Raw genomic sequence first — 54,277 nt, forward strand, 5'->3', positions numbered from 1 at the left:
CGGTCCTCGCTCCACAGCCGCACGTCGCCCGCCCTGATCAGGCGTTCGGTCAAGGTCGGCCTCCTCGGCGTCGCGGGATCAGCGGAAGTCGTCGGCGTGCTCGGCCGCCCACTGCGCGAAGCTGCGCGCCGGGCGGCCGGTGACCTGCTCGACAGTCGGCAGGACCGGGTCCGGGCGGTCGACCGACTCGGCCCAGTAGCCGAGCAGCATGTCGACCACGTCCTCGGGCATGAACTCGGCCAGCTCCGCGCGTTCCTGCTCGGCGGTCACCGCCTCGAACGGGATGTCCCGGCCGATCGCCTCGCCGATGGCGCGCACCTGGTCGGCGATGGAGATCGCGGCCGGGCCGCTGAGCTCGTACTTCGCGCCGGCGTGGCCGTCTTCGAGCAGCGCGGTCGCGGCCACCGCGGCGATGTCGGCCTCGTGGACCGGCGCCTGCGTGGCCCTGCCGTGCGCCGAGCGGACCGCGGTGCCCGCTTGGATGGCACCGGCCCAGATCAGCGAGTTGCCCGCGAATGCGCCCGGCCGGACAGCGGTGCATTCGATGCCGGAATCCTCCACCGCGCGTTCGACCGCGCGGTGCCAGGTGTGGCTATCGGCGTTGTGCGCGCGCTTGTTCTCCGCCGCCGCGGACGCCGACGACAGCACGACTATCCGCCGAACTCCGGCGCTTTTCGCCGATTCCGCGAAATCCGCCGCGCCGTCGTGCGGGAAGAGGTACGCGCGCTCGACGCCGTCCAGCGCCGCCGCCAGCGTCCCCGGCTCGCCGAGGTCCCCGCCGACCACCTCCACATCCGGGGAAAACCCTGCGGTGCCGGGATTTCTGGTCATGATCCGCACCCGTGCGCCCGCGCCGCGCAGGTGCTCGACGACGTGCCTGCCGACGCTGCCGGTCGCACCGGTCACCAGAAAGGTCATGGCTGCTCCACGTGGTTTGCGTGCCCGTTCGGCACAAATCGAATCCACTTCTCGGTGGCGCACGCAAACTACACCACGAATCGTCAATGGGGAAATTTGACAAATTCTCGAATTGCTGTTCTGCGATTATTCCGATATCGGCCGGATAGCATTATTTGTTTTTGTCAAGCGAAATGAGCGGAAATGTGCGAGCGGCCCGTTCGCGCCTTTCGGCGAGGTGAACGGACCGTTCGCCGCAGTCGGTCAGCGCTGTTCGAGGCCGCGACCGGCACGGCCGCGCGCCTCGGCCGGGCCTGGTGCCGCGATGGCCTGCCGGGCGGCCTCCTGCCAGTCGGGCAGGCTGCGTTCGGCCAGCGCGGCGCCCACGGTCGCCAGCGCTGCCGCGGTCATCGACAGGCTGGTGACGCCGAGGCCCACCAGGACGCCGGCCAGCAGCGGGTCCGCCGCAGCCTCGCCGCACACCCCGACCGGCTTGCCGCGCTCCCGGCCCGCCCGGCCGAGCCCGGCGATCAGGCGCAACAACGCGGGCTGCCACGGGTCGTTCAGGGCGGCCAGCGCGCCGGTCATGCGGTCCGCCGCGCACGTGTACTGCGCCAGGTCGTTGGTGCCGATGCTGACGAAGTCAACGACGTCCAGGATCTCGTCGGCGCAGAGCGCGGCGGCGGGCGTTTCGACCATGACGCCGACGCGTTCAACGCCCGCGTCCCGGGCGCGCTCGGCGAACCACGCCGCCTCGCCAGCGGTCGCGACCATCGGCGCCATCACCGACACCACCGCCCCGGTCTCGGCGGCCGCGGCGACGATGGCGGCGAGCTGCCGGTCCAGCAGCTCGGGCCGGTCGAAGGCGACCCGGAGGCCCCGCACCCCGAGCGCGGGGTTGGGTTCGCCGGCGATGTCGAGGAACGGCAAGGGTTTGTCCGCCCCGGCGTCCAGGGTGCGAACCACGACCGGCTTGCCTGCGAACGGCCGCAGCGCGGCGGCGTACGCCTGCCGCTGGGTTTCGGCGTCGGGTTCGACCGCGGCGTCCAGGAAGCAGAACTCGGTGCGGAACAGGCCCGATCCTTCGGCGCCCGCCTCGACGCCGGCCAGGGCGTCGGCGGCGGAGCCGATGTTGGCCAGGAGCTTGACCGGGTGCCCGTCGGCGGTGCTGCCGGAGCCGTTCCACCGCGTGCCGACGCGGTCGGCCGACTGGGGCGCGATGGCGTGCTCCAGCAGCTCGACGGTGCCCGCCGCGCCGTCCACGCGCGCTCCCGCCGCCGTTGCCGCGAGCACGCCGCGCACGGCGACCACGGCCGGAATTCCCAGTGCCCGCGCGAGAATCGCGGTGTGGCTGGTCGGGCCACCCTCCTCGGTCACCAGCGCCAGCACGAGGCCGGGATCCAGGTCGGCGGTGTCGGCCGGGGCCAGATCGCGGGCCACCAGCACCGCCGGGCCGGTCAGCTCGGGCACGCCCGGCGGGGCGGTGCCGGTGAGCTCGGCGACCAGCCGGTCGCGGACGTCGTGCACGTCCCGCACCCGCTCGGCGAGGTATCCGCCGGAGGCCGCCAGCAGCTCCGCGAACTCCCCGGCCGCCTCGAACACCGCGCGCGGCGCGGGCAGACCCCGCTGCGCGACCGCCTTCTCGGCGTTGCCGAGCAGCGCTGGGTCTGCGGCCATCGCGGCGGTCATCTCCAGCACCGCCCGCGCTTCGCCCGTCGCGGCCTCCGACTGGGCGACCAGCCGCTGCGCCACCGCTTCCGCGGCCGGGCGGATCCGCGCCGCCTCGGCCGCCGGATCGGCAGGCGCCGGACCGGGCGCCGGATCGGGCAACCGGTCATGAACCCACAGGACCGGGCCTGCCGCCTCGCCGGGGCTGACCCCGACCCCCTGCAGCGTGGACATCGGCCACTCCCATCGTGCTGGAGGTTTCCCTCGCGTTCTCGAAGCCTTGACAATATGGCAACAAGAGGCACAATCAGGCAACACCAAACATTAACCGGAGGACAACGGGCATGTACGGGGCGGAGCGCCAGCAGCTCCTGGCGCAGCGGGCACGACGCGACGGGCGCATCGACGTCACGGCCGCGGCGGCCGAGTTCGAGGTGGCACCCGAGACCATCCGTCGCGACCTCGCCGCGCTCGAACGCCAAGGCCTGGTGCGGCGCGTCTACGGCGGCGCAATCCCGGTCGAGCGGCTCGATTTCGAACCCGGCGTCTCGCTGCGCGACCAGACCAATGCGGGGGAGAAGGAACGCATCGCGCGGGCCGCGCTGGACCGCGTGCCCAGCCGCGGCACGGTGCTGTTCGACGCGGGCACCACGACCGCGCGGCTGGCCGGCCTGCTGCCCGCCGACCGCGAGCTCACCGTCGTCACCAACTCGCTGCCGGTGGCCAACCAGCTCGCCACCCGCAACAACTACAACCTGCACCTCCTCGGCGGCCGGATCCGCGGCACCACGCTGGCGACGGTGGAGTCCTGGGCGCTCGACGTGCTGCGCGGCCTCACCATCGACGTGGGTTTCTTCGGCACCAACGGCTTCTCGGCCGCCCGCGGCTGCACCACCCCGGACCCGGCGGAGTCCGCGGTCAAGGCGGCGATGGTGCGCGCCTGCCGCAAGCGGGTGCTGCTGGCCGACCACAGCAAGTACGGCGACGACCAGTTCAGCCGGTTCGCCGAGCTGTCCGAGATCGACGTCGTGGTGACCGACGAGGGCCTCGACGAGGCGGCGCTCGACGAGCTGAAGCAGATCGAAGCGGAAGTGGTGCTGGCGTGATCGTGACCGTGACGCCGAACCCGAGCCTGGACCGCACCGTCCAGGTGGACCGGCTGGTGCCCGGTGCGGTGCACCGCACCCTCCGGACGCGCCTGGACCCGGGCGGCAAGGGCGTGAACGTGGCCCGCGCGCTGGCCGCGGCGGAGGTGCCGACGCTGGCCGTGCTGCCCTCCGGCGGCGCGGCGGGCGCGCAGCTGGCCGAGCTGCTGGCGCCGGAAGCGGTGCCGGTGGTCGAGGTGCCGGTGCAGGCGCCGACCCGCAGCAACATCGCGGTGGTGGAAGCCGACGGCACCACGAGCAAGTTCAACGAGCCTGGCCCGGAACTCACGCCGGCCGAGGTCGCGGCGCTGGAGCGCGCCGCCGCCGAGCAGGCCGGCCGGGCGGACTGGGTGGTGACCTGCGGCAGCCTGCCCGCAGGTTGCCCGGACGACCTGCACGCCCGGATCGCCGCCGCCGCGCGCCGCGCCGGGGCGCGAGTCGCCGTCGACACCTCGGGACATCCCCTCGAACTGGCCTGTCAGGCCGCGCCTGACCTGGTCAAACCCAATCTCGCCGAACTCGCGGAGCTGGCCGGTGGCCCGCTGCGCGACCTCGGCGACGTGCTGGACGTCGCGCACCGGCTGCAGGCCGGCGGCGTGGCGACCGTGCTGGTGAGCCTCGGGCAGTTGGGTGCGGTGCTGGTCGCGGAGACCGGCACCTGGCATGCCACGAGCACCGCGACCGAGGTGCGCAGCACCGTCGGCGCGGGCGACGCGATGCTCGCCGGATTCCTGCGGGCGGGCGGCATCGGGCCGGCCGCCGTGCGCACCGCCGTCGCCTACGGGACGGCGGCGGTCGGGCTGGCGGGCAGCCGGATGCCCGGCCCGGACGACATCCACCCGCTGCGGGTGCGGATGGATGCAGTGGACAAGACAGTGAGCCTCAGCGGAGTGGCGGCATGACTACCGAACTGATCACCTCGGACCTCGTCGAACTGGACCTGGCGGGCACCGACCGGCGGGCCGTCGTGCGCGACCTCGCCGAGCGGCTCGTCGCCGCCGGCCGCGTCACGGACATCGACCGGTTCCTGGCCGACATCGAAGCCCGCGAACAGCAGATGCCGACCGGGCTGGAGGGCGGCATCGGCATCCCGCACTGCCGCTCGTCGGCGGTGACCGCGCCGACGCTGGCCTTCGGCCGCAGCGCCGCCGGCGTCGACTTCGGCGCCGAAGACGGCCCGGCGAAGCTCATCTTCCTCATCGCCGCGCCGGAAGGCGGCGGCGCCGACCACATGACCGTGCTCGCCGCGCTGGCCCGGCGCCTGGTGCGCGCCGAGTTCAAGCAGACGCTGCTGGACGCCACCGACGCGGCCGAGCTCGCGAAGTACGTGCGCGAGGAGGTCGCGCCGTGAAGTACGTAGCCGTCACCGCCTGCCCGACCGGCATCGCGCACACCTACATGGCGGCCGAGGCACTGGAGCAGGCCGCCAAGGCCGCCGGGGACGAGATGCTGGTCGAGACCCAGGGCTCGGCGGGCTCGACGCCGCTGTCGGCGGCGGACATCGCCGCGGCCGACGCGGTGATCTTCGCCGCCGACGTGGGGGTCCGGGACCGGGAGCGCTTCGCGGGCAAGCCGGTCGTCGAGGTCTCCGTGAAGCAGGCCATCAACGACGCGGCGGGCCTGCTGGCCCAGGCCGCCGACGCCGCGCAGCAGGAACCGGCCGCCGAGCCGGAAGCCGCTGCCGCCGAGCCGGAACTGGCCAGCAAGGTCGTCGCGGGCGCCGGTTTCGGCACCCGGCTGCGGCAGTGGCTGATGACCGGCGTGAGCTACATGATCCCGTTCGTGGCCGCTGGCGGTCTGCTGATCGCGCTGAGCTTCGCGCTCGGCGGCTACCAGATCACCGACGCGCCGCCGGTCACCGAGGTCTTCGACCCGGCGAGCCTGCTCAGCTGGGCGGCGCTGGCGAACCAGATCGGCACGACGGCGTTCGAGTTCCTGGTGCCGGTGCTGGCCGGGTTCATCGCCTTCGCCATCGCCGACCGGCCCGCGATCGCCCCCGGCTTCGTCGGCGGCGCGGTGGCCGTGACCGTCGGCGCGGGCTTCCTCGGCGGCCTCGTCGCCGGCCTGCTGGCCGGTGCCGTGATCGCCGGGCTGAAGCAGGTGAAGGTGCCGCGCGGGATCGCCGGGATCATGCCGGTGGTGGTGCTGCCGCTGCTGGGCTCGCTGGTGGTCGGCGGGCTGATGTTCGTGGTGCTCGGCAAGCCGATCGCGCTGGCCATGACGGCGCTCACCGGCTGGCTCACCGGCCTGTCCGGCGCCAACGCGGCGCTGCTGGGCGCCCTGCTCGGCGCGATGATCGCCTTCGACATGGGCGGGCCGATCAACAAGGTCGCCTACACCTTCGCCGTCGGCGGCCTGAGCATCGGCACGACGGCGTCGCTGGAGATCATGGCCGCCGTGATGGCCGCGGGCATGGTCCCGCCGCTGTCGCTGGCCCTGGCCTCGGCGGTGCGCGGCAAGCTGTTCAGCCCGGCCGAGCGGGCCAGCGGCCGCGCCGCCTGGCTGCTCGGCGCGTCGTTCATCACCGAGGGCGCGATCCCGTTCGCGGCGGGCGATCCGCTGCGGGTGATCCCGTCCATCGTGCTCGGCTCGGCGACCACGGGCGCGCTGTCGATGACCTTCGGCGCCACGCTGCGCGCCCCGCACGGCGGGATCTTCGTGACGCCGCTGGTGGGCAATCCGCTGATGTACCTGGCCGCGATCGTCATCGGCGTCGTGGTCGCGGCGGCGGCGGTGCTGTTCACCAAGCAGCTCGGCCGCCAGGACGCCGAAGAACCCGCTCCTGAGGCCGCGTCCGCCGTCCCGGCCTGAATCACGTCGTGAGCGGTTTTGGCCGCCACAGCAGCCATTCCCGCTCACGACCGCAACCACCCCCGGATCCGGAGAGGAACAGCAATGCAACGTCGAGTCCGCATCGCCGCCTCGGTCGGCCTGCACGCCCGCCCCGCCGCGCTGCTCGCCAAGGCCGCGGCGGAGCAGGCCACGCCCGTCACGATCGCCAAGGTCGTCGACGGCGTGGCCGGTGACCCGGTCGACGCGAGCAGCATGCTCGGCCTGATGTCGCTGGGCGCCCAGCACGGCGAGGAGGTCGAGCTCTCCGGCGACGAGGCCGCCCTGGACGAGCTCGTCGTCCTGCTCGAACAGGACCTGGACAAGGCTCCGGCCTGAGCCGTCGGCGTCCGATTTCCGCCACTCGCGGGGTCGTGAGTGCTTTGGAGCGCTACAGCAGCCCAAAACGCTCACGACCCCGGTGGCGTGAACCGGACCGGCCGGGCGTCGGGTCGCCGCCCCAGGATTAGGCTTGGGAGCTATGGCCACCGTCTCGATCAAGCAGGATCCATCCGTGCTCGCGGCCCGCCTCACCAAGGCCGCCGAAACCGCAGCCGCGTCGAAACTCGACGCGCTGCTGATCTCGCCCGGTTCCGATCTGCGCTACCTCCTCGGCGCGGGCGGTGAGTCGCACGAGCGGCTGACCTGCCTGGTGCTCCCGGCCGACGGCCGTCCCGCGCTGGTCGTGCCGAAGCTGGAGGAGCCCGGCTTCGCCGGCATCCCGCTGGCTGAGCTCGGCATCGAGGTCGTGACCTGGGTCGACGGTCAGGACCCGCACGCGATGGTGGCCGACCTGGCCCGTCGCGGCGGCGCGCCGTCCCGGCTGGCCGTCGCCGACGTGATGCCCGCGCTGCACACCATCCCGCTGCGCGCCGCCCTGCCCGACGCCGAGCAGGTGCTGGCCGGGACCGTGCTGCGCGAACTGCGGATGCGCAAGGACGCCGCCGAGATCGAGGCGCTGCGCAAGGCCGGGGCCGCCATCGACCGGGTGCACGCCCGGATGGCGGAGTTCCTCAAGGCGGGCCGGACCGAGGCCGAGGTCGGCGCGGACATCTCCGCCGCGATCATCGACGAGGGCCACACCGAGGTGGCATTCGTCATCGTCGGCTCGGGGCCGAACGGCGCCAGCCCGCACCACGACGTGTCGGACCGGGTGATCGAGCGCGGCGACGTGGTCGTCGTCGACATCGGCGGCCCGATCGCGGAGGGCTACAACTCCGACTGCACCCGCACCTACAGCGTGGGCGAGCCCGCCCAGGCGGACGTCCGCGAGACCTACGCCGTGCTGGAGGCCGCGCAGCGCGCCGCCGTCGAGTCGGTGCGGCCGGGCGCGACCGCCGAGTCGATCGACGCCGCGGCCCGCGAGCCGATCGCCGCCGCCGGGTTCGGCGAGTACTTCGTGCACCGCACCGGGCACGGCATCGGCCTGGACGTGCACGAGGAGCCCTACATCGTCGGCGGCAACGCCGCGCCGCTGGAGCCGGGCACCGCCTTCAGCGTCGAGCCGGGCATCTACCTGCCGGGGCGCTGGGGCGCGCGCATCGAGGACATCGTCATCGTCACCGAGGACGGCGTGGAGAGCGTGAACAACCAGCCGCACGAGTTGGTGGTGCTGCCGGCGTGAGCGAAAGATCCGCAACCCCGGGCGGGCTGGAGGCCACCGACCGCGCCATCCTGCGCGAGCTGGCGCGGGACGGCCGGTGCAGCTTCACCGACCTGGCCGAGCGCGTCGGGCTGAGCGTTTCCGCGGTGCACCAACGGGTTCGCCGGCTGGAGCAGCGCGGCGCCCTGCAGGGCTACACGGCCAAAGTGGACGGTGACCAGATCGGGTTGCCGCTGACCGCGTTCATCTCGCTGACGCCGATCGACCCGGCTGCGCCGGACGACTACCCGCAGCGCCTGGAGCACCTGCCGGAGATCGAGTCGTGCTACTCGGTGGCGGGCGACGAGTCCTACATCCTGCAGGTGCGGGTGACCTCGCCGCTGGGCCTGGAGGAACTGCTGCGGCAGATCCGGGAGGCCGCGAAGGTGTCGACCAGGACGACGGTGGTCCTGTCCACCCCGTTCGAGAACCGCCCCCCGGCGATCTGACGCGTCCCGCCGTTCCCCGCAATTTCCATTGAAATCGAAGGTCTGATTTACATTGAAATTGCGGGGAACGGGTCGGGGGTGTGCCTGTCAGGGGTGGGCCTGGGCGGCCGCGGCGTGCGCCGGGACCGCGCGGAGGTTGCCGAGCTCGTCAGGTAAGCACAGCGCCGTCGGGTCTTCCGCGGCCATGAATTCGCCGAGGCAGCGGCCGAGCTGGGCGTGCCCGGCGGCGTTGGCATGGAAGGATTCCTGCATCGCGTGCGCCGCGCGCTGCTCGTCCTGCAGGCTCGCCCAGTCGACCGTCAGCCTCGTGAACCACTCGCCATCCGCGGTCCTCGGGTTGCCCGTGCACGCCTCGTGCCCGATGCCCGCCCGCGACAGGTCCAGGAACCGGGCGTTCGCCTGCCGCGCGACGTCCTGCAGGCCGGCGGACAGCTGCGGCACCCCGGTGCCCCGGATCCACTCCAGGTCGCCGGTCAGGAACGGGCAGCCGGACAGGTCCTGCAGCTCGGGCTTGACGCCGGGGCCCACCGGCGAGGCGTAGGACTGCACGATCAGCGAGTAGCTGCTCGGCGTGTAGCCCGCGCTGTCCATCGCCGCGCGGATGTCGTTCAGCGCGCCCAGCACCTTCGGCTTCATCCGCTCCACCCGCTGCGGCCACGCGGTGCGCATCGACGCCGCGCACCCCTCCGGCGCCTGCCGCACCCAGGCCTCCACGCACTTGTTGACGACGTCGGTGAAGCCCGGGTCGTCGTTGGCGCCGATCTGCACTACGACGTCGGTGATCCGGTACTGCTGCGCCAAATCCGCCAGCCTCCGGGACTGGGAGCCTTCGGCGTGGCCGGGTTCCGGGTCCGCGCCGACCAGGTCGGTCCGCGCGCCGGAGCAGGCCAGGTTGATGCGGGTCACCTCCGGCGGGAGCCGGAGCTGGTTGATCGGCGCGGCCGCCGACCGGTGGCACCAGTTGTCCCGCTCGCCGTTGGTCCCGGCCTCGTACCGGCCGCCGCCCTCGCCGGACAGAGTGCTGTCGCCGAGGGTCACGACCGCGGCCGGGAGCTGCTTGGGTTGCAGCGGCAGTCCGGGCAGGTACTGGTCGCTGATCAACACCGCGAGGGCCAGCACCGTGCTGACCAGCAGGAGGATTGCTGTTTTCGACTTGTGCGCCCGCATCAGGTGGAAGTCTATGGGGCCGAGGGCCGGGGGCGTTCATCACCTCTGCGGGTTTTGGGAGCATTTGCGGGGCCTCGTTCGTTGAACCTGGTGACTGCCACCGACAGGAGGTCTCCGCGCCGTGCCGATCCTCGTTCTTCTCCTCGTCGCCGGTGTGGTCGAAATCGCCGTGCTGGTCGCCATCGGCCAGGCCATCGGGGTGCTGCCCACCGTCGGCCTGCTGATCGCCGCCGCCGTGCTGGGGACCTGGCTGGTGCGCTGGCAGGGCCGCCGCACCCTGCAGGAGTTCCGCGAAGCCGCGCGCCGGCGCAGGCCCCCGGAGAAGGAGCTCTCCGACGGGGTGCTCATCGCCGCCGCCGGGCTCCTGATCATCATGCCCGGTTTCATCAGCGACATCGCGGGGCTGCTGTGCCTGTTCCCGCCGACCCGCGCCCTGCTGCGCAACCGGATGCTGCGCGCGGCGGAGCGGCGATCGAAGGCGATGCAGGACCAGATGTGGCTGCACACCCAGCAGGCCTACCGCAGGCAGGGCGCGACCGCGCCCGGCGAGGACGTCATCGACGGCGAGGTGGTTTCGGTCACCGAGGACGACGAGCCGACCGCGACGGGGCCGGAGTTGCTGCCGCCGCAACGATCTGCGCAGGCAGAACGGCCAGACGGCAGCCCGCGCAGGTGATCGGGTCGGCGTGCCGTCGGCGGGTCCCGGGCGGCGGGTAAGCTCGCCAGAACGATCGCGGCCGGGTTCGCCGGGGGCGTGCGACGACCCGCTTCGCCGATCTCGACCTGCGCAGTTGGAAACCCGGAACGGGGAAGCACGAAGGACATGTCCGAGACCACGTTGTTGCTCGGCGGGCGGATCCACTCGCCCGCCGACGCCGGTGCCACCGCGATGGCCGTGACCGATGGCACCATCGCGTGGGTCGGCGCCGACGAGGTCGGCCGTGCGCTGCATCCCGACGCCGAGGTCATCGACCTCGAAGGCGCTTTCGTGGCGCCTGCCTTCGTCGACGCGCACGTGCACGCGACCTCCACCGGCCTGCTGCTCAACGGCCTCGACCTGACCGGTTGCGCGTCGCTGACGGAATTCCTGCACGCACTGCGGGATCACGTCGCCGAGTACCCGGGCACGCTGGTGTGGGGCCACGGCTGGGACGAGACGTGGTGGCCGGAGCGACGGCCCCCGACCCGCGACGAGATCGACCGCGCCGCGGCGGGCGCGCCGGTGTACCTGTCCCGGATCGACGTGCACTCCGCCCTGGTGTCCACGACGCTGGTGGACCGGGCGCCGCTGACCCGCGACGCCGAAGGCTGGAGCGAGCACGGCCCGTTGACGCGCGTTGCGCACCACCACGTGCGCCGCGCCGCGCGGGAGGCTCTCGGCGCCGCGCAGCGCAAGGAAGCGCAGCTGGCCTTCCTGCAGCACGCCGCCTCGCAGGGCGTGGCGTGCGTGCACGAATGCGGTGGGCCGGACATCTCCGGGGCCGATGACCTGGCCGACCTGCTGGCGCTTTCCGCGCAGGGCGGGGTGCCCGAGGTCGTCGGCTACTGGGGCGAGCTGGGCGCGGTGGAGCGGGCCCGCGAGCTCGGCGTCCGCGGCCTGGCCGGTGACCTGTTCGTCGACGGCGCGGTCGGTTCGCGCACCGCGGCGCTGCGCGAGCCCTACGCGGACGACCGGACGACCGCGGGCGTGCTCTACCTCGACGCGCACGCGGTGGCCGAGCACCTGGTGGAGTGCACGCGGGCCGGGATCCAGGCCGGGTTCCACGTGATCGGCGACGCCGGGGTGGCCGAGGTCTGCGACGGTTTCCGCAAGGCGGCGGAGATCGTGGGCGCGCCCGCACTGGCGAGCCTGCGCCACCGGCTGGAACACCTGGAGATGGTCGACGAGCAGCAGGCCGCGGAACTGGGCGGGTTCGGCGTCGTCGCGTCCGTCCAGCCGTCCTTCGACGCCGCATGGGGCGGTCCCGGCGACATGTACGCGCGGCGCCTCGGCGTCGAGCGCGGCACCCGGCTCAACCCGTTCTCGAAGCTCGCCGCCAGCGGCGTGCTGCTGGCGTTCGGCTCGGACGCGCCGGTGACGCCGGTCGATCCGTGGCGCGCGGTGCAGGCGGCGGTGCACCACCGCACCGCAGGTTTCGGCATCTCGCCGCGGGCGGCGTTCACGGCGCACACCCGGGGCGGCTGGCGGGCGGCCGGCGTCGACGACGGCATCACGGGCACGTTGGTGCCCGGCGCGCCCGCGACCTACGCGGTGTGGGATGCCGGGGAACTCGTTGTGGCGGCACCGGATTCGCGCGTGCAGCGGTGGTCCACCGATCCGCGAGCGGGAGTGCCGGGCCTGCCCGACCTCTCTCCGGGCGCGCCGCAGCCGCGCTGCCTGCGCACGGTCCTGCGCGGCGAAACGATCTACACCCGGACCTCCGAGGACGACGAACTCGTCTGATCCCGAGTCGCCGCGGTGCCCGGCACGGGCCGTTCGGCGTAGCGGGTTCGGGCTGGTGGCCGATGAGATTTCCGGTGGTGTTGTGCTTCCGTGGAATGGAGGTGCTCCGCGCCGTCGGGAGGTGCGCCGGTGATCGCCTATGCGCTCAAAAGGCAGCTGCAGTCCGCTATTTCCCGCACCGAGCGGCTCGCGTCCCCGGTCCGGCCGCTGGCCGCGCCGCCGCCCGGCTCGGGGCTGAAGCCGGTGCTCGGCGACTACGGGTTGCCGGTCATCGGGCACACCATCAGCGTGCTGACCGATCTGCTGGAGGCCTCGCGCCGCCGCTACGCGGAGTTCGGACCGGTGTCGTGGGGCGGGATGCTCGGTGCTCGGCACCGAGGTCGTCACCGTGATGGGGCCCGATGCGGTCGAGGTGGTGGCGGCCAACCGCGAGAAGGCGTTCGGCAACGAGGGTTTCTACGACTACCTGATCGGCCCGTTCTTCCGCCGCGGCGTCATGCTCATGGACTTCGAGGAGCACCTGCACCACCGCCGGATCATGCAGCAGGCGTTCACCCGCGAACGCCTCGCCGACTACCTGGGCGCGATGACGCCGGCCATCGAGCGCGGTCTGGCGCGGTGGCGGCCGGGCGACCGGTTCCCGGTGTACACCGCGGCGAAGCGGCTCACGCTGGACCTGGCCACCGAGGTGTTCGTCGGCGAACGCCCCGGCACCGACGCGGACCGGATCGCCGGGGCGTTCGTGGCGGCCGTGCACGGCGGTCAGGCGATCCTGCGCGCCGACGTGCCGGGTGGCACCTGGGCGCGCGGGCTGCGCGGGCGGCGGTTGCTGGAGGAGTACTTCCGGGAGCGCATCCCAGCCAAGCGCGCCGGAACGGGCAGCGACCTGTTCAGCGTGCTGTGCCGGGCCGAGACAGACGAAGGCGACCGGTACTCCGACGACGACGTCGTGAACCACATGATCTTCGTGCTGTTGGCGGCGCACGACACCAGCACGATCACGCTCGCGATGGCGGCCTACTACCTCGGCAGGCATCCCGAGTGGCAGGAGCGGCTCCGCGCCGAGGCCCGCGCGCTGGGGGAACAGGCCATCGACCGGCCCGATCCGGACGGGCTTCCGCTGCTGGGCATGGTGCTGAAGGAGGTCATGCGGCTCAACGCCCCGGTGGGCGGGCTGTTCCGGCAGGCGGTCGCGGACACCGAGATCCTCGGCCACTACATCCCGGCGGGCACCAGGGTGGTCGCCCAGCTGTACGCGACGCAGCGGATGCCGCAGTGGTGGCCCGCGCCGGACGAGTTCGATCCCGAGCGCTTCGCCGAGCACCGCCGGGAGGACAAGGTGCACCGCTACGCGTGGGCGCCGTTCGGCGGCGGCGTGCACAAGTGCATCGGGATGCACTTCGGCGGCATGGAGCTCAAGGCGATCATGCACCAGCTGCTGCTGCGGTTCCGGTGGACCGTCCCGGCCGGGTACGAGCCGCGGATGCGCTACGGGACCGGCCCGATGCCGATCGACGGCCTGCCGATCCGCCTGCAGCAGATCTCGTGATCCGCGAGGCCCGGGTTCGCCGGGCCCCGCGGAAGCGGTCATGCGTTCAGCGGCCTGCCCAGGGCTGCCAGGACCGATTCGTGCACTGCCTCCGACAGGGTCGGGTGCGCGAAGACGACCTCGGCGAGGTCGTCGGCCGTGGCCTCCAGGGAACGCGCGATCCCGAAGCCCTGGACCAGTTCCGTGACGTCCGGGCCGACCAGGTGCGCGCCCAGCAGCTCGCCGGTCGCGGCGTCGAAGATGGTTTTGACGAAGCCGTCCGCCTCGCCGATGGCCATCGCCTTGCCGGATGCCTGCAGGTCGAACCGGCCGATCTGCAGCGGCCGCCCGGTCTCCCGGGCCTGCGCTTCGGTCAGGCCGAGGCGGGCGACCTGCGGCCGCGCGTAGGTGCACCCGGGAATGTGGCCCGGATCCAGCGGCTTCACGTGCTCGACCCCGGCGAGCCGCTCGACGCACACCACGCCTTCGTGGCTCGCCTTGTGGGCGAGGCACGGTGCGCCCGCCACGTCCCCGATCGCGTAGACGCCGAACACGTTGGTCCGGCACCACTGGTCGGTGCGGACGAATCCGCGTTCCACCTCGACCCCGAGCTCTTCGAGCCCGAGCCCGGCCACGTTGCCCTCGACGCCCGCCGCGACCAGGACGCGCTCGGCGGTGAGCCGCTGCGCCGTGCCGTCGGCGAGGTTCAGCGTCGCGGTCACGTGATCGGCCGCCGCGGCGACCTCGGACACCGATGCGCCGGTGTGCACCCGGATGTCGCGCTTCTCGAACCCCTTGCGCACGTGCTCGGCGACCGCGGCGTCCTCGGCGGGCATGACCTGCGGCGCCATCTCCACGAGCGTCACCTCGCTGCCGAGATCGTTGTAGAGGCTGGCGAATTCGGCCCCGATCGCGCCGGATCCGATGACCAGCAAGGACTTCGGCACCTCGGCGGGCACCAGCGCCTCGAAGTACGTCCAGACCCGGTCCCCGTCGGGCACCACACCGGGCAGCGAGCGGGGGCGCGCGCCGGTCGCCAGGATCACGTGATCGGCGCGCAGCGTCGTCACCTGCTCCCCGGCGACCTCGACGACGCCCTTGTCGACCAACCGGGCGGACCCGGTGACGACATCGACGCCGTTCTTGCGCATCAGGTACTCGACGCCGCCGGCGAGGCGGTCGGAGACCGAGCGGCTGAACGCCACCAGCTGCGCCATCTCGAACTCCACGCCGCTCGCGCTGAAGCCCAGCGGCCGCAGGTTCGCCAGCGTGTGGGCGACGTCCGCGCCGTGCAGCAGCGCCTTCGTCGGGATGCATCCCCAGTTCAGGCAGATGCCACCGAGCCGGTCTCGTTCGACGACGGCGGTGCGCAGCCCGAGCTGGGCGGCGCGGATGGCCGCTACGTAGCCGCCGGGCCCGCCGCCGATGACGAGCACGTCGTACTTCTCGCTCATCGTTCCTCCTAGACCAGCATCAGGGCCGGTGATTCGACGAAGCGCTTGAGCTCCTGCAGGAACGTTGCGCCGAGGGCACCGTCGATCACCCGGTGGTCGCAGGAGAGCGTCACCGTCAGCACCGTCCGCGGCACGATCTGTCCATTGTCGACGAACGGGCGCTGCTCGCCGGATCCGACCGCGAGGATCGCCGCCTGCGGCGGGTTGATGATCGCGTCGAACTCGCGCACCCCGAACATGCCCAGGTTGGAGACCGTGAAGGTGCCGCCCTGGAACTCCTCGGGCTTGAGCCGGCCGCTCTTTGCCTTGGTCACCAGGGAGTGCACCTCGCCGGAGATCTCGGCCAAGGATTTGGCGTCGGCCCCGCGCACGATGGGCGTGATGAGGCCCGAGGGCAGCGCCACCGCGACGGAGATGTCGGCGGCGGAATACCGCAGCACCGCCTGTGATTCCTCGTCGAACTGGACGTTGACGTCAGGGACCTTGCGCAGGGCTGCCGCGCACGCCTTGACGATGAAGTCGTTCACCGAGAGCTTGACCGCCGGCACCGTGGCGTTGATCTGCTTCCGGAGGGCGAGCAGGGCGTCGATCTCCAGGTCTGCGGTCAGCCGGAAGTGCGGGGAGTTCTGCTTCGAGGCCTGCAGCCGCCGGCCGATGGCCCGGCGCATCGAATCGAGCGGCACGGTCTCGAATTCCGGTGCCACCGCCGTTTCGCGGACCTCGGGTCCGGTCGTGGGCAGGAACTTCCGCTCCGCCTCGCGGACGTCCGCGACGCACACCCGGCCGCGCGCCCCGGTGGCCCGGCAGTCGTGCAAGTTGATGCCCAGGCTCGCCGCAAGGCGACGCGCCACCGTCGTGGCGTTGACGCCGCGGTCGTCCTGTGTGGACCGTGGTGGCGTGCCGTTGCGCTGCGGTGCCGCCGGTTCGGCGACCGCGCCGCCTGCCGCGCGAATGGCGTCGTGGATGTCGGCCACCGAAACCCGGCCGGTGCGGCCGGTGCCGGGCACCTTGCCGAGGTCGACCTGGAGCTCCGTCGCGAGCTTGAGCGCGCGCGGCGTCGCGAAGACGTCGCCGTTCGTCGAGCCCGCAAGCGCCGCCGGGACAACCGTCGCGCCGGGCGGTGATGCGGCGGCAGGCGGTGCTACAGGCGGTGCTACAGCTGGTGCGGCAGCAGGTGCCGCGACTGGTGCCGCGGCCGGCGAAACTTCCTGCACCGCAGCGGGTTCCGGCGCAGGAGAACCGTTTGCCGCCAGGAACTCATCGATCGTCGAGTCCGGGATGTCGGCGTCCGCCGACACCGCCATCGCGGCGCCCACCGGCAGCGTCTGGCCCGGCTTCGCGAGGATCCGGCGCAGCACGCCGTCGAAAGGCGCCTCCATCTCGTTGGTGATCTTGCTGGTCTCCACCTCGCAGATCGGGTCGCCCTTGCGGAACCCGGCGCCCTCGTCGACCAGCCACTTCGTGATGGTGCCCTCCTCCATGGAGAGGCCCCACTTCGGCACTTCGATCACGTTGATGTCGCTCATGATCAGCTCGCCACCAGCCTGCGGATCGCGGTTTCGATGCGGGCCGCATCCGGCAGCCAGGCCTTCTCCAGCTTGGGGGAGAAGGGCACCGGCGTGTGCGGCGGCGTCACCAGCTCGACCGGCGCCCGCAGCGAGTCGAACGCCTTGGTCGCGATGAGCGCCGCCACGTCGTGGCCGAAACCACAGCGCGCCGCCGACTCGTCCACCACGACCACCCGGCCGGTGGCGGCCACCGATTCGAGGATGCCCTCCTCGTCCAGCGGTGAGACCGTGCGCGGGTCGACGACCTCGACCGAGATGCCTTCCGCGGCCAGCCGGTCGGCCGCGTCGTTGGCGGCGTTGACCATGGCGGACAGGGCGATCACCGTCACGTCCGTGCCCTGCCGGGTGTAGTTGGCCACCCCGAACGGGATCGCGTAGGCCTCGTCCGGCACCTCGGCCGTCGTGTCGTAGAGGGTCTTGTGCTCGCAGAACACCACCGGGTCGTCGTCGCGGATGGCCTGGATCAGCAATCCCTTGGCGTCGTAGGCGTTCGACGGTGCCACGACCTTCAGACCGGGCACGGCGGCGAACACGTTGTACGGCGACTGCGAATGCTGGGCGGCCGCGGAGAACCCGGCGCCGATCATGCCGCGCATCACCATCGGCGTGCGGGCCTTGCCGCCGAACATGTACCGGAACTTGGCCGCCTGGTTGTAGAGCGCGTCGTAGCAGACCCCGAAGAAGTCCATGAACATCAGCTCTGCCACGGGCCGCAGGCCGGTCAGCGCCGCGCCGGCCGCCATGCCGATGATCGCGGACTCGGTGATCGGCGTGTCGATGACGCGCTCGGAGCCGAACTGGGTCCACAGGCCCTTGGTGACGCCGAGGACGCCGCCGAATGCTTCGATCTTCTTGGTCTCCAGGTCCGGGTTGGTGCCGGCATGGCCGCCGCGCAGGTCCTCGCCGATCTGCACGACGGTTTCGTCGCGCTCCATCTCCTGGCAGAGCGCGTCCTTCACAGCCTCGCGGTACGTCTTCTTCGACGCGGTCATCGTTGCCTTCCCCTCAGTAGGAGACGTAGACGTCGGTGAGCAGGTTCTCGATCGGCGGGTACGCGGCGGCGCGGGCACGGGCGACGGCGTCGTCGACGAGCTCCCGGGATTGCTCGTCGATGGCGTCGAGCTCCGCCGCGGTGACCTTCTTCGGGTCCACCTTGTCGCGGAAGTTCTGCAGCGGATCCCGCGTCCGGCGCAGCTCCGCGACCTGGTCCGGCGTCCGGTACAGCTGTGCGTCGCCCTCGAAGTGGCCCCAGAACCGGTTCGCCCGGGCCTCGATGGTGGTCGGACCGCCGCCGTCGCGGGCCCGCTCGGCGGCCTGCCGGGCGGCCTCGTGCACCTCGAAGAAGTCGGTGCCGTCGACCTTCACCGCGGGCATGCCGAACGCCGCCGCCCGGGCGGCGATGTCCGGCGCGCCCACCGCGTAGTCGGTGCCGGTGGCCTCGCCGAACCCGTTGTTCTCGATGACGAAGATGATCGGCAGCCGGAGCACCACGGCCATGTTCATGGCCTCGAAGGCGGTGCCCTGGTTCGAGCCGCCGTCGCCGGTGAACGACGCGGCGATGCCGCCGTTGCGCAGCGTCTTGGCGCTCAGCGCGGCGCCGATCGCCAGCGACGGCGCGCCGCCGACGATCGCGTTGGCGCCGAGCATGCCGACCGAGAGGTCGGCGATGTGCATCGATCCGCCCTTGCCGTGGCACAGGCCGTCGTCCTTGCCGAAGATCTCCGCCATCATCCCGCGGAGGTCGCAGCCCTTGGCGATGCAGTGCCCGTGGCCGCGGTGCGTGGAGCCGATGTAGTCGGTGTCCCGCAGGTTCTCGCACACGCCCACGGCGATCGCCTCCTGCCCGGAGTACAGGTGGATGAACCCGGGGATGTCGCCGGTGGCGTTCTCCTCGTGCAGGCGGTCCTCGAACGCGCGGATCTCGGACATCCTTCGATAAGCGCGCAGCAGCTCTTGCTCGTTCAAGGCCATCTCGCTCCTCTTCCGCGTGCTGGTGGCCTGGCGACGCGAGGACCGGGCGGGGGCCCGCCCGATCGGATCGCGCAGACCCGCCGTGGCTCTTGGGCTGCGAACATAAGCGGATCTCGGAAGCGCGGGACAGCGTTGCAGCGGGTTGCAATTCGGGATGTCGCGCGGTGGCAACGATCTTCTCGTCGAGTCGCATCCTCTGTGGATCGGAGATCATCCCGATCGCAGGGCCTCGACGAGGGATGCAACCCCGTGCAACCCTTGCGCACACGCCCGGTCCGGTCGTCTCCTGTGGCGGCGTGATGCGGGCGAGACAGCGTTGTTGCGCCGAGCGACAGGAGTTGGCCATGCGGACCCATCGCCTCGACGAGGCCGCGCTCCCGGTGGGCGCCGATCCGCGGCAGTACGCCCACGCGGTCGCCCGCGCGCACGATGCGGTCATCGGCGGCCGCCGCCCGGCGGCGCGGCCGCGGCAGCTGATCGTCGAGTCCTGGCGCCGCGCGCGCAACCAGGGCGTGAATCCGGACCACGGCGCGGAAAGCCGACCGGTGTCCGCCGGCGAGGTCGAGCGGCGCCGCGCCACCTGCGGCATCACCGATGACGCGCTGCTGGCGCTGCGCAGCGGGCTGGTCCCGGTGGCCGAGAGCGCCGGGCACATCGTGGTCATCGTCGACGTCGAGGGACGGGTCCTGTGGCGGGACGGGCATCCTGGCGTGTTCCGCCGGGCCGACCGCCTCGGGTTCGTCGAGGGCGCGTGCTGGCTGGAGAACGCGGTGGGCACGAACGCCATCGGCACGGCCCTGGTCGAGGGCGTCCCGGTGCAGGTCCACTCGGCCGAGCACTACGTGCGCAGCCACCACGCGTGGACCTGCGCGGCCGCCCCGATCCGCGACCCGCGCGACGGGCGGCTGCTCGGCGCGGTAGATGTCAGCGGACCCGCCGACACCATGCACCCGAGCACGTTGGCGCTGGTCCGCGCGGTGGCCGGGCTGGCGGAGGCGAAGTTGCGCGATGCCCACCGCACCCGCCTGGACCGGTTGCGCGCCGTGGCCGCGCCGCTGCTGGCGAAGATCGACGGGCAGGCCCTGGTGGTTGATCCGAACGGCTGGGTGGCCGCCTCGACCGGGCTGCCGCCGCTGGACCGCATCGCGCTGCCGGATCGCCTCGACTCGCAGGAGGTGTGGCTGCCGGCATTCGGCGTCTGCTCGTTCGAACCGCTGCCGGAGGGCATCCTGCTGCGACCGTGCGCGCCGGACGCGCCATCGGTGGCCCGCGTCGTGGTCGACGTGCGCAGGTCGGGCCGGGCTGCCCTGACGGTGCACCGCAGCTCCGGGAACTGGACGTATCCGCTCAGCGGGCGTCACGCGCAGATCCTGCTCGACCTGGCGGAGAACCGGGCGGGCCGAAGCGCCGCCGAGCTCGCCGAGCAGCTGTTCGCCGACCGGACGCGGACGATCACGGTGCGCGCGGAGATGTCCCGGCTGCGCAAGAGGTTCGGTGATCTCCTGGACCACCGGCCGTACCGCTTCCTGGCGGAGCTGGACGTGACCGCGCTCCGCTGACCGGCGCGCTCAGCAGGTGGGTTGCGTCGTGGGACTTGTAGTCTCGCCGGCATGAAGCGCACCTCCTTCGCACGCTGGCCGTGCTCGATCGCGCGGACGATGGATCTGCTGGGTGACTGGTGGACTCCGCTGGTGCTGCGCGAGGCGTTCTACGGGATCAAGCGGTTCGACGAGTTCCAGCAGGAACTGGGCATCGCCCGGAACACGCTCTCGGAGCGGTTGCGGCGGCTGGTGGACGAAGGGCTGCTGGAGAAGCGGCAGTACGACAGCTTCCCGGTGCGCTACGACTACGTGCTGACCGAGAAGGGGCGCGATTTCTTCGGCGTCCTCGCCGCGATGTCGCGGTGGGGCGACAAGTGGCTCGCGGGCGAGGAAGGCCCGCCGGTGACCATGCACCACGACCGCTGCGGCCACGACTGCCACGCCGAAGTGGTGTGCTCGGCGTGCGGCGAGCAGTTGAAGTCTGCGGAGACGAGCAAGCGGCTGGGGCCGGCATATCCGCCCAAGCTCGCCGAACGGCCGGACGTCCAGCGCCGGTTCGCGCGCTGAACCGAGTCGCCGGGTTGCGCACTCGCGGCCCTTGACATGCCAGTCTTGTTAAGCAACTCTCGTGGTCATCGCCCTGACAAGGGCGAAGCGACGAGGAGGTCGGCCGGTGGAGTGGACGGGCGCGAGGTATGCGGACGGACCGACGGTGGAGCTGCGGACGCGGATCGACGCACCGCCGGACCGGGTGTGGGAGCTGGTGTCCGACATCGAGTTGATGCCTCGGCTGAGCTCGGAGTTGCAGTCGGTGGAGTGGGCGGACGGGGCGACCGGCCCGGCGCTGGGCGCCAGGTTCGTCGGCCACAACGAGCACGACGCGCTCGGGGAGTGGTCGACGACCTCCCACATCGTCGAGTTCGAGCCGGTGCGGGTCTTCGCCTGGGCCGTGACGGATCCGGACACCCCGAGCGCGACCTGGCGGTTCACCGTCGAGCCTGCCGACGGCGGTGCAGTGCTGCGGCAGTGGGTGCGGCTTGGCCCCGGTCGCTCCGGGCTGTCGCTGGCGATCGACGGGATGCCGGAGAAGGAGCAGAAGATCGTCTTCGTGCGGCTGCGGGAGTTCGAGGCCGCCATCGCCGCGAACCTCGCCGCGATCAAGGAACTCGCCGAGAGCGAGGTGGACGCCTGATGCGCACGGCCACGTCGATCGAGGCCTCCGGTGGCGCCGATTGGTCGGAGCCGGTCGAGTTCGCGGTGGAGGCGGAGAAGCTCGGCCTGGACATCGTCTGGGTCGCCGAGGCATGGGGATCCGACGCGCCGTCGACGCTGGGCTACCTGGCGGCCCGCACCGAACGCCTGCTGCTCGGCTCGGGGATCATCCAGCTCGGCACCCGGACACCGGTGGCCATCGCGCAGGCGGCGATCACCCTGTCGCAGCTGTCGGAGGGCCGGTTCCTGCTGGGCCTGGGGCCGTCGGGTCCGCAGGTGATCGAGGGCTTGCACGGGGTGCCGTTCGCGAAGCCGATGGCCAGGATGCGCGAGACCGTGGAGGTCATCCGGGCGGCGCTTTCTGGCGAGAAGATCTCCTTCTCCGGCAGCCGGTTCCAGATCCCGCTGCCCGACAGCGATGCGAAGCCGATGCGCCTGTCGGCGCGGGCGGAGCACGACATCCCGATCTACCTGGCGACGCTGTCGCCCGGGATGCTCCGGCTGACCGGCAGGGTCGCCGACGGTTGGCTGGGCACCAGCTTCGTGCCCGAAGGCGCGGCCGAGGCGTACTTCGCGCACCTGGACGCGGGCCTGGCCGAGGCCGGGCGGACCCGGGCCGATCTCGACGTCTGCCAGGGCGCGGAGGTCGCCTTCGCCGCCGATGCGGGCGAACTGCGCGGGATGCTGGCCGACCGCAAGAAGAAGCTGGCCTTTTCCCTGGGCGGGATGGGCTCGTCCAGCACGAACTTCTACAACAACGCCTACAGCCGCCAGGGCTGGGCCGAGGTGGCGGCGCAGGTCCGGGAGCGGTGGCAGGCCGGTGACCGCGAGGGCGCGGCGGCGCTGGTCACCGACGAGATGGTGCTCGGCACGACGCTGATCGGCACCGAGGAGATGGTCCGCGACCGGCTGCGCGTCTGGCAGGACGCCGGCGTGGACACCGTCCGGCTCTACCCGGCGGGCGAAACACTCGACGAACGACTGACCACGTTGGGCCGCGCGATCGACCTGGTCCGCGAGGTGGAATCGGCCGCCTGACAACGGTTCCCGGCTGACGCTGTACGCGTTCTTCCCCGCGACAGCCTTCGAGGGGCGCCGGTGCGCGGCGCCCCTCGAAGGTTTTCCGGTGCGAATCAGGTCGTGATCACGCCGAGGTCACTGCCCCCAGGCACCCCAAAGCGCCCAAGCCGACGGGCTGATGTCCTGCTGGGCGTCGTTCTGGGCGCCCCAACCGGAGCCCTGGTTGTTGTCGTTCCAGGCGTTCTCCTGCGGCTGCTGCTGCGGCTGCTGTTGCTGCGGCTGCTGCTGCTCCTGCTGCTGGGGCTGCTGCCAGAAGGGGTTCTCGTCGGCGCTGGCGAGCCCCTGGGCGCCCAGCAGAAGGCCGGTGGCTGCTGCGGCGGCAAGGGCGAGCTTGGCGGTGGTGCGCATTCTCAATCTCCTCATTGCTTGAAAGGGGTGGTGCGACTGGGAACTTGCCTTGCATCCGGGTGTCCAGCAGGGCCTGCGCCCCCAATGTGTGTCACCCCCGGCCGCCGTGTTTCGGGCTGTGGTCGATCGTGCCCCGTTCGGGCTGCGTGCTTTGTCCCCCAGACGCTGAAAAGGGCGCGGTCGGGGCATCGTGACCATCCGCGTTCCGGGGCGCGCGAGTTGTTCGGTCCACTGAGGATCATTCGTCTTTTCGGATTCCGCAGCAATGAAAAAGGCTTTCCGTTCTGGTCGGTCACCACTCCGCCAGGGAGCCGTCTTCGTTGCGCCACAACGGGTTTCGCCAGCGATGTCCGATTTCCGCGGCTCGGCGCACCGCCGCCTCGTCGACCTCGATGCCCAGGCCCGGGCCGGTGAGCCGGTCGACGTGGCTGTCGTGGAAGTCAAAGACGCTCGCGTCGACGAGGTAGTCCAGCAGGTCCGAGCCGGTGTTGTAGTGGATGCCGAGGCTGGTCTCCTGGATCAGCGCGTTCGGGCAGGCGAAGTCGATCTGCAGCGATGCCGCGAACGCGATCGGCCCCAGCGGGCAGTGCGGGGCCAAGGACACGCCGTGCGCCTCCGCCATCGCCGCGATGCGGCGGACCTCGGAGATCCCGCCAGCGTGCGACAGGTCCGGCTGCGCGACCGCGATGCCCGAGCCGAGCACGTCGCGGAAGTCCCACCGCGAGTACAGCCGCTCGCCGGTGGCGATCGGCACGGTGGTGGACGCGCAGATCCGCCCGAAGTCGGCGGTCAGCTCCGGCACGATCGGTTCTTCCACGAACAGCGGGTGCAGCGGTTCCAGCAGCCGGCAGGCCTCGCGGGCGAGCGCGGGGGAGACCCGGCCGTGGAAGTCGATGGCGATGTCGGCGCGGTCACCGATCGCCTCCCGCACCGCGGCGACGCGCCCCACCAGGAGGTCGATCTCGGCCTTGGACTCCAGCGCGCGCACCCTGCCGGTGCCGTTCATCTTGACCGCGTCGAAGCCCTCCTGCATGCGTTCCCGGGCGTGGTCGGCGACCCGGTCCGGCTCGTCCCCGGCGATCCACGAGTAGGTGCGGACGCGGTCGCGCACCGCGCCGCCGAGCAGTTCGTGGACGGGCACGCCGAGCGCCTTGCCCTTGATGTCCCACAGCGCCTGGTCGATGCCGGCCACCGCGCTGGACAGGATGGGCCCGCCCCGGTAGAAGCCGCCCCTGGTCATGACCTGCCAGTGGTCCTCGATGCGGAACGGGTCCTGGCCGAGGAGGTGGTCGGAGAGTTCTTCGACGGCGGTGGCGACCGTCGCGGAGCGGCCCTCCACGACCGGCTCGCCCCAGCCGGTGATGCCCTCGTCGGTGCGCACGGCCAGGAACAGCCAGCGGGGCGCGACCGAAAAGGTCTCCAACGAAACGATCTTCATCGAACCGCCTTCCGGCGACCGCTGCACGCGGTAGCTCTCCGTGTCGATAACACCTGATGGCGTCGGGTGTGCGGGCCGGGCGTTACCACAACGGCCTCGTGTTGCACAATGGTTAAAGCAGCGCTTGTCCGACCGCTGCGTTCTTGAGCCGAAACCACCATTCTCGGGGTGAGGATTGTGCCCAGTCACGCCACGTCCGGCAACGACGTCGTGCTTCACCGGCCGGTCGAAGGTCGCCGCGCCTGCCCGGTGCCGAGCGATCGGATCGCGATCCGCGGCCCGTGGGGGACCCGGCGGCCGCGGCGCCAGCTCGGCACGACCGGCCTCGTCTCCGCCGACGTCGTCCGGATCTGACCCGGCACTACCGCCCCGGCCTGCGGAGCATCCTGGTCATCGCGTAGGCGATCACGCCCCCGGCGACGAGTGCGATCGCCAGCAAGGGCTTCGCGGTTCCGTTCGCCAGTCGAGCCGCGCGGTCGCCCGCGCATGCGATGGCATCGCTCAGGGCCCGTTTCGACCGGCCGCGGATGTCCGCGCGGTGCATGAGCTCGTCGAGCGTGTTGCCCAGTTCATGGAGGGTCAGGTCGTGCTCGGCCCGGAGCCCGGCGAGTTCCTGCTCCTCCTCGCGACGCCTGGTCATCGCTTGAGCGCCTTGCCCAGATCGCGGTAGTCCTGCTTGATCGACTCCAGGGATTCCGGCAGCGCGCCCGAAGAGCGCTTCAGCCGCGATCGCCCCACCAGCGCCGCGACACCCGCGAGCGCCAGCAGTGCGACCGCCACGATGAGGGCGGCGAGCCAGGCCGGGAGCACGATGTCCAGCGCGAGCACCACGGTCGCGATGAGCATGGCGCCGCCGAGCAGTCCCAGCACGCCTCCGGCGCTGATCAGCGCCGCCCCCATGCCTGCCTGCTTGCCCTTGCTGCGCAACTCGATCTGCGCCAGCCGCACTTCGGTGCGGACCAGGCGCGAGAGCTGCTCGCTGACGTCGCGGACGAGCCGCGCGGTGGATCGTTGCGACAGGTCCGGCGCGTGCACGGGTTCGGTATGCATCGTTCGGCGTCCCTCCACACAACTTCGGGCGTGCACCGGCAGTACCCGTTCCGCGCGGTGGTCATTCCTGCGTCACGGCTGGTGGTGGCCGTTGCCGCCGTGTTCCGGGGGCGTCCGCGCCTGTTCGTGCAGGGCGCGGATGACGGTGTTCGCCGTGGCGACCAGCGGCACCGCCAGGACCGCGCCGCCGACGCCGGCGAGGGTGAAACCGGCGGTCACGCTGAGCACGACGGCCAGCGGGTGCAGCCGCACGGCGTGCCCGAGCAGCAGCGGCTGCAGCACGTGCCCCTCCAGCTGCATCACGCAGACGACCACGGCGAGCAGGATCAGCGCGGTGATCACGCCGTTGGCGGCCAGCGCGACCAGCACCGCCAGGCCGCCGGTGACGACCGCGCCGATGTAGGGCACGAAGGCGCCGAGGAAGATCAGCACGGCCAGCACGAACGGCAGCGGCACGCCGAGCGCGGTGGCCCCGATGCCGATCAGGGCCGCATCGATGAACGCCACCGCCGCGGTCGCGCGGACGTAGGCGACCAGCGTGGTGAACCCGTTCTCGCCCGCGGTGCGCACCCGGAACCGGATCGCGCGCGGCATCGTGACCCGCACCAGGAACCGCCAGATCGAGTCGCCGTCGCGGAGGAAGAAGAACAGGGTGAACAGGCCGAGCAGCACGCCGGCGAGGAACCGCAGCAGGGTGCCGGTGGTCGCCAGCGCGGTCGTCGGCAGGCCGCCGCGGTCGATCCGCAGCGCCTCCGAAAGCTGTTGGAAAACCTGGTTGAGCTCCTGCTGGCTCAGGCTCAGCGGGCCCCGGATCAGCCACGTGTGGATCTGCTGAAAGCTGGCCACCAGCTGCTCGCTCAGCCCGGCCAGCCCCGCGACCAGCGTGTTGATCACCACGGCCAGCACGGCGCCGAGCGCGGCGAGCCCGCCGACGAGCACCGCGGTGGTCGCGAGCGTGCGGTTCAGCCCTCTGCGGACCAGCCAGCGCACCGCCGGCGACATCAAGGCGGCCAGCAGCGCCGCCACCGCCACCGACATGACTTCGCCGTAGAGCAGGCTGAACACCTGCCACAGCACCCAGGCGACGGCCACCAGCACCAGCAGCCGCCATCCCACGGCCGCGGCGACGCGCAGGCCGCGCGGAACCGACCCCGCGACATCGCCCCGCCCCGAACCGTCCACCTCCCGTGGTTGGCCCGCGGTGCTGATCATCAAACGTGCCGGTGATCTTCGTCGGCAGAGGGGGGACGCGTCCGCTTTCGGCCTGCGTGGGCGTTGCCGCGTTCGTACGGTCGGTTCGGGTGCGCGCACCCGAACCGCAAAAGCCGTTACCGAGGAGCAAGAGATGGCGCCCAAGCTTCCGAACCTGGAGGAAGCGCTGCGAACGAGCGTGGGGGAGACCGTGGAGGCGGGGAGCATCACGCTCACCGGTCTCGTCGGCCAGCTCAGGGTGGAGCCGGACCCGGCGAAGCTCCGGACCGGAGGGGAAGTTCCGCTGTTCAACATCCGGTTCCCCGAACACGGAAGCGGCCTCGGCCCCGGGGAGGCGACCAAGGCGCTCTTCGGCGCGCTCGCTTCCCTCTCGCCGGAGGAGCAGCACAGGAGGCTCGCGACGCTCTGCAACAGCATCATCGCGTCCGTGGCCACGTCCGTCCGCCCCTCTACCGGCGCCGATCGCGACGACGAGGGCGCGCCGTGCGGCGGGAGCACCTGCCACGGCGAGGCGTTCAAACTCCTCTCCGCGATCTACCAGGCGCTCACCTTCGAGGACGCGGACGCACTGCGACGGGCCTGAGCAGCCCGGTGATCCGGTTGCGCGGCAACGCTTTTCCGGTGCTGGGGCCGCGCAACTCCGCGCCGGCGCGGATCGGTGGTCGATCCGCGCCGGCCCCCCGGGCGTGGTCAGGCGACGATGCTGAAGACCAGGGCCGCGCCGCAGGCGACGAGCATGCCGGTGCAGTTGAGGAACAGGTTCCGGCCGAAGTCCTTCGCGCGGACGTGCGAGGTGAACGCGATCAGGAAGTACAGCACCAGGGCCGCGCAGGTCAGGATCGCCAGCGGGCGGAACCAGATGCCGATGACCAGCCCCGCGGTGGCCGCGACCTTCAGCGTCGGGAGCAGCCACCAGAACCGCTCGGGGAAGCCGACGTCGGCGAGGCACTGGCGGACGAAGGCGACGGGCTTGACGCACAGGAGTGCATCGCCGAACTGGACGACGGCCAGCACGGCCAGCGGCCACCACGGTTCGATCATGTTCGCTCCCTGTTCGGTCGGGGGACGGCTGCTTTCGCCGATAGGACGTGGGAGCGCCCCGAGTTGTGACAGGCCCGGTCCTCAGGCGTTCGCGGCTCGCCATTCCGCGAGGTGGCCGTGGAGATCGCGCAGGGCCGCGTGCGAGCCGCGGTACGCCTCGTACAGGGGAGCGAGGCGGTCGGCGCCAGGTGCGGGGTCGAAGACGCGGTCCACCGCGACGGTTTCGGCGGCCGCGGTCTCGATGTCCGGGTAGATGCCCGCGCCGACGGCGCCCAGCAGGGCCGCGCCGAGCACGGCACTGTCGTGCACCCGCAGCCGCTCGACGGGGCGCTGGAAGACGTCCGCGTGGATCTGCGTCCACAGGTCGCTTCGCGCGCCGCCGCCGGAGAAGGTCAGGGACGACAGCGGGTTTCCGCAGGCCCGCTCCACCGCGTCGAGCACGTGCCTGCCGGACATCGCCACGCCCTGCAGGACCGCGAGGGACATGTCGGCCGTCGACGTCGCCGAGCTCAGCCCGAAGAAGCTGCCCCGCACGTCGGAATCCCACAGCGGGGCGCGCTCGCCCATCAGGTGCGGCGTGAAGACCACTCCCGGGGTTCCGGTCGCCGCGGCGGCGAGCACCTCCTCGATGCTCAGGCCCGCGACCTCGCCCCACCAGCGCAGCGCGTCGCCCGCGGCCTGCGTCGGTCCCGCGTGCACGAAAAGCCCGTTCCGGGGCGGGAACGTGACGATTTCCCCGACCGGCACCGACTCGTGCGACGCGCCGGCGACCACCAGCGACGTCCCGCACAGCACCATGCCGCGCCCGGCCTCGGTCGTGCGGCTGCCGAAGACGGCGCTGAACGCGTCCATCGTGGCGACCGCGACCTCGGCCGCGCCCAGCGCGGGATGGGTCGCGCGACCGACCGGGGCCTCGGGGGCGAGGATCTCCGGCAGCTTCTCGGCGAGCCCGTCGACGACCCCGACGGCTTCCGGCAGGTACCCGGCGGAGCCGGCCACGCGGACCCCGGAGAGCTGGTCGGTCGCCAGCCGGCCGGTGAGCTTCGCGATCACGAAGTCCTTGGGGCTGAGCACCCACCGGGTGCGGGCCCACTTCGCCGGTTCGGCGCGCGCGAACCACTCCGCGCGGGCCCCGACGAAGGACGCGTCGAGCACGATCGGCCCGCCCCAGATCCGGGTCTTCTCCGCCGGGGTGAACCGCGCGTCGAGCTCGCGGGCGATCTCGGCGCAGCGCTGGTCCTGCCAGATGATCGCCGGTGCCAGCGGGCGCAGCTGTTCGTCGGCGAAGACGTGGGTGTTCACCTGGCTGACGACGCCGACGGACCGCACCGCGCCCGCCGGGAGCCCGGCGAGGACGGCGTGGATGCCCGCCTCGCAACCGCGCCACCAGTCGAGCGGGTCCTGCTCGGCCCAGCCCGGCCGCGGCCGGGCGATCGGGTAGCCCGCGGTGTGCGCGGCGACCGGCGTCCCGTCCAGGCCGAAGGCGGCGACCTTGACGGCCGTCGTCCCGACGTCGATCCCCAGCATCACTTCCGGTGCGTGCATGAGCAACAACTACCACCGGCCCCGCGCGGCCCGGTCCGGCCCCCGCGGGTCGTGAACTGCGATTTGAAGGTTATCCGGCGTCGAGCTCCGGATTCTCCAGGTGTTTCTCGGAAAAGTCTCAAAAGCATCTTCAATGAGAAACTTGAAGGACCGAGACCGGTGAGAACGAGGAGGTTGCCGGTGGACGCCACCGACGCGAAGCGATACATCGAGGAGACCTTCGACGGGGTCCGAGCCGTCGAGCACGCCGGGGACGCGTTCTTCGTCCACGACCCGGACGGCGATCTCCCCGACGACCGCTGGCTGCCGTTCGCGACGATCGTGACCGGCGACCACTACGAGGCGGTCTCCGACCTCGACCACCCGGGCGCCTACCGGATCAACATCGGCCTGACCAAGGACTCCTACACGAAGCGGTTCGGCCCGGCGCCCACGACCCGAGACGAAAGCGGCGTGCTCGTCACGGAGTTCGACTACGCGGCGCGAGACCAGGTGATGCCGCACCCGCACTACGCCTCCCAGTACTGGGTGTGCGTGGTGAACCCGGGGCCGGAAACCGCCGACGAGGTGCGGCGGTTGCTCGACGAGGCGCACCGCTTCGCGGCCCGCAAGCACGCCAACCAGAAGGCCCGGAAGGCCAGGTCCTGACCGGTGCCGGGACGGCTCAGGTGGTTTCGGCCGCCGAGCCGGTGAGGTGGAGCTTGCGCTGCACACGCTGGTAGTACGTGGTGCGGCCGAGCCGCACCACCCGGGCGGCGGCGGGTTCGACGGCGATGTCCAGGACCGTGCCCGCCGACCGGTGCGCGACCAGCTGCCCGTCCACCTCCACGCCCAGCTCGCTGCTGGTGGGCAGGACGCGCAGCGCGAGCTTCTCCCGGTGGGACAGGAAGAGCGCGCGGTTGAAGACCGAGTGCGGCGCCACCGGCGTGACCAGCAGGCCTTCGACGTCGGGGGAGATGATCGGGCCGCCGGCGGAGAAGCTGTAGGCGGTCGAGCCGGTGGGCGTGGCGACGACGACGGCGTCCGCGGCGTAGTCGACGAAGGGATGCCCCTCCACCTGCACCTCGACCAGGGCCATGCCGTGGCCGGGCACCCGCACCAGCGCGATGTCGTTGAACGCGACCACCTCGCGGTCGGCGGTGCTGATCCGCAGCCCGGAGCGGGTCTCGACGGTGAACCGGTGCTCGTCGATGGCGCACAGCGCCTCGTCCAGCTCGGGCACGTCGATCTCGGCGAGGAAGCCGAGCCGCCCGAGGTTCACGCCGAGCACCGGGATCCGGTGCTCGCAGCCCAGCCGCAGGGCCCGGAGCATGGTGCCGTCGCCGCCGAGGCTGACGAGGAGGTTCGCGCGCCGGGCCAGCTGCGCGGGCGGCAGGGCGGTGATCGTCCGGTCGTAGCCGGCGACTTCCGCCGGGGTGCCGAGCACCTCGATGTCCCTGGCGCGCGCCCAGGTCGTGATCGTCCCGATCACGTCGGGGCGGTGCCGCGCGGGGTGCAGCACCAGGCCGACCGCCTCGATCAGTCCCATCGCCAGCCGCCTTCCGGTCCGGGAGCGGTCGTCCACTGTAGATGCTGAAGTGGATCAGTCCACTGTGGTGCATCGCCGCTCGTCGAGTGCTCGGTGCCGATGCGCCCGTCACCGGACCGGATGGTTTGCGGCCGGTTCCCCCGGCAATGCCCGACATCCGGGGCGGCGCGATGCGATCATCGAATCGTTCCACCACAACGATTCGCCGGAAGCCGGTCGCCCGCAAGCGGTGCCGGACCGGACGTTCCGGTTGACCTTCGAGGCACTCCCGGTCGTGAACCGGGCGCCGTGTCACAGCCGCAACGGCCCAATCGTCGCCGATCACCATTCCCGAGCCGGCCGCTCGCCGCGCAGAACGCACGGAGGTCCCAGATGACTTCGCGACTCGATCCCGCACCGCAGGCCCGCGCCGCCGGCCTGCGAACCGCCCCGCCGCGCTTCGTGCACCTGGTGGGCTCGCTGCCGAACGGCCTCGACCCCGACCCGCGGACGCGGATGCGGTGGGTGCTCGACCACTCCGCCGGTGCCCGGCTGAGCGCGGTGCCGTGCGATGCCGATCCGCGCTGGATCGTCCGCTTCCTGATGTCGCGGGCGCAGGTGCCCGCGTTCGAGGTGGTCCGGTCGGGCGAGTGCGCGAGCTACGCGGACATGCCGCTCTACCGGGTGCGGCAGGGGCACCGGCTGACGGTCGAGGACGTCGAGCTGGGTCGCCTGGCGGAGGTCTCCCCGGCGGTCGCCTGCCGGCGGGAGCTGGACACCGGGACCGGACCGCTGCCGCCGGTGCAGGTCAGCGTGCCGTCGCCGCTGGACCTCGCGCTGTTCACCTTCGGCGCCCCGACGCGGGTGCTGCGGTACTTCCCGCTCTTCGAGCGGATGATCTCCGCCGAGGTGGTCGCCGTCGCGCAGCGCCACGGGACGGACGAAGTGGCGCTCCAGCTGGAATCCCCGGCGGTCCTCTACGCCCTGCACCGCGCGCCGGAACCGGTGCGACCGGTGCTCGCGCACCTGCTGGCGTTCCAGCTCGCGCGCGTGATCGTTTCGGCGCCGAGCAGCGCGCGGTGGACGTTGCACCTCTGCCACGGCGATCTCGGGCACGTGTCGCTGTTCGGTCCCGAGGACCTCGGGCCCGCGGTGCTGGTGATCAACGCGCTGGCCGCGCGCCTGCGCGTCTTCGGCCGCCGGATGCCGGCCGTCCACATCCCGATGGCCCACGGCGACCAGCCGCCGCTGGCGGACACCGCCGCCTACGCCCCGCTCCGCGGGCTCGTTCGCGGCATCGAGGTGATCGCCGGTTGCGTGGACGAGCGGCAACCCGAGTTGTCGGCGAAAGCGCTGTCGCTGGCGGAGGCCGCGCTCGGTCACCGCGTCGCCGGGGTCGCGGCGGCCTGCGGGCACGGCCGGCGCACTCCCGTCGAGGCCGTGGCGAACCTCGAACTGGCAGCGCATCTCGCGGACAGCTGATCGACCGGGCGGGAACACGCGCCGTTGCCGGATCGTTCGCGTTGCGTGGGCTCGGTGGAGGCAGCGCTGTTGTGGACGATCCCGGCCAGCGTGCTGCTGGTCGTCGCGGTCGGGGGGTACGAGCTGCTGCAGAAGCGGCGCCGGAAGCGCTCCGGCACCCCGCTGTCCGGCGCTTACGTCGACGAGGTCACGGCTTTCCTCTACGGGACGAAGCGGATGGAGCTGGACCACCGGGACTCGATGTCGATGATGCGCGACGACGAAGCCCAGGGCGCGCCGCCGAGCCAGGACGTCGACCTGGACCGCGGGATCGTGATCCTGCGGCGCGACGTTCCGGGTGCCGGCCCGGGCGAGCGGCCGTAGCCCGCCGGGCCGTCCCGGTCTCGGAATAGGACGAATCGTGTTGCCGGACAAGGGTTCTGCGGGTCAAGGCCGGCGGCAGCGAGGCCGCGCCTGCGGAGGAGCGGTTCGTGCGCGGGTTCGAGCCGGTCCGGGTGCTGGAGCCGCTGGTCGCCATCCTCGCGATGGCCGGGATGATCGGGGGCGAGCCGGCCGGCCGGGTCGGGGCCTGAGCCCCGGCTACTGGTCGGCCGGGGGCTGGACCAGGCGGTGCAGCAGGGCGAGGAACTGCTCGCGCTCCTCGTCCGTCAGCGCCGACAGCATCTGGTCACTCACCGCGATGACCGCCGGGGCCAGCCGGCCCGCCAGCTCCCGGCCGTCGTCGGTGAGGCGCACCAGCTTGCGCCGCTTGTCGGCGTCGTCCTTGGCGGTCTCCACCAGGCCCCGCCGTTCCAGCCGGTCCAGCAGCGGCGCCGCCGTGGACTTGTCCAGGTGGGCCAGGCCGCCCAGCGCCCCCTGGTCCAGGTCGCCGTGCATGTGCAGCAGGCTGAGCACGGTGAACTGGGGGCCGGTGAGGTCGCGGTCCACCTGCTCGTGCCACAGCCGGCTGTGCACCTGGTTCAGCCGGCGCGCCAGGGGGCCGAGCCCGCCGATGGCGGCGGCCAGGGTTTCGGCGAGGTCTGCCTCGGTCGGCACCGTTCGTTCTCCTCCGCTTGAACAAGGACGCACACGGACTATATCGCGGCCGAAATAGGATCCGGCGGCTCCGACGCGCACACCCGGCGGCTCCTCGACGCGCGGACCCTGGAAGTGCGCTGACGAGCCCTCTTCCGCCGTCATCCCTGTACAAGGACGTGTGCGGACTATACCCTCTCGGGAGCCTTAGGACGCACACGGAATAAAAGTCGTCGACGAGTCTTGCGGACCGCGAAACCGTCGTATACAACTAGTACACCGCTTGTTCAAGTGAGGGGCTTCACAGCCGGAAATCGAGGCGTGAAGCAAGAAGGCTCGGCGGTTGCGCCAACAACCACCGAGCCGGGCAGCACCATCTGCGCACTCGTCGAATTCGTCTACGGCCAGGTAGACGGGCGAGCGCAGCACGTCAGATCGCGACGGTTCGACCCAGGAGTCGACTATGGCAACTGCCAGCAGAAATTCTAGCAGCCGAAGAACGCACACCAGCCTCCCCGTGATCGCCGGATCGAGCCTCGCCGGCACGGCCGTCGAGTGGTACGACTTCTTCCTCTACGGCACGGCTGCCGCGCTGGTCTTCAACAAGCTCTTCTTCCCCGCGGAAGACCCGATGGTGGGCACGCTGCTGGCGTTCGCCACGTACGCCGTCGGGTTCGTGGCCCGCCCGCTCGGGGCGGCGATCCTCGGGCACTACGGCGACGTGAAGGGGCGCCGCGCGACGCTGATCGCCAGCCTGATGCTGATGGGCGTCTCCACTTTCCTCATCGCGTTCCTGCCGTCGTACGAGTCGATCGGCGTCGCGGCGCCGATCATCCTCGTCGTCCTCCGCCTGGTGCAGGGCGTCGCCCTCGGCGGCGAATGGGGCGGCGCGGTGCTGCTCGTGTCGGAGCACGGGGATTCGACGCGCCGCGCCTTCTGGTCTGCGTGGCCGAATCTGGGCCCGCCACTGGGAAATCTCCTCGCCGCCGGCGTTCTCGCCATCCTCAGCGGGATCCTGCCGGAGGACGCGTTCCTGTCGTGGGGCTGGCGCATCGCGTTCGGGCTGTCGGCCCTGCTGGTCGTGATCGGCCTGGTGCTGCGGCTCTACGTCGCGGAAACCCCGCTGTTCGAGCAGAAGCGCGAGCAGGCGGCGGACGGGCCCAAGCCGATGCCCCTGGGCGTGGCCGTGCGCGGCTACTGGCGGCAGATCCTCCTGGCCGCCTTCACCAGGTTCGGGGAGAACGCCGGTTTCTACATCTTCTCGCTGTTCGTCATCACCTACGTCACGCAGATCCAGGGGATGGACCGCGCCACCGGGCTCAACGCCGTGATGGTGGGCATGGTCGTCGCCCTGCCGGCGATCCCGCTGTTCGCGATCCTCGCCGACCGCGTCGGCCGCCGGCCCGTCTACATCGGAGCGTCGATCGCCACCATCGGCTGGGCGTTCGCCTTCTTCGCCCTGCTGGACACCAGGAATCCGGCGGCCGTCATCGCCGCCGTCGTCGGCGGGCTGCTGATCTTCAGCGCCTACAGCGCGGTCATCGGAGCCTTCTTCTCGGAGCTCTTCCCGACCGAGGTCCGGTACTCGGGGGTCTCGCTGGCCTACAACCTCGCGTCGGTCCTGGCCGGTTCCCTGGCGCCGATCATCGCGATCGCCCTCCACTCGGCGTTCGGCACCGGCTACGCCATCGGCGCCTACCTGGCGGTGATGGGCGCCATCTCGCTCGGCGCGTCGCTGATCGCCACCGAAACCCGTTCGGTCGACCTCGCCGGGATCGGCGCGGCCGAGCCGGCGCAGGGAGATCCGGCGGCGCGCGTTCGCTGAACCTGGCGGAGGAAATCTCATGAGCACCACGAGAACCACCGCGGCCACGGCACCCGAGCTGGCCTACGAGTGGCTCAAGAACACCATCATCACGCTGCCTCGCGACGAGGAGATGTTCCTGACCGAGGCGCAGGTCGCGGAGGCGTCCGGCATCTCGCGCACGCCCGTCCGGGAGGCCCTGCTCCGGTTGCAGGCCGAGGGCTTCATCCGGCGGGTGCCGCGCAAGGGAGCGTTCATCCCGGCGCTGTCGGACAGCGACGTCGAGGCGGTCATGCAGGCCCGCCGCGTCGTCGAGGAGTGGTCGGTCAACGAGGTCGCGCCGCGACCCGGAGCGGTCCCGGACAAGCTGTACCGGATCCTGCAGGACCAGGGGCAGGACGCCGACCCGGTCGACTTCATCGCGCACGACCTGGAGTTCCACACGACGATCATGCGCGCGGCGGGGAACCCCTTGATGAACGACTTCTACAGCTCGCTGCGGGAACGGCAGATGCGCATGGGCGTGCGCATCGTCATGGCCGACCAGGCCCGCAAGAAGCAGGTGCTGATCGAGCACCGCGCCATCGCCGACGCGCTGGCCGCCGGGGATGCGGAGTCCGCGGTCCGGGCGGTGCGCGACCACCTGCGAACGACGCTGCACTCGATGACGCAGCCCGCGCGCTGATCGCCCGATATCGGGCCGATCACCAGAACTCCTCGCCATGCAACGGAAAGGTCACCCCATGCTTGACGCCTCCACGGACGTCCTGGTCCTGGACCGGCTGGAATCCGGCGAACCGCTGCGGTTCCGGGACTTCCACGCCCTGGTCGCCGGGTACACCGGACGGGACGAGAAGGCCGTGCGGCACCACATCGACGAGCTCGCCGCGATCGGCGTCGCGCCGCCCGAACAGGTCCCGATGTTCTACCGCGTCGCGGCGGACACCATCTCCACCGCCGCGAGCACCCCGATCACCGCCACCAACACCTCCGGCGAGGTGGAGCCGGTCATCCTGCGGCACGGCGGAAAGTACTTCCTCGGCATCGGATCCGACCACACGGACCGGGCGCTGGAGACCGTCGACGTCGGCGACTCCAAGCGCGCCTGCCCCAAGCCGATCGGGCCGGTCGTCGTCGAGATCCCGGACTGGGCGGACTTCGACTGGGACGCCTGCCGGGCCCGCAGCTGGGTCGACGGCGAGCTCTACCAGGACGGCACGCTCGCGAACCTGCGCACCCCGCGCGAGCTGCTCGGCATCTTCGCCGAACGGCACGGGGACGACGACGGCGACCTGATCTGCTTCGCCGGCACCCTGCCGCTGCTGCGCGGCGAGTTCACCCCCGGCGACCGGTGGGATCTCGAACTCGCGCTGCCCGGCGGCCGAAAGCTCACCCACACCTACCGCACGACTGGAAGGAACTGATCATGCGCACCGGAGCCGACTACCTGGCATCGCTGCGCGACGGGCGCGTGGTGCTCGTCGACGGCGAGCAGGTCGACGTCGCCACCCACCCGGCCTTCGCGCCGGTGGCCCGCACCGTCGCCGAACTCTTCGACATCGCCGCGGACCCGGCGAACGGAATGCAGTACACCGCACCGGAAACGGGCGCGACGGCCAACCGGGCCTTCGGGATTCCCCGCAGCCAGGAGGAACTCCGCCTGCGCCGGGAGGCGATCGAGACCTGGGCGAGGCACACCCACGGCTGGGTCGGGCGCAGTCCCGACCACGTCGGCACCTTCCTCGCCTCCTTCGCCGCCCACCCCGAGGTCTTCACCTCCGGTGACCGCGACTTCTCCGCCAACGTCGCCGCCTTCCACCGGCGGCTGCTGGAGGAGAACCTCTACGTCTCCTACGCGATCATCCCGCCGCAGGTCTCCCGCGCCACCACGGCGTCGGGCTGGGACGGCGAGTACCTGCAGGTCGGCGTCGTGCGGGAAACCGAGGAGGGCATCGTCGTCCGCGGCTCGCAGATGCTCGCCACCGGCGCGGCGATCGCCGACGAGATCTTCGTGTCCTGCATCAAGCCGCTCGGGCCCGATGACCAGGACTTCGCCGTCGGTTTCGTGGTCCCCACCGCCGCGCCGGGGCTCAAGCTGTACTGCCGCCGTCCGTACGCGCCCGCCGCGACGAGCTCGTTCGACTACCCGCTCACCAGCCGCTACGACGAACCGGACGCGCTGGTCGTGTTCGACGACGTGCTGATCCCGTGGGAGCGCGTCTTCGTCAACCGCGACACCACCGGGGTGCGCCGCCAGTTCTTCGACACCGGCGCGCACGCGCTCGGCAACTGGCAGGCCCAGATCCGGTTCGCCACCAAGCTGAAGTTCATCGCCGGCGTCGCCCGCCGCGTCACGCAGGTCAACGGCGTGGACAAGATCCCCAGTGTGCAGGAGAAGCTGGGCGAGCTGGGCGCGCTCGTCTCCGGCGTCGAATCGGCCGTGCTCGCCGCCGAGTACACCGCGGCTCCCGACGAAGCCGGGCAGTGGCTGCCGGGCAAGCGCGCGCTCTACGGCTCGATGGGGTTGCAGTCCGAGATCTACCCGCGGGTTCTGGCGATCCTCCGCGACCTCGTCGGCGGCGGCGTGCTGCAGCTGCCGTCGAGCGTCCGCGACCTCACGAGCCCGGTGACCGCCGCCGACATCGAGCACTACGTGCAGTCCCCGGGCGTCGCCTCGGAAGAGCGCGTGAAGCTCTTCAAGCTGGCCTGGGACATCGTCGGATCCGAGTTCGCCGGGCGGCACCAGCAGTACGAGATGTTCTACGCCGGGGCGCCGTTCGTGGTCAAAGGCGTTTACAGCTACCGGAACTACGGCTACGAGCAGGCGCTCGAAGACGTCGAGCAGTTCCTGGGTTCCTACAAGATCGAAACGGTGTGAGAGGTCAGCATGGCTAAGCCCGAGTACGAGTTCTTCCCCGTCAGCGACGTCGGCTTCACGGTATGCCCCGGCGACGACCCGAAGATCACCGAGCGGATCCTCGCCAAGGACCCGGAGTCCGGCGTGGCCACCCGGATCCTGCGCTACGAGCCCGGCGCCGACTCGACCCCGATGGGCGTGCAGAAGCACGACTTCTGGGAGGAGGTGTACATCCTGGAGGGCTCGTTCACCGACCTGACGCTCGGCGAGACGTTCTCCGCCGGCCAGTACGCCTGCCGCCCGCCGGGGATGCCGCACGGCCCCTGGCGCACCGATGAGGGCGTCGTCACCTTCGAAGTCCGCTACTACGACAAGTAGGTGCCATGTCCCTGCCAGCTTTCCAAACGGCGAACGCGGTGGACATGCGCACCAGCATGGGTCGCTTCACCACCGGGGTGGCGATCGTGACCAGCGGGGCCGGGGACCAGGCCTGCGGCATGACGATCAGCTCGCTGACGTCGATCTGCCTGGACCCGGCGATCCTGCTGATCTCGCTCACCGAGGGCTCGCGGACCACCGACATGGTCACCGGGACCGGGCGGTTCGCCGTCTCGGTCCTCGGGGCCCGGCAGGAGGCCATCGCCCGCCGCTTCGCCACCCGCGGTGGCGCGCGGTTCGAGGGAATGGACTGCGAGCACGGCGAGTTCGGGCTGCCGATGATCAAGGACGCCCTGGTGCAGGCCGAGTGCGACGTGCACAGCGCGCACGACGTCGGCGATCACCGGGTCTTCTACGGGCTCGTGCGGAACCTCCGCTGCCGGGAGGGCGCCGGTCTGGCGTTCTACTCCGGTCGGTTCGGCGACTTCCACGACTTCGGTCACGAGGAGATGCCCTGGATGTTCTGATCCCGGCTCCGCTGCTAGTCCGATCGGGCTACTGCGCGTGAGAACTACCCGGTCGAGTGACAGGACCGGGCTGCGCTGGGCCAACGCCGTTCGCCGCCGCCGGGCGGGCCTCGGCGGCGACGGCCGGCCGGACCGGGATCCGGCGCGGTGCGCTGGGCGCCGCTCGATCAATTTGAGCAGCTCAGCGCTTTGCGTCGAGGAGTGCGGGCGGTAGCGCCCGGCCGGAGAACGCCCCGCACGAGTGAGGGGGCGTTCTCCGGTCGGCGCCAGGCACGACCGCACGCCTGGCGAGCCGCACGCGCCGTGCGGGCATACCTTTGCCCGGAGTGATCGCGGTCCTCCCCCCAATGCAGCCGCGGTGCCGCGATCGCCCGCCGGTGGCCTGCTTCTTCGGCCTCCCCAAAATCCCTCCGGAGAAGCAGGCCACCCCGACCACCTACCCCCGGGCCACCCGGCGATGGTTGCCCGGACAAGTTGAGTCCGCAACCGTTCGCCGCCCGGGGTCACCCCACCGCTGGGGCTCAGGGCTCCAGGGTCAGGAAGTTCCAGCGGGCTCCCGGGGCGAGGCCGCTGAGCGACCTGCCGCAGTTCTGCAGGACGACGGCGCCGGAGGTGACGTGCTGGGTGCCGGTGCCCAGGTCCCGGTGGAACCGCTGGATCGGGCCGCGCCGCAGCGCCGCGGTGCCCGCCCACTTGTGGACCGCCTGCCCGACCGCGTGGGCGGACCAGGTCGCGTTGTTCAGCGCCAGCCGGGCCAGGGTTTCCTGTTCGGTGCTGGGCGTTTCGCCGCTCGCCAGGGTCTGCTCGACGTCGGCCCAGACCTGCCTCGCCCACGCCTGGGCGGAACGCAGCCTGCTCTCCGCGGTCGCGTACTCCGCGTGGAACTGCTGGGTGTCGACCGCGGCGTTCGGGGCACCGGTCTTCTCGGCGGCCAGGGCCTTGAGCTCGTCGAGCAGCCGGCGGCCGACGCCGATCGCCCAGCCGGTGTGCGAGATCCCGGACAGCGTGGCCAGGCCGATGCGGTAGACCGCGCCGTCGTGGTGGGCCCGCGTGGTGGCGGGGTCGAAGGTGTGCGTCTCGGGCACGAACACGTCTTCGCAGGTGTAGTCGATGCTCCCGGTGGCGCGCAGGCCCAGCACGTCCCAGTTGTCGATCAGCGTCGCCTGCTCCTTCGGGAAGGTGCAGATCAGCGCCTGCCCGGTTTCCGCGCACCAGGCCCCGGCGTGGATGTGGCTGGCGAGCGCGATGCCGGAGGCGAACTGCCAGCGGCCGCTGACGCGGAAGCCACCGTCGACCCGCTTCGCGGTGCCGAGCCTGGTGCCCTGCCCTGCTATCAACGCGAACCGGCCGCCCGCGACGTCGGGGAACAGCTCCGCAGCGGCGTCGGGGGCGACGTAGGCCGCGGTCGTGCCGGTCACCAGTTGCAGCGCCATGCACGTCCAGGCCACCGAGGCGTCCAGATAGGACAGCTGGCTGACGGTTTCCAGTTGCTGTGCGGGCGAGAACTCGTAGCCGCCAAGTTCTCGCGGGATTCCGGTCTTCAGCACGCCGGAGTCGTGCAGGGCCTGCACGACCTCGTCGGCGAGGTGGCCGGATTCGTCGCTGCGGTCGGCGTTGTCGGCCAGCAGCGGGCCGAGCGCGGCCAGCCGTTGGCGGAGCGGGGTGAACTCGTCGCTGATGTAGAGCTCGGAGGTTTCGGTGGTCATCCTCGTGACTCCTTGCCGAGTGGCCTGCCATGATCAAGTTCCGGTCCGCAGCCTATGCGGCCGGCCCGGTCCGCGGTGTGGGCTCCGGCCGCCGTCGTCAATTTGTGACCGCTCGGTGTGCAGTACTGGTGAATTTCCAACGATGGCCCGAATGGGTGAGGAAAAACTTGGCGCCGGGCGATATGGTTTGGACAGGTGCGCACGAAGATGTCGATCGGCAGACTTCCCCGATCCGATTCGGGGACCAAAAAAATGGGGGCGAGGGATCGGGAATTCGCCATGCGCGGGTTCCCGGTTGCTCGATGGCCACGGAGTGGTCTGAAATGGATCTGCTTACGAGGTGCAGCGACCTCCCGTACGAGCAGTTGTGCGAGGAGATCCGGATTGCCGGGCGAGCGCGCAAGGAGGCATTGGGCCGGGGCGCGATCGCCGACGTAGAGGCGGCGGAGTCGGTGCTGGACTGGTTCCTGGACGAACTGGCCGACCGGCTCAGACGGGGGGTGCGCCGCGACGAACTGCCGCGGCCAGAACCGGTTCCGCAGTGACGGTCAGCCGTGGCCGGAGTTCGGGACCGCGTCGATGAGCAGTTCGCCGGGGTCCCGGCGCGGCGTCGCCGGAGCCGGCTCGCCGTAGCCGATCAGCAGCCACGCCTGCGGATGGGGCGCGTCGCCGAGCAGCCGGCTCAGGGCGTCGCGGATGTCCTGGCCTTCCGCGAGCGGCAGCGGCGTGGCGGCCAACCCGCGCGCGGTGGCGGTCAGCCACACCCGCTGCCAGGCCTGCCCGGCCTCGAGCTCGCTCTTCGCATCGCTGCCCGGTGTGCACAGCACCGCCAGCAGCGGCGCGGGTTCGGCGTCGGCCTGCAGCCGGTGCAGCAGGCCCGCCAGCTCGTCGTGCTCGGCGGGCCGGACGAGGTGCAGCCAGGCGCCTTCGGCGCGTGCCGCGACCCGCAGGGTGTGCTGGATCGAGGCCGCGACGGCGGTCGGCTGGAGCGGGCGCCGCTGCGTGCGGCGTTCCGGAATCGCCTCGTACAGCGCGATTTGCTCGGCGTCGGGGCGCTGGTGGCCGCCGCTGCGGATCTCCGCCAGCACGCTCGGGGACGACAGCCGCGGCAGCAGCGTCACGACCGGCCGGACGCCGGCGTGCGCCAGCGCGAGCCGGAGGTTCAGCAGCGCCGCGCCGCAGGCCAGCCGCAGGTCGTGGTCGTCAGGATCGCCGGCAGGCAGGTGGGAGGGAACGGCGTGCAGTTCGATGACGTGTGGCAGCACGCGGAACCGCCACGGCTGGCTGTTGCGCGGCGAGGGGGCGAGGCCGGCCAGCTGGACGACCTGTGCGACCTGGTCCGGTACGAGATCGAAAACAGTGGGAAACCGTCGCATGTCGACTCCTCGACCGCAACGCTGCCAGGGCAGCCCGGAGGCGGGCAGGGTCGAACGACCCGCGCGGGATCACGGGGATGCCGTGCGGGATTCGCGGTTCAGCCCGTGTTGCGGGAGTTCAGGCGGGAGCCGGGAGCGGCGAGTTGGCTGCGGGCGGTTACCAGGGCGGTGCGGGCGTCGTCGCGAGATCCCTGGGCCAGGCGATCGGCGGCGGTGCGGACCGCGTTCGCGGCGGCGGCGGGGATCTCGATCTGCGGGTGCTGGTCTAGGAGACCGACCGCGCGGGCCAGCTCGCGGTGGGCTCGGTCGGCGGGATTGTGCTGCGCGGTGAGCAGGTCGATCAGTGCTGTGTCCACCGCGTCGCGCAGGGCTGCCTCGGTCGAGGAGTGCGGTACTGCAGTCACGGGGCGGAAGTCTAAGCGCTGCAACGGATGTTCAGCACTCTTCAACATCACCCACACGGGTGGTCCTTGGTCACAGGAGTCGCGCCATGAACGGGAGAGTTCCGGATCTTGCCGGGCCGGGGTGTGGTCAGCGGCGTGCGAAAGCGGCAGCATCACCGCGACCTGGAGTGCACCCGGCCGGCGGGACTTTCGCCCCTTGAACCCGCCGGAAGCGGTGGTACTCACGGAAATGTAGCCGCATCGAATCGCGCGGGAGAGTCTGCCATGGACGGTGTCGTGAACAATTCGCTGGATGCGTGGCCGACCGGAGCGAGCGGACCCCGACTGGCCCAGGTCGCCGACCGGCCGTGGGTGCGCGACGAGGCGCAAACATTGCGGGACGTCCGGTCCCGCAGAACCGCGGTGAACCTGGCGCTGTTGCGCGCCCCGCTCAACGGTGTCGACCTGGACAGCGCCGACCACGCGATGCTGACCTGGCTCGCCGATCGCGACGCCGACATCGTGGCCGGAGTGCACAGCCTGCTCGATCGCGCCCGGGCGGCCCCACCGGCCCCCTAAGGGATCCTTTCGGGATGCGGCGTCAGCCGCATGCGGTGTGGGACTCAGCTGGCACCGCCGCGGGTTCTCAGACGTCTTTCTCGCGAGGACAGCCCCGGTGCCGCGTATTGGTCATACGCAAGTCGGGGATCCCACAGCGAGAAGGCGTCTGAGGTTCCGCCACCCGCACCGCCACGCAAACCGATTCTGCAACCATCTCTAAGCCTGTCGCGAGTGACCGTTCGCGAGCTAGGACACCGCCGACGCTTCGCTCTCGGCGCGTTCCTCCAAGCGCTGCATGGCGGTCGCGCGGGCTGAGTGCACGTGGTGCAGGGCGGCTTGGCGGGCCGCTTCGGAATCGCCCGCGAGCAGCGCGTCGAGGATCCGCTGGTGGTCTTCGCGGGCCGCCTCGACCCTGCCGGGCACCATCAGCGTGGTCTGCATGCCCTGGTGCAGGATCTGCTGCAGGACGCCGAGGGTCTGCTGCAGGAACTTGTTGCCGGCCGCTTCCACGATGGCCAGGTGGAACGCCTCGTCGAGCTGCTGGAGGCGCTCGAAGTCGCGCGGCACCTGCTCGGTGGCCTCGACCATGCTCTGCAGAACGCTCGAAACCCGTTGCAGCGCCTCGGCATCCTGCCGCTCGGCTGCCCAGCCGGCGGCGGGGACTTCGAGCACCTCGCGCATCGCGAACAGCTCGCTGATCGAATGCCGTTGGGTGGCCAGGGCCTCGCGGAGTTCCCGGGCGGTCTCGGGCTCGGCGATGAAGACGCCGCGGCCGTGCACGACCCGCAGCACGCCCCTGGCCTTCAGCGCGCCGATCGCCTCGCGCACCGTCGGCCGGCTCACCCCGAGCAGCTCGGCGAACTCGCGCTCCGGCGGAAGCCGGTCGCCCGGGCTGTACCGTCCCGATTCGATCGCCTGCGTGATCTGCTGCTCGACCTGGTTGGCGACCGACCCCGGCGACAGCCGCTCCCACATGCCCCATCCACCTCCGCGAGACCATTCCTGGCCACGAGTCTACGTTCGGCGCGTCGTCCGCCCGGTGGACTTGCTCAGGATTCGGCGGTGACGCGGTCGAGCCAGTTCCACATCAGCGCGTTGAACAGCTCGGGCTGGTCGATCTGGAGGTTGTGCCCGGCCACGTCGACCGCGGCGAAAGTCGCGCGCGGGTAATGCGGGAGCAGCGCGAACTGATCGAGGTAGCCGACCGCGCCGTCCTGCCGCCCGGTGAGGACCAGCGTCGGGCGGCCGAACGGCACGTCGCCCTCGGGGTCTTCGGTGAGCTCCCAGCGCAGCCGGATGCGGGCGATCGCTTCGGTGTCGAGGAGGTCGACGCCGGTCAGGATCTCCTCGCGGAACCGGCGCACCGCTTCCGGCGTGTGCACGACCAGGTTGTCCCGGACCAGCTCGGCGAGTTCGTCGTCCAGCGAGTCGAGCAGTGCCGGATCGGGGCGGAGCACCTGGTGTTCGGGCACGGTGCGTTCGGCGTGCTCCAGCTTGGTGCCCACCGGGCAGATCAACGCCAGGCCGAGCACCTGCGCGGGGCGGGACCGGGTGAGCGCGCGGGCGAGGTAGCCGCCGTAGGATTCGCCGACCAGCAGGAACGGCACGTCGCCGATGGTGTCGTCCACGAAGTCCTGCACGGCGGCGAGCAGATCGTCGGAGCTCGCGAAGGAGGCCGGTGCGGGCGTCTTGCCCATGCCGGGCAGGTCCGGGTACAACCGCCGGTATCCCGCGCGGTCGGCGAAGACCGGCTCCAGGCAGCCGAGCACCAGGCGGTGGTCGGGCCCCCAGCCGTGCAGGGCCAGCACCGGGGTTCCGGCGCCCCGCTCGACGTGGTTGAGGCGTAAGGATGAGCGTTCGGGCATGGTCGGGTCCTCGGAGATCTGGGGGCTGCGCTTGGAGTGCGCATCCTGCCAGCAGGCACCGACGGTCCCGATCTCCACGTCGTAGCCGAGGCGTCACCCGACGGAGTTGAGTAGCCCTACTCAGGAACGATGCGTGCTCGGCGTTATACGGTCGCCCGGGTTTAGGGAAGGACCGACTTCATGAGTGCGCACTTGGCCGGGGTTGCCGTGCACCTGCCGGAGCGGGAGGTCGGCACCGCGGCGGTGGAGCGGCGGATCGCGGCGGAGAGCGCGGCGTTCGTGCCACCGGCCGGGATCATCCGGCGGCTGACCGGCATCGAGTCGCGGCACGTGCTCGGCGACGAGGAGCAGGCCTCCGACCTGGCTGCGGCCGCGGCGCGCAAGCTGCTCGCCGAGACCGGCACCTCGGCCGACGACGTCGACCTGCTGCTGTTCGCCTCGGCCAGCCAGGACATGGTCGAGCCCGCCACCGCGCACATCGTGGCCGCCAAGCTGGGCCTGCGCTGCCCGGTGATGGACGTCAAGAACGCCTGCAACAGCGTGCTCAACGGCATCGAGGTCGCCGACGCGCTGATCGGCGCGGGCCGGTACCGGCGCGTGCTGCTGGCCAGCGGTGAGTCGCCGTCCCGGGCGATCCGGTGGAACGTGCCCGACATCGGGACGTTCCTGCGCGCCTTCCCCGGCTACACGCTCTCCGACGCGGGCGCCGCGATGCTGCTGACGGACGGGCCCGCCGGCGTGCTCGGCAGCGGGTTCAGCGCCGATTCGTCGCAGTGGGACGTCGGCACGCTGCCGTGCGGGGGATCGGCGCATCCGCGCGATCCCGAGTACAGCTACTTCGCGATGGACGGCGGTCGGCTGAAGTCGGCGTTCCTGCGGCTGGGCACCGGCGTGCTGGACGAGACGCTGGCGCGGCTCGGGCTCGGCTGGCAGGACTTCGCCGTCGTGTGCGTGCACCAGGTTTCCCTGCCGTACCTGGACGTCTTCGCCGAGCGGGCCGGGGTGCCCGCCGACAAGCTGGTGGTGGCGATCCGCGAGCACGGCAACGTCGCCTCCGCCAGCCTGCCGCTGCAGCTGGCCGTCGCGCAGCAGCTCGGCCGCTGCGGGCCGGGTGATCTGGTGGCGCTGGTGGGCATGGCCGGCGGGGTCAGCCTGGGAATCGTGGTGATCCGGCTGTGAGCGGGCTGTGGGTGGTGGTGCCCGCCTACAACGAGGCGGCCGGGATCACCGCGACGCTGGAAGCGCTTGACGCGCAACGGGATTCGGGTTTCAACCTGGTCGTGGTGGACAACGGGTCGACGGACGCGACGGCGGACGTCGTCGCGCACTTCGGCCGGACGCGCCCGTGGGTCCACCTGGTGCGTGAGCCGGAGAAGGGCACCGGGGCGGCCGCGGACACCGGCATGCGCTTCGCGGTCGAGCGGGGCGCGGTCCGGCTGGCCCGCACCGACGCCGACTGCCTGCCCGCGCCGGACTGGACCCGGCGGATCAACGCGGCGTTCGCGTCGGGGTTGCGCATGGTGGCCGGGCAACTGCTGCCGCGCACCGACGAGGGCGTGCCCGCCTGGCAGCGGTCGCTGCTGGTCGGCGCCGTCGAGGTGGCCAGCGCGTTCAGCAAGATCCGGCCCGGCAACCGCGATCCGCGCTACCGGGGCCCGTACGTGATGGCGCCGGGCTGCAACATGGCCATCACCGGCGAGCTCTACTTGCAGGCCGGCGGATTCCCGCGCACCAAGATCGAAGACGTGCACGAGGACCGCGCCCTGGTCAACGCCGTGCGGCTGCTCACCGCCGACTACGGAGTGCGGCGCGACGTCGTGGTGCGCGGCTCGGTGCGGAGGGTGCGTGCCTGGGGGCTGCTGAAAACCCTCGCCTGGTACGCGGATCACCGCTACCGGCCGGAGCTGGTGGACATCAGGTGACCGCCGCGAGGTGGGAGCGGCGGATGCAGCTCGGCGCGCACCCGCTGGCGTACCCGCTGGTGCGCGGCATCGGGCGGATCGGGCCGGTGGTGCGGGTGCCGCGCGTCGGCGTGGTGGTCAGCGAAGCCGCGGCGGCCCGTCAGGTGCTCACCGACACCGAGGGCTTCACCAAGACCGGGCAGGGTTCGCCGGCGGACCTGTGGACGCCGGTGGTGGGCCCGTCGGTGCTGCTGAACATGGAAGGCGACGACCACGCCCGGCTGCGCCGGAAGCTGTCCGGGCTGTTCACGTCGCGCTTCGTCGACCAGCTGTGCGCGCGCGTGGCGGCGGAGCCGATGGCGGCGCTGCGCGCGGAGCTGGCCGCGGGGCGCGCCGTGGACCTGGTGCCCGTGGTGCGCGACCTGGCCGGCGCGGTGATCTGCGAGCTCGTCGGCCTGCGGGCCGACCGGGCGGACTTCGCCCGGGCCTTCGCCGCGGCGACGGCGGTGACGTCGATGGCGCGGCTGGGGCGTTCGCGGCTCACCCCGGCGCAGGTGGCGCGCGGGCGGAAGGCCTTGTCGGAGCTGACCGGACCCGCTGCCGAGGCGTTCGCGCACGGCGACCCGGAGTCGGTTCCGGGCCGGATGCGCGAGCTCAGCCTGTCCGAGCAGGAGGCGCTGGGCGCGGTGGCGGCCTTCGTGCTCACCGGCACCGAAACGCTCGTCTCCTACGTGCCGCGTCTGATCGCCCTGGCGCACGACACCGGCTGGCTGACCCGCCTGGTCGCCGAGCCCGAGCGCGCCAACGACGTGGTGTCGGAGGCCCTGCGGTTCACCGTGCCGTCGCCGGTGATGCTGCGCAGCGTCGCCGCCGAGCGGACGATCGGCGACGTGCGGGTGGTGCCGGGGGACCGGGTGGTGATCGCGACGATCTCCGCCGCCAAGGGCCTCGGCGGCTTCGATCCCGATCGACCGCACCCGCCGGAGGTGCAGCGGCTGTGGTTCGGGGCGGGCCCGCACTTCTGCCTCGGAATGCCGTTGGCCGGCGCGGAGATCCGGACGGTGCTGGACACCGTGCTCGCCGCGGGTGGCGCGGCCGTAGTGGACCGGAAGGTCGCCCGCCGAGTGCTGATCCCCGCCTACCGGAGCCTGGTGGTACGACGTGGCTGACCTGCTCGCACAAGTCCTCGACGCCGGCCGTCGGCACGGCGACGCACCGGCGCTCACCGGTCCGTCTGGCCGAACGCTGACGTACGCGGGCCTGTCCCGGCGCGTCATGGGGACTGCGGATCGACTGCACGACCAGGGTTTTCGTCCCGGCGACCGGATGTTGTTCTCGGTCCGCCCCGGGCCGGAGGCCGTCGTGCTGGCCCTGGGGACCGTGGCGGCGGGCGGCACCGTGGTGTTCATCGACCCGGGCTCCGGTCCGGAGCTGTTCGCCAGCAGGCTCGACCTGGCCCGGCCCGCGTGGGCGGCCGCGGAATCGCTGCTGTACGCGGCGAGCGCGCCCGGCCCCGGCCGGGCGCTGGCCCGGCGTCGCGGCGTGCTGCTGCCGGACTACTCGTCGCTGCCGGTCCGGCACGTGCGGTCCGGGCCGTGGCTGCCCGGCGTCCCGCTGCGCGCCGTGTCGGCGAAAGCGCTGGCCAAACCGGCCGAGCCGTGGGCGGACTGGTCTCCCGCGCCGGACCAGGACGCCGTCGTGGTGTTCACGGCCGGGACCACGAGCGACCCGAAAGCCGTTGTGCACACCCGGGGTTCCCTCGGCGCAGCCCTGGAAGTGCTGGCCACGCGCTGCGCGCTCGCGCCCGGCGCGCGGGTGCACACCGACCAGTTCCTGCTCGGGTTGCCGAGCCTCGTGGCCGGTGCACATTGGACGATGCCGCGCTTCGGGTTCTCGCCCACCGCGGACCTTTCCTCTGTGGCGAGCGGGCTTTCGGGAGCCACGCACACCTTCTTCGTCCCGGCGGATCTGGCCGCGCTGCTCGACGCCGCTGAGCGCGGGGAAGTGGCGCTGCCGGGCTCGCTGCGCCAGGTGTGGCTCGGTGCCGCCCCGGTGCTGCCGCCGCTGCTGCACCGGGCCCGGGCCGCGCTTCCCGGCACCGAGTTCCTGGCGATCTACGGGATGACCGAGATCCTGCCCATCGCGGTGGCCACCGCAGAGGAGAAGCTCGCGCACGACGGCGACCTGCTCGGCAAGCCGCTGCCCGGGGTTCGCGCGCGCGTCGCCGACGACGGCGAGTTGCTCGTCTCCGGGCCGAACATGTGCCGCGGATACCTCGGGCAGCCGCCGTTGACCGAGCACGCGACGGGCGACCTGGCGCGCATCGAGAACGGCTCGATCGTGCTGGTCGGCCGGAAGAAGGACATGATCCTGCGCGGCAAGACCAACGTGTATCCCGGGCTCTACGAGCCGTCGATCGCCGCGCTGCCGGGCGTCGAGGGCGCGGCGATGATCGGGGTGCCGGACGAGATCGGCGACGAGCGGATCGTGCTCGTCGTGGCCGGAACGCGGCCGGGACTGGCGGAATCGGTGCGGGCGGAGCTGCCGCGGCTCATCGACGCGGCGGCGCTGCCCGACGAGGTCGTGGTGGTGCCGGAGCTCCCGGTGTCCGGGCGGACCCGGAAGCTGGACCGGGACGCGCTGCGGGAGACGGTGGCGGGATGAGGATCGCGGTGACCGGCGCGACCGGATTCGTCGGCGCCGCCGTGTGCCGCGCCGCAGTTGCCGCGGGCTGGGAGGTGCACGCCTTCGGCAGGAGGCCGGGCGTGCGCCACTGGGACATCGCGAGGGGCCGGCTCGCGGACCCGCCCGAGGTCGACGCGGTCGTGCACGCGGCCGCGGCGGTCGCCGACGAGACGGCGTCGGCCGAGATGTGGCGGACCAATGTGGACGGTACGCGGCACGTGGCGGACACCTTCCCCGGCGCGCGCCTGGTGCACATCTCGACCGCGAGCGTCTACGACCCGTTCACCGCGACGGTCGATGCCGACGAGGCGGCGGCGCCGGTCGCGCGGTACCTCAACGCCTACGGCGAATCCAAGGCGGCCGCCGAACGCCTGCTCACCTACCGGCCCAACACCGTCGTGCTGCGCCCGCACGCCGTGTACGGGCCCGGCGACACGACGCTGCTGCCGCGGCTGCTCGACGCGATCCGCGGCCGCAACCTGGTGATCGTCGGCGACGGCCGCGCCCGGCATTCGCTGACATCGATCGACAATCTCACCAACGCGGTCCTGCTGGCCTGCGGCGGAAAACCCGGCACCTACAACATCGCCGACGCCGAGCCCGTGGCCCTGGAGGACGCGCTGCGGGAGATCTTCCGCGAGCGCGGGCTCCAGGTGCGCATCCGCCACCTCCCGGTGCGGCTGGCCTGGAACCTCGCCGCCATCGCCGAGAACACCTGGCGGCCGCCGAGGCTGGCCCAGCTGAGCCGATACGCGGTGAGCCACCTCGGGTTCGAGCGCACCCTGGACATCACCGCGGCGCGCCGCGACCTCGGCTACCGGCCGGAGCCGACGTCGTTCACCGGGGCGGCGCGGTGGTGATGCCGAGCTCGGCGTAGGACGGGATCAGCACGCCGCGAGCGGGCCGCCGGGACACCACCCGGATCGGCCCGGCGTCCAGGATCGCCTGCAGCAGGTGGGAAATCTCGGCCCGGGCCAGCGCGGCACCGAGGCAGAGGTGCCGCCCGGCGCCGAACCAGAGCTGCCGGGTCTCGGGCACGTAGGGCCGGTTGACGTCGAAGCGCCCGACCCGGTTGTTGGCGACGTAGGTCAACAGCATCACGCGCTCACCGGCTCGCATCGCGGCCCTGCCCACGGTCACGTCGTTGCTGACGCTGCGCCCGATCAGCGGCGCGGGCGTGGTCACCCGCAGGCCCTCCCGCACGGCGCCGGGCAGCAGGTCGGGCGACTCGCGCAGCTGGTGCTGCTGGCCGGTGTCGTGCAGCAGCGCGACGGTGCGGGCCATCGCGGTGGCGGCGGTTTCGGTGCCGGCGACCATGAGCAGCGCGGCGATCCCCGAGGTCTCCTCCAGCGACAGGCCCAGCTCCCGGCAGCGGCCCAGCAGCGTCTCGGCGGGAGCCTCGGCGAACGCCGTGGGCACGTTGCGGGTGAGGTCGGCGATGATCGGCTTGGCCTGCGCGACGACCTCGGGCGGCAGCTCGGTCGACGCGGCACTGCCCAGCGCCAGCTTCGCCAGCCGCTCCCCGGTGCCGAACACGGCGCGGTAGTGCTCGTCCTCCGGAGGCAGGTCGAGCCCGAGCAGATCGGCCATCATCCGCCCGACCAGCACCCGGGACAGGTCGGCGAGATCGACGACTGCACCGGCCCGCAACCGCTCCACGGCGGGCTGCAACGCCGGATCGAAGACCCGCCGCACCAGCGGACGGGCGGTGGCGTCGGTGAACAGGTCGCGGGCCCGCGAGCGGAGGTCGGCGTGCCCGGGACCGTCGAAGATGCGGTAGACGTAGTCGCCGAGCACCTGGGCCCAGAGATGCCCGACGCCGCCCTCGCCGAGCAGCGTGAAGTGCGCGCCGTCGTTGAGGATCCGGCGATCGACGACGGGATCGTTGACCACCCAACCGAGCCGGGGCACCCGCCGGATCGGCCCGCCCCGAGAGGAGAGTCGGAGCAGCAGGTACAGCGCGGGCCGGCTGGCCCAGAGCAGCCGAGCCTCATGCCGCTGAGCGGGATCCCGATGGCCGAGCAAATCGATCACAAGGCCGACTATCGCAGAGTCGTGAGCACTTTGGTCCGCCACAGCGGCCCAAACCACTCACGACCCCGGCGCGGGGGAGTGCCGTTCCGGACCGCCGGGGGCAACGCCCGTGGTCCGGTATCGGTCAGTGCGCCGGGACTGCTGCTGTGGCTTCGACTTCTACCGCTAGTTCTGGGGTGGCCAGCGCCGCTACGACTATCAGGGAGTGCGTCGGCCAGTCTTCCCTTGGGTACCACCTGGTCAGCGCCTCTTGCAGGGCCTTGCGGTAGCCCGCGAGGTGGTCCGTGCTCGACAGCATCGCGAACAGCTTCACCAGGTGCCGTGGCGTGGCACCTGCCGCTGCCAGCAGCTCCTCGATGTTGGTCAACGCCGCGCGGGCTTGCGATTCCGCGTCCGGGCCCGCCAGCTCGCCGTCCGGTGACGTTCCGACCTGGCCCGAGATGATCAGGAACTGGTGTCCGGCCGGTACCCGGGCCAGGTGGTTGTACTTCCCGATCGGCGGGGCCACGCCTTCCGGGCTCCAGCGCTGGATCATCGTTGTTTCCTCCTCGGGGCCGTCGAGCCTCGGACGATGAGTTCCGGGGCCGGTTCCGTGATGATCTCGTGGCGGGCCGGGGCTCCTTCGAGCTGGCGGAGGATCGCCGCCACCGAGCGGCGGCCCAGTTCGCGCAGCGGGAGGCGGACCACCGTCAGCGGCGGCGACAGGTGCCGGGCGAAGAACACGTCGTGCACGGCCACAATGGACAGATCTTCCGGGATTCGCAGGCCCGCTTCGCGCGCCACCGTCATGGCGCCCACTGCCGCCAGCACGTTGCTCACCACGACGCCCGTCAGTGCCGTTCCGCTCGCCAGCAGGCGCGGCAGCGCCGCCGCGCCCTCCTCGGGTGTGTGGCCGCCTCGCAGCTGCGGGCCGTCCGGTAGTCCGGCCTCGTGCAGCGCTCGCCGCCAGCCTCGCGTGCGCGCTTCGGATCGGGCCTTCGGGTTGCCCAGCTTGAGATGCGCGATCGCGGTGTGCCCGAGCTCGACCAGGTGCCGCGTCGCGAAGTACGTCGCGTCGTCGTCGTCCAGCGCCACGCTGCCGATCTCGCCACGCGTGCGGTCGTTGACCAGCAGCAGCGGGAGCCTGGTGGCCGCGATCTTGGCGATCGTCTCGTCCGCCGTGCTGCTGCCGCGCTGCAGGAGGAGGCCGTCGATGCGGTTGCCCCGCACGATGCGCTCGAAGGTCCGGTCGCTGCGGGCCAGTTCGTCGGCGTCCGCGAGCAGCATGGCGTAGCCGGAGGCGCTGGCCTCCTCCTGCGCGCCCGCCATGATCTCGCTGTACACCGGGTTGCTGGTGTCGTGCACCGCCATCCCGAGGATGCCCGACTCGGCGCGGCGCAGCGCCCGCGCGACCTCGTTGGGCGTGTACCGCAGCTGCGCCGCCACCTCCAGGACGCGGTTGCGCGTCTCCTCCCTGATCCGCAGCGTTTCGTCGCCTCGGAGCAGGCGTGAGACCACCGCCTGGCTGACGCCGGCGATCCGGGCCACGTCGCTCATCTTGGCCCGGCCGGTGACCGGTGTCGGCGGATCGGCGGGTTGACAGCTCTCGGACACGGAGGTAAGCATACCGGCACGGTAAAACGATTTACCGATAATCCGGACGCCCTGAGGAGATCAGGAGATCTCCGAGGCTCGCGAGGAGGCCGCTCGATGACGGTGTTGCACGGCATGGCGTGGGGCCACCAGCGCGGCGTCGGCTGCCTGCGGGAGGTGTCGGCCGCGTACGAGCGGCGGCATCCCGGGGTGCGGATCAGCTGGGATTCGCGGTCGTTGCGGGAGTTCGAGGACGTGCCGATCATCGAGCTGGCCGCCCGGTACGACCTGATCGCGATGGACCACCCGTACGTCGGTCAGGCGCACGCCAATGCCGCCTTGGTACCGGTGGAAGAGCTGCTTCCGGAGTCGTTCCTGGCGCAGCAGCGGGACAACAGCACCGGCCCGAGCTTCGCGAGCTACACCTGGGCGGGCAGTCAGTGGGCGGTGGCGATGGACGCCGCGGCCCAGGTTTCGGCCTATCGCCCGGAAGTGCTCGACGCGGCGCCGACGTCCTGGGAGGACGTGACGGCCTGCCTGGAGGAGCTGCCCCGGCACAAGGCGGTGCTGCCCGCGAACCCGACGCACCTGCTCTGCAGCCTGCTGACGCTGTGCTCGCAGACCGGGGGGAGCGGCTGGCTGGACCGGGCCGGGCTCGATCCGGAGGTGGCGCTGCCCGCGGCCGAGCGGCTGCTGGGCCTGCTGGCGCTGGTCGACGCGCGGTCGCTGGACCTCGACCCGATCGAGGCGCTGACCGCGATGTCCGCCGGCGACGTGGCCTACTCGCCGATGGTCTTCGGCTACGTGAACTACGCGCGCGACCACGCGGTCCGCTTCGCCGGCATCCCGTCGCCGGACGGTGCGCCGGCCGGATCGCTGCTCGGCGGCGTCGGCCTGGCGATCTCGGCGAAGTGCGCGGAACCCGTTGCGGCGGCGCGGTTCCTGTCGCACGTCGTCGGCCCGGAGTGCCAGCGCGGTGAGTACGCGGCGGCCGGTGGCCAGCCGGGCAACCGGGCGGCGTGGACCGATCCGGCGGTGGACGCGGCTTCGGGCGGGTTCTACTCCGCGACGCTGCGGACGCTGGACCGCGCCTTCGTGCGGCCCCGGCACATCTCCTACCCCGTGGTGCACCGCCGGGCCTCCGAGGAGATCCACCCGATGGTCCGGCGCGGGACGACGGCCGGGGATATCGTGCGCCGGTTCAACGAGGTCTGCACGGCCACGTACGCGGAGCTGGAGCCGTGACGACGCTCGCCGAGCTGGTCGCCGCCGCGCACCGGACCTTCGCCGCGTGCCCTGCCGTCGGCGCGCTGACCTTCGGCGACCTGGGCGCGCAGGCCCGGGCCGCGGCGACGGCGTTGCGGCGGCTCGGCCTGCGGCCGGGCGATCGGGTGCTG

Annotated in this window: 59 protein-coding genes (2 of these 59 cut by a window edge); 34 read left to right on the forward strand and 25 right to left on the reverse strand. The window is 71.8% G+C overall.

The genetic code is table 11. From position 1 onward, the window contains the following. The 3 genes from AC07FN_RS06065 to AC07FN_RS06075 form a co-directional block, all read right to left on the reverse strand. A protein-coding gene (locus AC07FN_RS06065) for an alpha/beta fold hydrolase (protein ID WP_478394612.1) crosses the window boundary here: on the reverse strand, window positions 1–53 show its 5' portion. The gene continues 871 nt to the left of window position 1, outside the view; only the first 53 of its 924 coding nucleotides appear in the window; its start codon is at window positions 51–53; its stop codon lies off the left edge, out of view. A 25-nt stretch (window positions 54–78) separates the two neighbouring features. Further along, window positions 79–918: an NAD(P)H-binding protein gene (locus AC07FN_RS06070; RefSeq protein ID WP_478394613.1), complete on the reverse strand. Its 840-nt coding sequence runs from the start codon at window positions 916–918 to the stop codon at window positions 79–81. Between the two features lie 243 nt (window positions 919–1,161). Further along, on the reverse strand, window positions 1,162–2,799 hold the full coding sequence (locus AC07FN_RS06075) for a phosphoenolpyruvate--protein phosphotransferase (RefSeq protein WP_478394614.1): 1,638 nt from the start codon (window positions 2,797–2,799) through the stop codon (window positions 1,162–1,164). 110 nt (window positions 2,800–2,909) lie between these two features. On the opposite strand from AC07FN_RS06075, the gene AC07FN_RS06080 reads away from it, so the two are divergent. From AC07FN_RS06080 to AC07FN_RS06110, 7 genes are all read left to right on the forward strand, one after another. Next, the gene (locus AC07FN_RS06080; protein WP_358382958.1) at window positions 2,910–3,671 is read left to right on the forward strand and encodes a DeoR/GlpR family DNA-binding transcription regulator; all 762 of its coding nucleotides are present in this window, start codon (window positions 2,910–2,912) and stop codon (window positions 3,669–3,671) included. Next, complete coding sequence (gene pfkB, locus AC07FN_RS06085) at window positions 3,668–4,612, forward strand: 1-phosphofructokinase (RefSeq protein WP_478394615.1); 945 nt, start codon at window positions 3,668–3,670, stop codon at window positions 4,610–4,612. The genes AC07FN_RS06080 and pfkB overlap by 4 nt, the downstream gene beginning before the upstream one ends. Continuing rightward, window positions 4,609–5,061 carry a PTS sugar transporter subunit IIA gene (locus AC07FN_RS06090; RefSeq protein WP_452613820.1) on the forward strand — a complete coding sequence of 151 codons (453 nt, stop codon included), beginning with the start codon at window positions 4,609–4,611 and terminating at the stop codon, window positions 5,059–5,061. Before pfkB ends, AC07FN_RS06090 begins: the two co-directional genes overlap by 4 nt. Beyond that, the gene (locus AC07FN_RS06095; protein WP_478394616.1) at window positions 5,058–6,521 is read left to right on the forward strand and encodes a PTS fructose transporter subunit IIC; all 1,464 of its coding nucleotides are present in this window, start codon (window positions 5,058–5,060) and stop codon (window positions 6,519–6,521) included. The genes AC07FN_RS06090 and AC07FN_RS06095 overlap by 4 nt, the downstream gene beginning before the upstream one ends. Window positions 6,522–6,605: 84 nt before the next feature. Next, window positions 6,606–6,878, forward strand: a complete 273-nt coding sequence (locus AC07FN_RS06100; protein WP_478394617.1) for an HPr family phosphocarrier protein — start codon at window positions 6,606–6,608, stop codon at window positions 6,876–6,878. Window positions 6,879–7,020: 142 nt separating this feature from the next. After that, complete coding sequence (locus AC07FN_RS06105) at window positions 7,021–8,163, forward strand: M24 family metallopeptidase (RefSeq protein WP_478394618.1); 1,143 nt, start codon at window positions 7,021–7,023, stop codon at window positions 8,161–8,163. Continuing rightward, window positions 8,160–8,630, forward strand: a complete 471-nt coding sequence (locus tag AC07FN_RS06110; protein WP_452613817.1) for an Lrp/AsnC family transcriptional regulator — start codon at window positions 8,160–8,162, stop codon at window positions 8,628–8,630. Before AC07FN_RS06105 ends, AC07FN_RS06110 begins: the two co-directional genes overlap by 4 nt. 87 nt (window positions 8,631–8,717) lie before the next feature. On the opposite strand, the gene AC07FN_RS06115 is transcribed toward AC07FN_RS06110, so the two are convergent. Continuing rightward, window positions 8,718–9,797: a GDSL-type esterase/lipase family protein gene (locus tag AC07FN_RS06115; protein WP_478394619.1), complete on the reverse strand. Its 1,080-nt coding sequence runs from the start codon at window positions 9,795–9,797 to the stop codon at window positions 8,718–8,720. A 121-nt stretch (window positions 9,798–9,918) separates the two neighbouring features. Here AC07FN_RS06115 and AC07FN_RS06120 point away from each other — a divergent pair, with 121 nt between their 5' ends. From AC07FN_RS06120 to AC07FN_RS06130, 3 genes are all read left to right on the forward strand, one after another. Then, window positions 9,919–10,473, forward strand: a complete 555-nt coding sequence (locus tag AC07FN_RS06120) for an FxsA family protein (protein ID WP_478394620.1) — start codon at window positions 9,919–9,921, stop codon at window positions 10,471–10,473. Between the two features lie 147 nt (window positions 10,474–10,620). Further along, a complete protein-coding gene (locus AC07FN_RS06125) occupies window positions 10,621–12,240 on the forward strand; it encodes an amidohydrolase (RefSeq protein WP_478394621.1) in 1,620 nt (539 codons plus the stop codon). Between the two features lie 364 nt (window positions 12,241–12,604). Beyond that, the gene (locus AC07FN_RS06130; RefSeq protein ID WP_478394622.1) at window positions 12,605–13,789 is read left to right on the forward strand and encodes a cytochrome P450; all 1,185 of its coding nucleotides are present in this window, start codon (window positions 12,605–12,607) and stop codon (window positions 13,787–13,789) included. Window positions 13,790–13,827: 38 nt separating this feature from the next. Here AC07FN_RS06130 and lpdA read toward each other — a convergent pair whose 3' ends face one another. From lpdA to AC07FN_RS06150, 4 genes are read right to left on the reverse strand one after another with little or no spacing between them, the layout of a single operon-like run. Next, complete coding sequence (lpdA, locus tag AC07FN_RS06135) at window positions 13,828–15,222, reverse strand: dihydrolipoyl dehydrogenase (RefSeq protein ID WP_478394623.1); 1,395 nt, start codon at window positions 15,220–15,222, stop codon at window positions 13,828–13,830. A gap of 8 nt (window positions 15,223–15,230) precedes the next feature. After that, window positions 15,231–16,748: a 2-oxo acid dehydrogenase subunit E2 gene (locus AC07FN_RS06140; protein ID WP_478394624.1), complete on the reverse strand. Its 1,518-nt coding sequence runs from the start codon at window positions 16,746–16,748 to the stop codon at window positions 15,231–15,233. Window positions 16,749–16,750: 2 nt separating this feature from the next. Continuing rightward, on the reverse strand, window positions 16,751–17,782 hold the full coding sequence (locus AC07FN_RS06145; RefSeq protein ID WP_478394625.1) for an alpha-ketoacid dehydrogenase subunit beta: 1,032 nt from the start codon (window positions 17,780–17,782) through the stop codon (window positions 16,751–16,753). A gap of 13 nt (window positions 17,783–17,795) precedes the next feature. Next, window positions 17,796–18,761, reverse strand: coding sequence for a thiamine pyrophosphate-dependent dehydrogenase E1 component subunit alpha (locus AC07FN_RS06150; protein ID WP_478394626.1), 966 nt, complete (start codon window positions 18,759–18,761; stop codon window positions 17,796–17,798). 344 nt (window positions 18,762–19,105) lie between these two features. Between AC07FN_RS06150 and AC07FN_RS06155 the strand changes: the two genes are divergently transcribed. From AC07FN_RS06155 to AC07FN_RS06170, 4 genes are all read left to right on the forward strand, one after another. Beyond that, window positions 19,106–20,320 (forward strand): helix-turn-helix domain-containing protein, encoded by a 1,215-nt coding sequence (locus AC07FN_RS06155; protein WP_478394627.1) that lies wholly within the window; start codon window positions 19,106–19,108, stop codon window positions 20,318–20,320. 51 nt (window positions 20,321–20,371) lie between these two features. Further along, a complete protein-coding gene (locus AC07FN_RS06160) occupies window positions 20,372–20,869 on the forward strand; it encodes a winged helix-turn-helix transcriptional regulator (protein ID WP_478394628.1) in 498 nt (165 codons plus the stop codon). Window positions 20,870–20,975: 106 nt separating this feature from the next. Next, a complete protein-coding gene (locus AC07FN_RS06165; protein WP_478394629.1) occupies window positions 20,976–21,494 on the forward strand; it encodes an SRPBCC family protein in 519 nt (172 codons plus the stop codon). Next, window positions 21,494–22,552, forward strand: coding sequence for an LLM class flavin-dependent oxidoreductase (locus AC07FN_RS06170; RefSeq protein ID WP_478394630.1), 1,059 nt, complete (start codon window positions 21,494–21,496; stop codon window positions 22,550–22,552). The genes AC07FN_RS06165 and AC07FN_RS06170 overlap by 1 nt, the downstream gene beginning before the upstream one ends. Window positions 22,553–22,669: 117 nt before the next feature. Here the strand turns inward: AC07FN_RS06170 and AC07FN_RS06175 are convergent, their stop codons facing one another. Both AC07FN_RS06175 and dgoD read right to left on the reverse strand, forming a co-directional pair. Beyond that, window positions 22,670–22,957, reverse strand: a complete 288-nt coding sequence (locus AC07FN_RS06175; protein ID WP_478394631.1) for a hypothetical protein — start codon at window positions 22,955–22,957, stop codon at window positions 22,670–22,672. Window positions 22,958–23,234: 277 nt separating this feature from the next. After that, window positions 23,235–24,380, reverse strand: a complete 1,146-nt coding sequence (gene dgoD, locus AC07FN_RS06180; protein ID WP_478394632.1) for a galactonate dehydratase — start codon at window positions 24,378–24,380, stop codon at window positions 23,235–23,237. Between the two features lie 168 nt (window positions 24,381–24,548). On the opposite strand from dgoD, the gene AC07FN_RS06185 reads away from it, so the two are divergent. Then, on the forward strand, window positions 24,549–24,734 hold the full coding sequence (locus AC07FN_RS06185; protein WP_132480729.1) for a hypothetical protein: 186 nt from the start codon (window positions 24,549–24,551) through the stop codon (window positions 24,732–24,734). A 7-nt stretch (window positions 24,735–24,741) separates the two neighbouring features. On the opposite strand, the gene AC07FN_RS06190 is transcribed toward AC07FN_RS06185, so the two are convergent. The 3 genes from AC07FN_RS06190 to AC07FN_RS06200 form a co-directional block, all read right to left on the reverse strand. Further along, window positions 24,742–25,020, reverse strand: coding sequence for a hypothetical protein (locus AC07FN_RS06190; RefSeq protein WP_478394633.1), 279 nt, complete (start codon window positions 25,018–25,020; stop codon window positions 24,742–24,744). Then, complete coding sequence (locus AC07FN_RS06195; RefSeq protein ID WP_478394634.1) at window positions 25,017–25,430, reverse strand: phage holin family protein; 414 nt, start codon at window positions 25,428–25,430, stop codon at window positions 25,017–25,019. Before AC07FN_RS06195 ends, AC07FN_RS06190 begins: the two co-directional genes overlap by 4 nt. A 72-nt stretch (window positions 25,431–25,502) precedes the next feature. Then, entirely contained in the window at window positions 25,503–26,642 is a 1,140-nt protein-coding gene (locus AC07FN_RS06200; protein ID WP_478394635.1) for an AI-2E family transporter, read from the reverse strand. Window positions 26,643–26,775: 133 nt separating this feature from the next. Between AC07FN_RS06200 and AC07FN_RS06205 the strand changes: the two genes are divergently transcribed. Further along, the gene (locus tag AC07FN_RS06205) at window positions 26,776–27,225 is read left to right on the forward strand and encodes a hypothetical protein (protein ID WP_478394636.1); all 450 of its coding nucleotides are present in this window, start codon (window positions 26,776–26,778) and stop codon (window positions 27,223–27,225) included. Window positions 27,226–27,332: 107 nt separating this feature from the next. On the opposite strand, the gene AC07FN_RS06210 is transcribed toward AC07FN_RS06205, so the two are convergent. Together AC07FN_RS06210 and AC07FN_RS06215 are read right to left on the reverse strand one after the other, a co-directional pair. Next, window positions 27,333–27,683: a DoxX family protein gene (locus AC07FN_RS06210; RefSeq protein ID WP_478394637.1), complete on the reverse strand. Its 351-nt coding sequence runs from the start codon at window positions 27,681–27,683 to the stop codon at window positions 27,333–27,335. Window positions 27,684–27,764: 81 nt separating this feature from the next. Next, entirely contained in the window at window positions 27,765–29,228 is a 1,464-nt protein-coding gene (locus AC07FN_RS06215) for a xylulokinase (protein ID WP_478394638.1), read from the reverse strand. A gap of 180 nt (window positions 29,229–29,408) precedes the next feature. Here AC07FN_RS06215 and AC07FN_RS06220 point away from each other — a divergent pair, with 180 nt between their 5' ends. Beyond that, on the forward strand, window positions 29,409–29,876 hold the full coding sequence (locus tag AC07FN_RS06220; protein WP_478394639.1) for a DUF6194 family protein: 468 nt from the start codon (window positions 29,409–29,411) through the stop codon (window positions 29,874–29,876). A 16-nt stretch (window positions 29,877–29,892) separates the two neighbouring features. Here the strand turns inward: AC07FN_RS06220 and AC07FN_RS06225 are convergent, their stop codons facing one another. After that, complete coding sequence (locus tag AC07FN_RS06225) at window positions 29,893–30,756, reverse strand: NAD(+)/NADH kinase (RefSeq protein WP_478394640.1); 864 nt, start codon at window positions 30,754–30,756, stop codon at window positions 29,893–29,895. Between the two features lie 372 nt (window positions 30,757–31,128). Here AC07FN_RS06225 and AC07FN_RS06230 point away from each other — a divergent pair, with 372 nt between their 5' ends. Both AC07FN_RS06230 and AC07FN_RS06235 read left to right on the forward strand, forming a co-directional pair. Then, entirely contained in the window at window positions 31,129–32,217 is a 1,089-nt protein-coding gene (locus AC07FN_RS06230; protein ID WP_478394641.1) for a hypothetical protein, read from the forward strand. A 54-nt stretch (window positions 32,218–32,271) separates the two neighbouring features. After that, a complete protein-coding gene (locus AC07FN_RS06235) occupies window positions 32,272–32,580 on the forward strand; it encodes a DUF6191 domain-containing protein (RefSeq protein WP_478394642.1) in 309 nt (102 codons plus the stop codon). 216 nt (window positions 32,581–32,796) lie between these two features. Here the strand turns inward: AC07FN_RS06235 and AC07FN_RS06240 are convergent, their stop codons facing one another. Beyond that, window positions 32,797–33,252, reverse strand: a complete 456-nt coding sequence (locus tag AC07FN_RS06240) for a MarR family winged helix-turn-helix transcriptional regulator (RefSeq protein WP_478394643.1) — start codon at window positions 33,250–33,252, stop codon at window positions 32,797–32,799. Window positions 33,253–33,748: 496 nt separating this feature from the next. On the opposite strand from AC07FN_RS06240, the gene AC07FN_RS06245 reads away from it, so the two are divergent. Genes AC07FN_RS06245 through AC07FN_RS06270 form a run of 6 tightly spaced genes read left to right on the forward strand, consistent with a single transcriptional unit; the run spans window position 33,749 to window position 38,797 of the window. Next, window positions 33,749–35,056 carry an MFS transporter gene (locus AC07FN_RS06245; RefSeq protein ID WP_478394644.1) on the forward strand — a complete coding sequence of 436 codons (1,308 nt, stop codon included), beginning with the start codon at window positions 33,749–33,751 and terminating at the stop codon, window positions 35,054–35,056. Window positions 35,057–35,075: 19 nt separating this feature from the next. Next, on the forward strand, window positions 35,076–35,720 hold the full coding sequence (locus AC07FN_RS06250) for a GntR family transcriptional regulator (protein ID WP_478394645.1): 645 nt from the start codon (window positions 35,076–35,078) through the stop codon (window positions 35,718–35,720). 58 nt (window positions 35,721–35,778) lie between these two features. Next, window positions 35,779–36,459 (forward strand): DUF2848 domain-containing protein, encoded by a 681-nt coding sequence (locus AC07FN_RS06255; protein WP_478394646.1) that lies wholly within the window; start codon window positions 35,779–35,781, stop codon window positions 36,457–36,459. 2 nt (window positions 36,460–36,461) lie between these two features. After that, on the forward strand, window positions 36,462–37,913 hold the full coding sequence (locus AC07FN_RS06260) for a 4-hydroxyphenylacetate 3-hydroxylase family protein (protein WP_478394647.1): 1,452 nt from the start codon (window positions 36,462–36,464) through the stop codon (window positions 37,911–37,913). A 9-nt stretch (window positions 37,914–37,922) separates the two neighbouring features. Then, window positions 37,923–38,270 carry a cupin domain-containing protein gene (locus AC07FN_RS06265; protein WP_478394648.1) on the forward strand — a complete coding sequence of 116 codons (348 nt, stop codon included), beginning with the start codon at window positions 37,923–37,925 and terminating at the stop codon, window positions 38,268–38,270. A 5-nt stretch (window positions 38,271–38,275) separates the two neighbouring features. Further along, window positions 38,276–38,797 (forward strand): flavin reductase family protein, encoded by a 522-nt coding sequence (locus AC07FN_RS06270; protein ID WP_478394649.1) that lies wholly within the window; start codon window positions 38,276–38,278, stop codon window positions 38,795–38,797. Window positions 38,798–39,318: 521 nt separating this feature from the next. On the opposite strand, the gene AC07FN_RS06275 is transcribed toward AC07FN_RS06270, so the two are convergent. After that, window positions 39,319–40,503, reverse strand: a complete 1,185-nt coding sequence (locus tag AC07FN_RS06275) for an acyl-CoA dehydrogenase family protein (RefSeq protein WP_478394650.1) — start codon at window positions 40,501–40,503, stop codon at window positions 39,319–39,321. 323 nt (window positions 40,504–40,826) lie between these two features. Between AC07FN_RS06275 and AC07FN_RS06280 the strand changes: the two genes are divergently transcribed. After that, window positions 40,827–41,048 (forward strand): hypothetical protein, encoded by a 222-nt coding sequence (locus tag AC07FN_RS06280; protein ID WP_132480804.1) that lies wholly within the window; start codon window positions 40,827–40,829, stop codon window positions 41,046–41,048. Window positions 41,049–41,051: 3 nt separating this feature from the next. Here the strand turns inward: AC07FN_RS06280 and AC07FN_RS06285 are convergent, their stop codons facing one another. Together AC07FN_RS06285 and AC07FN_RS06290 are read right to left on the reverse strand one after the other, a co-directional pair. Beyond that, window positions 41,052–41,879 (reverse strand): Acg family FMN-binding oxidoreductase, encoded by an 828-nt coding sequence (locus AC07FN_RS06285; RefSeq protein ID WP_478394651.1) that lies wholly within the window; start codon window positions 41,877–41,879, stop codon window positions 41,052–41,054. 98 nt (window positions 41,880–41,977) lie between these two features. Then, window positions 41,978–42,283 carry a hypothetical protein gene (locus tag AC07FN_RS06290; protein ID WP_478394652.1) on the reverse strand — a complete coding sequence of 102 codons (306 nt, stop codon included), beginning with the start codon at window positions 42,281–42,283 and terminating at the stop codon, window positions 41,978–41,980. Window positions 42,284–42,547: 264 nt separating this feature from the next. On the opposite strand from AC07FN_RS06290, the gene AC07FN_RS06295 reads away from it, so the two are divergent. Beyond that, window positions 42,548–42,841, forward strand: coding sequence for a hypothetical protein (locus AC07FN_RS06295; protein ID WP_478394653.1), 294 nt, complete (start codon window positions 42,548–42,550; stop codon window positions 42,839–42,841). Between the two features lie 228 nt (window positions 42,842–43,069). On the opposite strand, the gene AC07FN_RS06300 is transcribed toward AC07FN_RS06295, so the two are convergent. Together AC07FN_RS06300 and AC07FN_RS06305 are read right to left on the reverse strand one after the other, a co-directional pair. Next, the gene (locus AC07FN_RS06300) at window positions 43,070–43,798 is read right to left on the reverse strand and encodes a FadR/GntR family transcriptional regulator (protein ID WP_452613780.1); all 729 of its coding nucleotides are present in this window, start codon (window positions 43,796–43,798) and stop codon (window positions 43,070–43,072) included. 74 nt (window positions 43,799–43,872) lie between these two features. Next, on the reverse strand, window positions 43,873–44,688 hold the full coding sequence (locus tag AC07FN_RS06305) for an alpha/beta fold hydrolase (RefSeq protein ID WP_478394654.1): 816 nt from the start codon (window positions 44,686–44,688) through the stop codon (window positions 43,873–43,875). A 180-nt stretch (window positions 44,689–44,868) separates the two neighbouring features. On the opposite strand from AC07FN_RS06305, the gene AC07FN_RS06310 reads away from it, so the two are divergent. Genes AC07FN_RS06310 through AC07FN_RS06330 form a run of 5 tightly spaced genes read left to right on the forward strand, consistent with a single transcriptional unit; the run spans window position 44,869 to window position 50,134 of the window. Continuing rightward, window positions 44,869–45,867 (forward strand): 3-oxoacyl-ACP synthase III family protein, encoded by a 999-nt coding sequence (locus AC07FN_RS06310; RefSeq protein ID WP_478394655.1) that lies wholly within the window; start codon window positions 44,869–44,871, stop codon window positions 45,865–45,867. Further along, a complete protein-coding gene (locus AC07FN_RS06315; protein ID WP_478394656.1) occupies window positions 45,864–46,610 on the forward strand; it encodes a glycosyltransferase family 2 protein in 747 nt (248 codons plus the stop codon). The genes AC07FN_RS06310 and AC07FN_RS06315 overlap by 4 nt, the downstream gene beginning before the upstream one ends. Further along, window positions 46,607–47,758, forward strand: coding sequence for a cytochrome P450 (locus tag AC07FN_RS06320; protein ID WP_478394657.1), 1,152 nt, complete (start codon window positions 46,607–46,609; stop codon window positions 47,756–47,758). The genes AC07FN_RS06315 and AC07FN_RS06320 overlap by 4 nt, the downstream gene beginning before the upstream one ends. After that, window positions 47,751–49,253, forward strand: coding sequence for a class I adenylate-forming enzyme family protein (locus AC07FN_RS06325; RefSeq protein ID WP_478394658.1), 1,503 nt, complete (start codon window positions 47,751–47,753; stop codon window positions 49,251–49,253). Before AC07FN_RS06320 ends, AC07FN_RS06325 begins: the two co-directional genes overlap by 8 nt. Further along, entirely contained in the window at window positions 49,250–50,134 is an 885-nt protein-coding gene (locus AC07FN_RS06330; protein ID WP_478394659.1) for an NAD-dependent epimerase/dehydratase family protein, read from the forward strand. The genes AC07FN_RS06325 and AC07FN_RS06330 overlap by 4 nt, the downstream gene beginning before the upstream one ends. Here the strand turns inward: AC07FN_RS06330 and AC07FN_RS06335 are convergent. The 3 genes from AC07FN_RS06335 to AC07FN_RS06345 form a co-directional block, all read right to left on the reverse strand. Next, entirely contained in the window at window positions 50,112–51,308 is a 1,197-nt protein-coding gene (locus AC07FN_RS06335; RefSeq protein ID WP_478394660.1) for a cytochrome P450, read from the reverse strand. The two genes, AC07FN_RS06330 and AC07FN_RS06335, sit on opposite strands and share 23 nt — an antisense overlap. Before the next feature lie 124 nt (window positions 51,309–51,432). Continuing rightward, the gene (locus tag AC07FN_RS06340) at window positions 51,433–51,843 is read right to left on the reverse strand and encodes a RidA family protein (protein ID WP_478394661.1); all 411 of its coding nucleotides are present in this window, start codon (window positions 51,841–51,843) and stop codon (window positions 51,433–51,435) included. Beyond that, window positions 51,840–52,901: a LacI family DNA-binding transcriptional regulator gene (locus AC07FN_RS06345; RefSeq protein ID WP_478394662.1), complete on the reverse strand. Its 1,062-nt coding sequence runs from the start codon at window positions 52,899–52,901 to the stop codon at window positions 51,840–51,842. Before AC07FN_RS06345 ends, AC07FN_RS06340 begins: the two co-directional genes overlap by 4 nt. A gap of 96 nt (window positions 52,902–52,997) precedes the next feature. Between AC07FN_RS06345 and AC07FN_RS06350 the strand changes: the two genes are divergently transcribed. Both AC07FN_RS06350 and AC07FN_RS06355 read left to right on the forward strand, forming a co-directional pair. Then, a complete protein-coding gene (locus tag AC07FN_RS06350) occupies window positions 52,998–54,125 on the forward strand; it encodes an ABC transporter substrate-binding protein (protein ID WP_478394663.1) in 1,128 nt (375 codons plus the stop codon). After that, window positions 54,122–54,277, forward strand: partial view of a class I adenylate-forming enzyme family protein gene (locus AC07FN_RS06355; RefSeq protein WP_478394664.1) — the 5' portion only. The gene runs 1,230 nt beyond the window's last position; the window shows 156 of its 1,386 coding nt (coding positions 1–156); its start codon is at window positions 54,122–54,124; its stop codon lies beyond the right edge, outside the window. Before AC07FN_RS06350 ends, AC07FN_RS06355 begins: the two co-directional genes overlap by 4 nt.

Source organism: Saccharopolyspora sp. NPDC045941 (assembly GCF_056431445.1).

Excerpts from the sequence above, each read along its gene's own strand:
- AC07FN_RS06070 (WP_478394613.1), bottom strand. The coding sequence starts at position 918 with ATGACCTTTCTGGTGACCGGTGCGACCGGCAGCGTCGGCAGGCACGTC.
- AC07FN_RS06075 (WP_478394614.1), bottom strand. The coding sequence starts at position 2,799 with ATGTCCACGCTGCAGGGGGTCGGGGTCAGCCCCGGCGAGGCGGCAGGC.
- AC07FN_RS06080 (WP_358382958.1), top strand. The coding sequence starts at position 2,910 with ATGTACGGGGCGGAGCGCCAGCAGCTCCTGGCGCAGCGGGCACGACGC.
- AC07FN_RS06090 (WP_452613820.1), top strand. The coding sequence starts at position 4,609 with ATGACTACCGAACTGATCACCTCGGACCTCGTCGAACTGGACCTGGCG.
- AC07FN_RS06100 (WP_478394617.1), top strand. The coding sequence starts at position 6,606 with ATGCAACGTCGAGTCCGCATCGCCGCCTCGGTCGGCCTGCACGCCCGC.
- AC07FN_RS06105 (WP_478394618.1), top strand. The coding sequence starts at position 7,021 with ATGGCCACCGTCTCGATCAAGCAGGATCCATCCGTGCTCGCGGCCCGC.
- AC07FN_RS06115 (WP_478394619.1), bottom strand. The coding sequence starts at position 9,797 with ATGCGGGCGCACAAGTCGAAAACAGCAATCCTCCTGCTGGTCAGCACG.
- AC07FN_RS06125 (WP_478394621.1), top strand. The coding sequence starts at position 10,621 with ATGTCCGAGACCACGTTGTTGCTCGGCGGGCGGATCCACTCGCCCGCC.
- lpdA (WP_478394623.1), bottom strand. The coding sequence starts at position 15,222 with ATGAGCGAGAAGTACGACGTGCTCGTCATCGGCGGCGGGCCCGGCGGC.
- AC07FN_RS06140 (WP_478394624.1), bottom strand. The coding sequence starts at position 16,748 with ATGAGCGACATCAACGTGATCGAAGTGCCGAAGTGGGGCCTCTCCATG.
- AC07FN_RS06145 (WP_478394625.1), bottom strand. The coding sequence starts at position 17,782 with ATGACCGCGTCGAAGAAGACGTACCGCGAGGCTGTGAAGGACGCGCTC.
- AC07FN_RS06150 (WP_478394626.1), bottom strand. The coding sequence starts at position 18,761 with ATGGCCTTGAACGAGCAAGAGCTGCTGCGCGCTTATCGAAGGATGTCC.
- AC07FN_RS06155 (WP_478394627.1), top strand. The coding sequence starts at position 19,106 with ATGCGGACCCATCGCCTCGACGAGGCCGCGCTCCCGGTGGGCGCCGAT.
- AC07FN_RS06160 (WP_478394628.1), top strand. The coding sequence starts at position 20,372 with ATGAAGCGCACCTCCTTCGCACGCTGGCCGTGCTCGATCGCGCGGACG.
- AC07FN_RS06170 (WP_478394630.1), top strand. The coding sequence starts at position 21,494 with ATGCGCACGGCCACGTCGATCGAGGCCTCCGGTGGCGCCGATTGGTCG.
- AC07FN_RS06175 (WP_478394631.1), bottom strand. The coding sequence starts at position 22,957 with ATGAGGAGATTGAGAATGCGCACCACCGCCAAGCTCGCCCTTGCCGCC.
- dgoD (WP_478394632.1), bottom strand. The coding sequence starts at position 24,380 with ATGAAGATCGTTTCGTTGGAGACCTTTTCGGTCGCGCCCCGCTGGCTG.
- AC07FN_RS06190 (WP_478394633.1), bottom strand. The coding sequence starts at position 25,020 with ATGACCAGGCGTCGCGAGGAGGAGCAGGAACTCGCCGGGCTCCGGGCC.
- AC07FN_RS06195 (WP_478394634.1), bottom strand. The coding sequence starts at position 25,430 with ATGCATACCGAACCCGTGCACGCGCCGGACCTGTCGCAACGATCCACC.
- AC07FN_RS06200 (WP_478394635.1), bottom strand. The coding sequence starts at position 26,642 with ATGATCAGCACCGCGGGCCAACCACGGGAGGTGGACGGTTCGGGGCGG.
- AC07FN_RS06205 (WP_478394636.1), top strand. The coding sequence starts at position 26,776 with ATGGCGCCCAAGCTTCCGAACCTGGAGGAAGCGCTGCGAACGAGCGTG.
- AC07FN_RS06210 (WP_478394637.1), bottom strand. The coding sequence starts at position 27,683 with ATGATCGAACCGTGGTGGCCGCTGGCCGTGCTGGCCGTCGTCCAGTTC.
- AC07FN_RS06215 (WP_478394638.1), bottom strand. The coding sequence starts at position 29,228 with ATGCACGCACCGGAAGTGATGCTGGGGATCGACGTCGGGACGACGGCC.
- AC07FN_RS06225 (WP_478394640.1), bottom strand. The coding sequence starts at position 30,756 with ATGGGACTGATCGAGGCGGTCGGCCTGGTGCTGCACCCCGCGCGGCAC.
- AC07FN_RS06230 (WP_478394641.1), top strand. The coding sequence starts at position 31,129 with ATGACTTCGCGACTCGATCCCGCACCGCAGGCCCGCGCCGCCGGCCTG.
- AC07FN_RS06250 (WP_478394645.1), top strand. The coding sequence starts at position 35,076 with ATGAGCACCACGAGAACCACCGCGGCCACGGCACCCGAGCTGGCCTAC.
- AC07FN_RS06255 (WP_478394646.1), top strand. The coding sequence starts at position 35,779 with ATGCTTGACGCCTCCACGGACGTCCTGGTCCTGGACCGGCTGGAATCC.
- AC07FN_RS06260 (WP_478394647.1), top strand. The coding sequence starts at position 36,462 with ATGCGCACCGGAGCCGACTACCTGGCATCGCTGCGCGACGGGCGCGTG.
- AC07FN_RS06265 (WP_478394648.1), top strand. The coding sequence starts at position 37,923 with ATGGCTAAGCCCGAGTACGAGTTCTTCCCCGTCAGCGACGTCGGCTTC.
- AC07FN_RS06270 (WP_478394649.1), top strand. The coding sequence starts at position 38,276 with ATGTCCCTGCCAGCTTTCCAAACGGCGAACGCGGTGGACATGCGCACC.
- AC07FN_RS06275 (WP_478394650.1), bottom strand. The coding sequence starts at position 40,503 with ATGACCACCGAAACCTCCGAGCTCTACATCAGCGACGAGTTCACCCCG.
- AC07FN_RS06280 (WP_132480804.1), top strand. The coding sequence starts at position 40,827 with ATGGATCTGCTTACGAGGTGCAGCGACCTCCCGTACGAGCAGTTGTGC.
- AC07FN_RS06285 (WP_478394651.1), bottom strand. The coding sequence starts at position 41,879 with ATGCGACGGTTTCCCACTGTTTTCGATCTCGTACCGGACCAGGTCGCA.
- AC07FN_RS06295 (WP_478394653.1), top strand. The coding sequence starts at position 42,548 with ATGGACGGTGTCGTGAACAATTCGCTGGATGCGTGGCCGACCGGAGCG.
- AC07FN_RS06300 (WP_452613780.1), bottom strand. The coding sequence starts at position 43,798 with ATGTGGGAGCGGCTGTCGCCGGGGTCGGTCGCCAACCAGGTCGAGCAG.
- AC07FN_RS06305 (WP_478394654.1), bottom strand. The coding sequence starts at position 44,688 with ATGCCCGAACGCTCATCCTTACGCCTCAACCACGTCGAGCGGGGCGCC.
- AC07FN_RS06310 (WP_478394655.1), top strand. The coding sequence starts at position 44,869 with ATGAGTGCGCACTTGGCCGGGGTTGCCGTGCACCTGCCGGAGCGGGAG.
- AC07FN_RS06330 (WP_478394659.1), top strand. The coding sequence starts at position 49,250 with ATGAGGATCGCGGTGACCGGCGCGACCGGATTCGTCGGCGCCGCCGTG.
- AC07FN_RS06340 (WP_478394661.1), bottom strand. The coding sequence starts at position 51,843 with ATGATCCAGCGCTGGAGCCCGGAAGGCGTGGCCCCGCCGATCGGGAAG.
- AC07FN_RS06350 (WP_478394663.1), top strand. The coding sequence starts at position 52,998 with ATGACGGTGTTGCACGGCATGGCGTGGGGCCACCAGCGCGGCGTCGGC.